This is a genomic window from Deltaproteobacteria bacterium, assembly GCA_016208165.1.
Lineage (GTDB): Bacteria > Desulfobacterota > Desulfarculia > JACQYL01 > JACQYL01 > JACQYL01.
Genome location: JACQYL010000097.1, coordinates 1 through 45699, shown reverse-complemented (window position 1 = coordinate 45699; position 45699 = coordinate 1). Strand labels below are relative to the sequence as shown.

General features: G+C 56.9%; 38 protein-coding genes and 1 pseudogene. 10 read left to right on the top strand and 29 right to left on the bottom strand.

Annotated elements, in window-relative coordinates:
• Positions 1-823: 823 nt before the first annotated feature.
• The 5 genes from HY788_18310 to HY788_18290 form a co-directional block, all read right to left on the bottom strand.
• Positions 824-2266, bottom strand: coding sequence for an amidase (locus HY788_18310; protein MBI4776100.1), 1443 nt, complete (start codon positions 2264-2266; stop codon positions 824-826).
• Between the two features lie 39 nt (positions 2267-2305).
• A complete protein-coding gene (locus HY788_18305; GenBank protein MBI4776099.1) occupies positions 2306-3001 on the bottom strand; it encodes a nitroreductase in 696 nt (231 codons plus the stop codon).
• Positions 3002-3016: 15 nt separating this feature from the next.
• On the bottom strand, positions 3017-4126 hold the full coding sequence (locus HY788_18300; GenBank protein MBI4776098.1) for a radical SAM protein: 1110 nt from the start codon (positions 4124-4126) through the stop codon (positions 3017-3019).
• 120 nt (positions 4127-4246) lie between these two features.
• Positions 4247-5197: a PIG-L family deacetylase gene (locus HY788_18295; GenBank protein ID MBI4776097.1), complete on the bottom strand. Its 951-nt coding sequence runs from the start codon at positions 5195-5197 to the stop codon at positions 4247-4249.
• A 112-nt stretch (positions 5198-5309) separates the two neighbouring features.
• Entirely contained in the window at positions 5310-6593 is a 1284-nt protein-coding gene (locus HY788_18290; protein MBI4776096.1) for a glycosyltransferase, read from the bottom strand.
• Between the two features lie 261 nt (positions 6594-6854).
• Here HY788_18290 and HY788_18285 point away from each other — a divergent pair, with 261 nt between their 5' ends.
• From HY788_18285 to HY788_18275, 3 genes are all read left to right on the top strand, one after another.
• Positions 6855-7784 (top strand): MBL fold metallo-hydrolase, encoded by a 930-nt coding sequence (locus HY788_18285; GenBank protein MBI4776095.1) that lies wholly within the window; start codon positions 6855-6857, stop codon positions 7782-7784.
• A 203-nt stretch (positions 7785-7987) separates the two neighbouring features.
• Positions 7988-8248: a glutaredoxin family protein gene (locus tag HY788_18280; GenBank protein ID MBI4776094.1), complete on the top strand. Its 261-nt coding sequence runs from the start codon at positions 7988-7990 to the stop codon at positions 8246-8248.
• Entirely contained in the window at positions 8245-8583 is a 339-nt protein-coding gene (locus HY788_18275; protein ID MBI4776093.1) for a ferredoxin:thioredoxin reductase, read from the top strand. Before HY788_18280 ends, HY788_18275 begins: the two co-directional genes overlap by 4 nt.
• Before the next feature lie 338 nt (positions 8584-8921).
• Here HY788_18275 and HY788_18270 read toward each other — a convergent pair whose 3' ends face one another.
• Genes HY788_18270 through HY788_18255 form a run of 4 tightly spaced genes read right to left on the bottom strand, consistent with a single transcriptional unit; the run spans position 8922 to position 14202 of the window.
• Positions 8922-9728: a 2-oxoacid:ferredoxin oxidoreductase subunit beta gene (locus HY788_18270; GenBank protein MBI4776092.1), complete on the bottom strand. Its 807-nt coding sequence runs from the start codon at positions 9726-9728 to the stop codon at positions 8922-8924.
• On the bottom strand, positions 9725-11500 hold the full coding sequence (locus tag HY788_18265; GenBank protein MBI4776091.1) for a 2-oxoacid:acceptor oxidoreductase subunit alpha: 1776 nt from the start codon (positions 11498-11500) through the stop codon (positions 9725-9727). The genes HY788_18270 and HY788_18265 overlap by 4 nt, the downstream gene beginning before the upstream one ends.
• 1 nt (position 11501) lies before the next feature.
• The gene (locus HY788_18260) at positions 11502-12515 is read right to left on the bottom strand and encodes an NAD(P)/FAD-dependent oxidoreductase (GenBank protein MBI4776090.1); all 1014 of its coding nucleotides are present in this window, start codon (positions 12513-12515) and stop codon (positions 11502-11504) included.
• Entirely contained in the window at positions 12508-14202 is a 1695-nt protein-coding gene (locus HY788_18255; GenBank protein ID MBI4776089.1) for an FAD-dependent oxidoreductase, read from the bottom strand. Before HY788_18255 ends, HY788_18260 begins: the two co-directional genes overlap by 8 nt.
• Positions 14203-15326: 1124 nt before the next feature.
• Here HY788_18255 and HY788_18250 point away from each other — a divergent pair.
• The 6 genes from HY788_18250 to HY788_18225 all read left to right on the top strand — a co-directional run bounded on the left by HY788_18250 (position 15327) and on the right by HY788_18225 (position 24298).
• Positions 15327-16967: a response regulator gene (locus tag HY788_18250; protein MBI4776088.1), complete on the top strand. Its 1641-nt coding sequence runs from the start codon at positions 15327-15329 to the stop codon at positions 16965-16967.
• Between the two features lie 280 nt (positions 16968-17247).
• Positions 17248-18615 (top strand): sigma-54-dependent Fis family transcriptional regulator, encoded by a 1368-nt coding sequence (locus HY788_18245; GenBank protein MBI4776087.1) that lies wholly within the window; start codon positions 17248-17250, stop codon positions 18613-18615.
• 505 nt (positions 18616-19120) lie between these two features.
• Positions 19121-20179: a response regulator gene (locus HY788_18240; protein ID MBI4776086.1), complete on the top strand. Its 1059-nt coding sequence runs from the start codon at positions 19121-19123 to the stop codon at positions 20177-20179.
• Positions 20180-20362: 183 nt separating this feature from the next.
• Positions 20363-22009, top strand: a complete 1647-nt coding sequence (locus HY788_18235; protein MBI4776085.1) for a GGDEF domain-containing protein — start codon at positions 20363-20365, stop codon at positions 22007-22009.
• Positions 22010-22559: 550 nt separating this feature from the next.
• Entirely contained in the window at positions 22560-23423 is an 864-nt protein-coding gene (locus tag HY788_18230) for an ATP-binding protein (protein MBI4776084.1), read from the top strand.
• Positions 23420-24298 carry a 4Fe-4S binding protein gene (locus tag HY788_18225; GenBank protein MBI4776083.1) on the top strand — a complete coding sequence of 293 codons (879 nt, stop codon included), beginning with the start codon at positions 23420-23422 and terminating at the stop codon, positions 24296-24298. The genes HY788_18230 and HY788_18225 overlap by 4 nt, the downstream gene beginning before the upstream one ends.
• 15 nt (positions 24299-24313) lie before the next feature.
• Here the strand turns inward: HY788_18225 and HY788_18220 are convergent, their stop codons facing one another.
• The 8 genes and pseudogenes from HY788_18220 to HY788_18185 all read right to left on the bottom strand — a co-directional run bounded on the left by HY788_18220 (position 24314) and on the right by HY788_18185 (position 30636).
• Positions 24314-24967: a TrkA family potassium uptake protein gene (locus HY788_18220; GenBank protein MBI4776082.1), complete on the bottom strand. Its 654-nt coding sequence runs from the start codon at positions 24965-24967 to the stop codon at positions 24314-24316.
• A gap of 12 nt (positions 24968-24979) precedes the next feature.
• On the bottom strand, positions 24980-26365 hold the full coding sequence (locus tag HY788_18215; protein ID MBI4776081.1) for an ATPase: 1386 nt from the start codon (positions 26363-26365) through the stop codon (positions 24980-24982).
• Between the two features lie 132 nt (positions 26366-26497).
• On the bottom strand, positions 26498-26845 hold the full coding sequence (locus HY788_18210) for a hypothetical protein (protein MBI4776080.1): 348 nt from the start codon (positions 26843-26845) through the stop codon (positions 26498-26500).
• Between the two features lie 199 nt (positions 26846-27044).
• Entirely contained in the window at positions 27045-27797 is a 753-nt protein-coding gene (locus HY788_18205) for a class I SAM-dependent methyltransferase (GenBank protein ID MBI4776079.1), read from the bottom strand.
• Between the two features lie 100 nt (positions 27798-27897).
• Positions 27898-28200, bottom strand: a complete 303-nt coding sequence (locus HY788_18200; protein MBI4776078.1) for an NfeD family protein — start codon at positions 28198-28200, stop codon at positions 27898-27900.
• Positions 28201-28395: 195 nt separating this feature from the next.
• Positions 28396-28695, bottom strand: coding sequence for a hypothetical protein (locus tag HY788_18195; GenBank protein ID MBI4776077.1), 300 nt, complete (start codon positions 28693-28695; stop codon positions 28396-28398).
• 219 nt (positions 28696-28914) lie between these two features.
• The gene (locus tag HY788_18190) at positions 28915-29547 is read right to left on the bottom strand and encodes a GAF domain-containing protein (protein ID MBI4776076.1); all 633 of its coding nucleotides are present in this window, start codon (positions 29545-29547) and stop codon (positions 28915-28917) included.
• Between the two features lie 529 nt (positions 29548-30076).
• Positions 30077-30636 (bottom strand): annotated as a pseudogene (locus tag HY788_18185) (four helix bundle protein).
• 549 nt (positions 30637-31185) lie between these two features.
• Here HY788_18185 and HY788_18180 point away from each other — a divergent pair.
• Complete coding sequence (locus tag HY788_18180; protein ID MBI4776075.1) at positions 31186-33642, top strand: hypothetical protein; 2457 nt, start codon at positions 31186-31188, stop codon at positions 33640-33642.
• Here HY788_18180 and HY788_18175 read toward each other — a convergent pair.
• The 12 genes from HY788_18175 to HY788_18120 form a co-directional block, all read right to left on the bottom strand.
• On the bottom strand, positions 33593-34822 hold the full coding sequence (locus HY788_18175) for an aminopeptidase P family protein (protein MBI4776074.1): 1230 nt from the start codon (positions 34820-34822) through the stop codon (positions 33593-33595). The two genes, HY788_18180 and HY788_18175, sit on opposite strands and share 50 nt — an antisense overlap.
• A gap of 426 nt (positions 34823-35248) precedes the next feature.
• Positions 35249-35731 (bottom strand): hypothetical protein, encoded by a 483-nt coding sequence (locus tag HY788_18170; GenBank protein MBI4776073.1) that lies wholly within the window; start codon positions 35729-35731, stop codon positions 35249-35251.
• Positions 35732-36485: 754 nt separating this feature from the next.
• Positions 36486-37142 (bottom strand): TrkA family potassium uptake protein, encoded by a 657-nt coding sequence (locus HY788_18165; GenBank protein MBI4776072.1) that lies wholly within the window; start codon positions 37140-37142, stop codon positions 36486-36488.
• Positions 37143-37235: 93 nt separating this feature from the next.
• Positions 37236-37847 carry a hypothetical protein gene (locus HY788_18160; GenBank protein MBI4776071.1) on the bottom strand — a complete coding sequence of 204 codons (612 nt, stop codon included), beginning with the start codon at positions 37845-37847 and terminating at the stop codon, positions 37236-37238.
• Positions 37848-37854: 7 nt separating this feature from the next.
• Positions 37855-39327, bottom strand: coding sequence for a TrkH family potassium uptake protein (locus HY788_18155; GenBank protein ID MBI4776070.1), 1473 nt, complete (start codon positions 39325-39327; stop codon positions 37855-37857).
• Between the two features lie 12 nt (positions 39328-39339).
• The gene (locus tag HY788_18150) at positions 39340-40002 is read right to left on the bottom strand and encodes a TrkA family potassium uptake protein (protein MBI4776069.1); all 663 of its coding nucleotides are present in this window, start codon (positions 40000-40002) and stop codon (positions 39340-39342) included.
• A complete protein-coding gene (locus HY788_18145; GenBank protein MBI4776068.1) occupies positions 39999-40439 on the bottom strand; it encodes a TrkA family potassium uptake protein in 441 nt (146 codons plus the stop codon). The genes HY788_18150 and HY788_18145 overlap by 4 nt, the downstream gene beginning before the upstream one ends.
• Positions 40429-41154 (bottom strand): response regulator, encoded by a 726-nt coding sequence (locus HY788_18140; GenBank protein ID MBI4776067.1) that lies wholly within the window; start codon positions 41152-41154, stop codon positions 40429-40431. The genes HY788_18145 and HY788_18140 overlap by 11 nt, the downstream gene beginning before the upstream one ends.
• 9 nt (positions 41155-41163) lie before the next feature.
• Positions 41164-43002, bottom strand: coding sequence for a HAMP domain-containing protein (locus HY788_18135; GenBank protein ID MBI4776066.1), 1839 nt, complete (start codon positions 43000-43002; stop codon positions 41164-41166).
• Between the two features lie 186 nt (positions 43003-43188).
• The gene (locus HY788_18130) at positions 43189-44550 is read right to left on the bottom strand and encodes a sigma-54-dependent Fis family transcriptional regulator (GenBank protein MBI4776065.1); all 1362 of its coding nucleotides are present in this window, start codon (positions 44548-44550) and stop codon (positions 43189-43191) included.
• A 183-nt stretch (positions 44551-44733) separates the two neighbouring features.
• Positions 44734-45333 (bottom strand): class I SAM-dependent methyltransferase, encoded by a 600-nt coding sequence (locus HY788_18125; protein MBI4776064.1) that lies wholly within the window; start codon positions 45331-45333, stop codon positions 44734-44736.
• Positions 45334-45350: 17 nt separating this feature from the next.
• Complete coding sequence (locus HY788_18120) at positions 45351-45536, bottom strand: TonB-dependent receptor (protein MBI4776063.1); 186 nt, start codon at positions 45534-45536, stop codon at positions 45351-45353.
• Between the last annotated feature and the right edge of the window lie 163 nt (positions 45537-45699).

Here is a 45699-nt window from a genome sequence, read left to right as displayed (position 1 = left end):
CTCGGGATGCATACGCTCTCCTGCTGGAAGGATGAAGTCCTCCGGTAGTATGCTCGGCGGCCCTGCCATAATATACGAACCATTCCGGATGAAGCGCTTTGTGGACACTGTTTTGAATGCGCCGACCAAACGGCCGATGGGTTTACGCTTTTCTGTAGGGGCGGTTCGCGAACCGCCCCTACGGACCGCCCGTTGTTCATTTCGTTCTTCCCTGCCCGAATGGGTCAAGTCCGTCCCTTGACTGTTGGCAAACATCTTCTTCACTATTGTCGGAAACGGCTGCACATAGCCCCGTGTTACTTTGTCTCGCTCCCCATCCAAAAAAATATGCTAACTGCACTGGAGCGGAATGCTGCGCATATCTGTATTACAAATTATTTGCAGTTTATGTGCCAGATGCAATAACAGATCTATTTTACAGGAATTCTCCCATCCAGGTCCGTCGCGGATACCTGGATATTGCACAGAAATTGAGCAATCGAAACCGCATGTTGCTGAATAGTTGAGCAAGTCGTACTCACCCCGTCTCTCCTCCTAAAGCGGACCTTCGACCTGAGAACGAAGTATATGCCCGGATGTTCGGGGTGGAGAAGGAAACGATACGAGATTCGGGTCCGATACAATATATAGTATAGCTCGGGATCTCCCGCCGAGTTCACCATAGCTTGCCATATACGTACACAGCGTCGGTGGGGAAAACTTCTGCTCATTTCGACCCGTTCACCCCGAACTGTCCCGACCTTTCCGCCGCTTCAAGTAATCGCATCCGGAGGGGCGGTCTTTCGACAAACTCACGAGGGGCCCCTCCGGAGCAAGGCTTGGGTTACGCGCACACCGGCGGCTTCCTCTGGATCCAGGGTCGCGCCTCCTCGAGCTGCCGGGCCAGGCGCAGCAGCGTGGCCTCGTCCGCGTACCGGCCGGCGAATTGCACGCCCACGGGCAGTCCGTCACCGGTCCAGTGCATGGGCAAGGAGACGGCCGGCTGGCCGCTGATGTTGTACGGAATGGTGAACGCAATGCCGGCCCGCATGAGTTTGCCGAATTCCGCGGCCTTTTCCGGAGCGCAGTTCATGTCGTACACGCCCAGCTTCGCCGGCGGTTGATACACCGTGGGTGTGAGGACCGCGTCGAACGGTTCGCAATCGGCCGCAATCCGTCGTCCGATGAATCGCAGAGTTTCGATGTCCTTGGCGTGTTGAACGCCGCTTTCCTTTTTCCCCAGTTGTATCAAGAGCCATGAGATGGTCTCGAACTCTTCCGCCGTGGCCGGTCTTCCCACGAGCCCCTCGAAACGATCGAGGTCCATGGTGGATAGGACCCGGGCCGCCCGGTTGAAGGTCTTGAGAGCCAGGTTGAAATCAAAGTCGAATGTCATCTCCACCACGTCGTGGCCGAGATCCTCGCAGGTCTTGGCCGTATCCATCACCGCCCGAATGCATTCCGCATGAACGGCGTCCCCGGACATGCACTTGGTCGTGAATCCGATCTTAAGCCGCCCCGGGTCCGAAGACAGGGCTTCGAGAAAGGGAGGTCGCGGGGCCGCGGGCTGATACGGATCGCCGGGCACGGGGCCCGAGATCACGTCCAAAAAGGCGGCCGTATCGCGCACCGTGCGGGTCAGACCGTTGAGGACCACCATGCCGTACCAGCCATCCCCATAGTGGGGACCCAGGGGAACCCGCCCGCGGCTGGGCTTGAGTCCAACCAGTCCGTTGCAGGACGCAGGCATGCGAATCGAGCCGCCCCCGTCGCTCCCGTCGGCCAGCGGAACGATGCGAGCCGCCACCGCCGCGGCGGAACCGCCGCTCGACCCGCCGGGGATATGCTCCACGTTCCAGGGGTTGCGCGTGGGTCCAAACAAGACCGGTTCCGTGGACCCGCTGGAACCCAGCTCCGGCGTGTTCGTCTTTCCGACCAGTATCAGGCCGGCCCGCTTCATGCGTTGGACCACCACGCTGTCTTCGGTGGCGACGTAATCTTTGAGAAACCGGCATGCCCCCGTGGTCGGAATTCCCTCGTACATGGTGAGCAGGTCCTTCATGAGAAACGGCACGCCTGTGAACGGGCCTTCCGGAAGAGGCCCCCGGGCCAGTTGCCTGGCCAGATCGTAGGTCTTGAGGACAACGCAGTTGAGCGCCGGATTGACCCGTTCGATGCGCTCGACGACGATTTCCACCAGCTCGCCGGGCGTCACCTCCCTGCTTCGCACCAGGTCCGCCAAACCTAACGCATCGTAACTGCCGAATGCTTCCGCCAAATCGGTCATGTGTGCTCCTTCTTTGCAATCATCCAATTAACACCCGGATCAGGATTTCGGTCGATCGACCAGAGTGACCAGGTTCTTGAGGGCCTCGCGTTCCGTATTCAGTTCATTGACCGGCGCGTTCCAGTCCGGATAGCCGATGGCCATACCCACGACGATCTGTTTGGAATCCGGGATCCCGACAACGGCTCGAAGTTGCTCCGGATAGTCCACGATGGAGCGTATGATACAGGTCCCCAGCCCGAATTCCAAGGCGGCGTAGGCCAAGGTCCCGGCCATGATGCCGGTATCCACCAGGGGCCAACCGCTGATGAGCGACTTGTCCGTGACCAGGACGACGGCCGCGGGCGCATCGTAAAACCGGTACATGGATTCGGTCCAGGCCTGTATCTTGTCTTTTTCGCCCTTGCCGATCCCCAGAAGTCGAAACATTTGCTTGGCCAAAGCTACCTGGCGGTCACGATACACGCCTCCGAGTCCGGGCGCCGTGCCTTTCTGTTCGGGTATGGCCACTTCAGGGTGAGGAGGAATTCCCGACCGAACCTGTTCCACGTAGGCCTTTCGTAGGGCGTCGAGGGCTTCTCCCATGACCAGGAAGAACTCCCAGGGTTGGGAATTCACGGACGAAGGCGCTCGGACGGCTGCGTTCAACAAGTCCATGAGCGTGTCCAGGGAAACCGGATCGGGTTTATAGGCTCGAACGGACTTTCGGACTCGAATGGCTTCCAGCAATTCCATAACCAAACCTCCATGTTAGGGCGTTTTAGAAAGATTTCGGAGCGTTCCCCATTCTTCCAGCAGGGCCTTGACGGACCGTAACGCGCTCCTTGTGAACACGGTTTCGAGAGCCTTTACAGGTTTTCCGCGCTTCAAGAGGGTCAGGCCGTCCGCCAACGATACCACGAAATTCAGCAGCACGCTGGAATCGCGATAGCAGTCGCTCATGCACATCGTGCAATGGTCCCGAATGAACGGAACGTGCTCGAAGTCATGGATGGAGCCCATTTTGGACGGCCACATGTCGCATCGCCATACATCCAGATTCCAATCCAGGAAGAAATACTTGTAGCCTCCAAAACAGGGAAAGACCTGACGTTCGCCCCGTTGCAGGCGGAGCATATCCTTGAGCGATTCCGAAGGATTGAGCACCCGGAAACGGGATTTCAGGCGGAGAATGTCGTGAAACGCGCCGGCGAGTTCCGCGGGCGTCCGGTGCAGCAAGGAAGAAGTATCCGAAAATACCAGCGACGAGGATCCGATGCTTCGTTTGGGGTAGGAAAAGGTGACGGTCCGGAAACCCAAATCCTCGAGGAAGGAGGCCAACCGGTCGTAATCGTCGACCAGCCTGCTGATGGTAACCGACGCCACGCACTCGATGGATAGTTGGTTCAAGAGCCGGGTGGATTCACGGATGCGCCCGCACACGCCGGGCAACCCCCGATTCTTTTCGTGCGCTTCCTCGGACGAGGCGTCCATGGACACGATCAAGGTCTTGAGCCCGCTTTTCCGGAGAGCTTCCACCGCTTCCGGGCCTAGCCTCGATCCGTTGGTGCACACGGAAGGCCGAATGCCTATTCCCACCGCGTACGCCACCATGTCGTAAAGTCGCGGGTGAAGAAACGGTTCTCCTCCGGAAAGGGTGATGTAACGAACGCCCCTCCCATGCAATATATCGATGGCATGACGGTAGTCGTCATACCCCATGAGCTGGCCCTGCCGCACGCGTTTCTTGTCCACGGCGTAGCTGCAGAAGTCGCACCTCGCGTTGCACCGATTCGTTACGGCGATGTTGCAGATGGCCGGGCCTCCATGGGCCACCATGGTCGCGGTGTTGCGAAACCGGTTACGTGCGCGTGGTCGCATGGGTTTGCTCATTGACCCAAGGTGTTCAAAAGTGTTCCCCCCGTGCATGCTTACGTCCCGTCAACTCCGCCAGGGTTAGGAAACCCGCATCGGGCCGACCGGTCCGGCTTTGTCCGGACATCATTTCCGCCCGGCCGAAAACTCCGAAAACGCGTTGCAAACCTCTTCCGGCCGGACATAATCGATTCTCGGGTGTCCGGGAACCCATTGAAAACGCTGGTAAAACAGCTTCCCTCCGTGGGGCGGCCGCGTGTAGTCGTATGGGGCCAGAGGACGAAACGCTTCCTGCTTGGTGCGGATGTGACGCAGGTTTCCCCGCTCGGACCGGTAGCAGGCCAGCGCTCGTCGCTTGAGCTCGCGTTCACGGCCTTCGAGCATGATGCTGTCTTCTGTCCCATTGGGAGACAGAAATTGCTGGCTCGTCACCTTACCGTTGAAAAAATGATATTCGCTGAATTCCCGGACTTCGGCGAATCCCAGGAGCGTGCTTGCCAGAAAGTTGGCCGTGTCGTGGTCCTGATGGCCGCCTTCGTAGGCCGGAGCCCAGAGGACATCGATCTCGTATTTTTGAATGGCCTGAATCAACGCTTCCCGGGTGTCCTTCAGCCACGTTTTCAACGTGCGCGTGGGGACGTCCCGGAAAAAAGCGGGTTCGATGTCCAAGAGCTTGGCGGCGGACAAGGCTTCATCCTTCCTCTGCCGCACCTTCCGGTCGTAATGGGCCCGCTGCCATATCCACAAGCATTCCCGCGCGGGTACGCCGGTGGTCAGATACGCTCCGAACAGTTTGGCGCCTCCGGCGTGCGCCCGGCCGACCGCCGCGCAGCATCCCACCACTTCGTCGTCCGGATGGGGAATCAGGATCAGAATGCGTTTTCCAACCAAGGGATGCTCCATCCGGCGCAAGTTATGGTGAGAGTGCGCCCCTTCAGCCTTCCTGGCCCAGAGCCGAGCTGGGGCCAGGCTTCGCAGAGCTACGACTTGGCAAGCCCGGCGCTCCCAGGCTCGGAATAGGATGAGGTGCGTTGCTTCCGCCTGGTCGGAGGAATCCGTCTCCGACTCGAAAGGCATAGGATAACACCCTGCGTCGATATATGACCGCGGCTGAGCTTAGCTGAAAACGTCGTTTCTTGGAAGCATTACATGCTGTTTCACAGGGTGGGCGCGAAAAAAACGGGATGCGTTATGGCCGCCTTCCATAACCCCGGGGCGGCTTGCCGAAGAAGCTAGCCACTCTTCGCCAGACCGGCGCCAGATCCTTTTCGAAAACCTCTTTCCAGGTCGGCCACTGCGACTTCATGATCTTGCGCGCCGCTTCACCCATGCGTTTGCTACGGTCCCGATCGTGGATCAGGTTCCGGATTTCCGCGGCCCAGGTTTGGGGAAGGTCCAAGGGAACCAACACGCCGTCCTGTCCATTGTTTTTCACGAGCTGCGCCGCGCCTCCTTCGGCAGGGACCAGCACCGGCAGGCCGGATGCCCTGGCTTCCAGAACCACGTTGGGACACACCTCGATGCGCGACGGAAACGCCAGGGCGTCCGAGCTGGCGTAGAGCCACCCGAGGGTTGAATGGTGCACCACGCCGGGCAGGGTGACCGAGTCGCCGAGTAAGCGTCCGATCGCGCTTTTCTGAGCGCCTTCGCCCACGAACAGGACGTGTATGTGTTCGTCCTGATCCAGGAGCAGGCGCGCCGCTCGGGCCAGGGTCATGACGTTTTTACCCTGGTCCACCCTCCCCGCGAAAATCACGACAAAACGGTCTTCCGCGATACCAAAGGCCTCCTGCAACCGATGCCTGTCACGGAGACGGGGGTGGAACCGTTTGGTGTCAATGCCCCTGCGAAGGAAGGAAACGCCCTTGCCCGGAAAGAGCCGGGCCATGTGTCTCAGGTCTTCGTCCTTGGACACGAAGATCCAACGGCAGCGCTTGGCGAACCGTTCCAACTTCCGGCTCATAAAGGACGAAAAAACATCGTCCAGGTGAAACCGGTCCAGCAGCAGGCGACCGAGGGCCCCGTTTTGTGTGATGTTGCGTATGATATGAGCCGAATATATTTTGGTGTATTTCGGGGTGTCCGTGTGTATGGAAGTGACCAGAGGGATGCCGTGCAGACGGCGCGCGATAAGAGCCGTCTTGGCCATGGCGAAAAACGCGTCGGTCGTATGGATGACGTCATACTGTTTCAAGTACGGAAGCAACCTCGGATGGAAAGGCGCCAGGTCCGTATGATCCGCAACCCCGTCCATGGACCGGAATCGGGACGTGCTCAGAGCAGGCGGGAGGACCACAAAGCGCACATTTTCGGAGAGCATGTAGGCCTTGGGCCCGTCGCCCTGAAAATGGACGGTAAGATCGATTTCGTTCCGAAAAGCTTCGGCGGCTTCCGCGAACCGTTCCCAGCATTTCACCTGGCCTCCGGCCTCGGGGCCCCACTTGAGATCGACCAAAACTCCGACGGAAAGCATACGGTAATCCTTTAATGTGCGCGGAATTCCTCGCGAGAGGAATCCCTGAACGCCTTTTAGTAGCATCTGATTTTATCCGGCCGCTCCCTATGTTTCAAGGCTTCGCGTTCGATGAACAGCCTTTTTTGTAGCCGGGCGATTCCTCATGGTTCGGATTCCGGCTTCAATCCTTCTGCAATCGTTCTTTCAAAAGGAGGCTTGCAAAGGACGTCCGAATGAATAAAGTAGAACTTAAAAACCATGCCGATAAGGATCTCGAGAATGCCTTTACCTGTAAGTGAAATCCTGGAAGACCTGTTCTTTATCGAAAGGGGCTACCTCAATGGAAACCATTTCGTGTACCGGGGCGAGGAGCCGGTGCTCATCGACACGGCTTACAAGGGCGGGTTCCCCGAAACGGAACGCCGGATCCGTGAGTTGGGCGTGGATCCGGCCGCCGTTCGCCTGATTGTAAACACCCACTCCCATTGCGATCACATAGGGGGCAACCGGTTTATACAGGAACGCTCCGGATGCCGCGTGGCGCTGCATCGAATCGGGAAAAGCTTCATCGATTCGCGGAATGCCTGGGCAACGTGGTGGAACTACTTCCACCAGGAAGCTGACTTTTTCGACTGCACCGGAGCGCTGGATGATGGCGATGAACTGGCGGTGGGGCCTCACTGGTTCCAGGTGTATTATACGCCCGGCCACGCTTCGGACGGCATTGTGCTGTACGAACCCAATGAGAAGGTGCTCCTATCCTCGGATACGCTGTGGGAAAAAGACACGGCCGTGTTGACCGAGCGGGTGGAGGGTTCCACTGCGCCTTTTCGCATGATGGAATCGCTCGATCGTATTCGTGAGCTGGACGTGGAAAGGGTCTACCCCGGGCACGGAAAGCCGTTTATGCATTTCCAAAGCGCCGTGGACAGGGCCATGAAGCGGGTCGGAGACCGAATCTCCGATCGCAGGCGCATGGGGTGGGACGTGCTCAAGAAGATTACCGTTTATACACTGCTTATGCGAGGCGAAGCTGAAGAAAGCACGTTCTTTTCCACGTTGATGAAAACGGTCTGGTTCAGGGAAACCGTGGATCTATATTTTGACGGCGACTATGAAACAACGTATCATGAGACCATGAACGGGTTGACGCACAGGGGAGTGCTTCGCCGGGAAGGCGGCGCCCTGTTCACAACGGTTAAGCCCTGAATGGTCTCCCGTCCCGGGGATTCGATCGAGGATGGAACACGGTCCCGCGTTCGGCCGATCCCTCGGTTGGCCGGGCGAAAAGGAAGGTTCCGGTTTTTGTACGAGCGATTGCGGTTATTCATTGAATTTTGTATGCGGTTCATTTCGGTGGGCGCGATCCATCTCCTTGATTCGCATGCGAGCCTGTGGAAAGGAGCCCTTGCATGAGCAACCAGAAAGTTCCGGTAAAAGTGTATACGCTCAGTACGTGCAGTCACTGTAAGAGCACCAAGAAGCTGTTGGGAGATTGTGAGGTCCAGTACGAATTTGTCGATGTGGATCTGCTGGATGGAGACGAGCGAAACGCGATCCTTGAGGACGTCAAGAAGTTCAATCCCAAGTGTACGTTTCCCACGATCATCATCGGGGATAAGGTGATTGTCGGATACAAAGAAGACCAGATCAAGGAGGCGCTCGGATTATGACGACCCAGGTGGAGCAGCTCTACGAAATGCTCAAAAAGACTCAAGAAGCGAAGGGCTACTACTTCAACGAGGACAGGGAACGGACCTTCGACCTGTTGGAAGCCTTGCTTACGAACAAGGAACGATACGGGTATATGTGCTGTCCCTGCCTGCTCTCCTCCGGAGATCGGGAATGGGACAAAGACATCATCTGTCCCTGTGTCTATCGGGTTCAGGACGTGAAGGAATACGGAAGCTGCTACTGCAATCTGTACGTGTCCAAGGAATGGAACGAGGGCAAAATTCCCCGCGAATACGTACCCGAACGACGGCCCGCGGAGAAGTTTCGATTTTAGAGTGCCTTGAATTGTTGGATTTCGCGTTGCTCAACCCAACCGGCCCAGCATCCGTGGGTTGGGTTAGCGAGCGAAACGAGCGTAACCCAACATGTCCAATATCTCAATGTTGAAGCCCGGGCACATCCGATACCATCGCAAAGCAAATAGGCGGCGCCAAGCGTGATGGGGTTGCCTATGTGGCTTGAATTGTTGGGTTTCGCTGTGCTCAACCCAACCTACCGGCCCGCCATCCGTAGGTTGGGTTAGCGAGCGAAGCGAGTAACCCAACATAAATTAAGACCCCCTGGGGTTCTATGTTGATGGGCGAGCCAAGCGAGCGCAACCCAACATGTCCCTCAACCGTTTCCCCCTCGTTGATAAACCAGCCCCGTAGCGAAATCATCATCGAGCACCAGATTCATAGCCGCGCGGAAATTCGAGGGATCGTGCCCTTCCGGAATGGGGTGGACCCATTCTTTCAGATGATCCCAGGTCTTGTATTCCTTATCGAAAGTGACGCAGGACGTGTACACGTGCAAAAAGGAGAAACCCGGGTGCCGGATGCCCTGCGCCATGATTTCACCGATCCGCCCGGGTTCGCCCGCGAACAGGCGGGCCACGAAGGAGGCGCCGTAGGACAGAGCCATCAGCGTCGCGTTCAGGGGGCGTTCCGTGGTGCCGGAGGGAGACACCTTGGTTTTGAACCCGGTCGGCGAACTGGGCGACGGTTGCCCTTTGGTAAGGCCGTAAATGGAGTTGTCGAACAACACATAGCTGATATTGACGTCCTTTCGGGACGCATGCGGCAAGTGCCCGCCTCCGATGCCCAGTCCATCGCCATCCCCTCCAACAGCCAGCACGGTAAGCTCCGGATTCGCCAGTTTGACTCCCGTGGCCACGGGAAGGGATCTTCCATGAGTCGTGTGGAGTCCGTACGTGTTCGAGAAGAACGGATAGCGTCCGGCGCACCCGATGCCCGAAACCACGACCACCTTATGGTGCGGAATGCCCAATTGCCAAAGCGCCGCGTTGATGCCCGCATGAATCCCGAAATAGCCGCATCCGGGGCACCACGTGGGAAGCTGGCCGGAGCGAAAGGAGAAGAGCTTCGAATCTTCGATGCGTCTAATTTGCTCGGCAAGCACTGGACCCGGTGTTTTCATGAATCGGTTTCTCCCAAAATTTCGAGAATCTTCTTGTATATAACGGACGGCGGCATGGGCAATCCCGTGACCCTGTTCAATCGAATCACTTCTTTCCTGTGAAGATGACCGATAAGATTGGCCAACTGACCCTCGAAATTCAGTTCGGCGATGAGTACCTCGTCGCAGCGGGACATGAAGTCTCGGATCGCATCTTCATGATAGGGATAGATCGAAGTGAGCTTCAACGCGCCCACCTTGAGACCCCGTTCACAGGCCCGGTTTACCGCCTCGTGCACGGATCCGAAATTGCTTCCCCAACCCACGACCCCGAGATCCATCCGGCCGACGGGCGCCTGCTCGACGGGCGATGGAAGATCCTCGAGGGCCGAACGGAGCTTTCGATACCGTTTTTCGGTCATCTTCGAATGATTCTCGGGGGTGTAGTCCGGCAGGCCTTTTTCGGTGTGTTCCAGGCCCGTGGCCGTGAATATATACCCTTCCATGCCGGGGAGCGCCCTCGGCGATACGCCGGATTCCGTGATCTTGAAACGGCGGTACGGCTCTTTTGCGTCGGGATCGGGGTACACGGTCATGTCCTTCCCATCGCCGTCGCCCGCAACCGGCGGCGGAACGCTTTCCACCCGGTTGTCCAGGAAGAAATCCGTAAGCACGATGACGGGAATCTGGTATTTTTCCGCCAATTGAAAGCTTTTCATCGTCAGGTGGTAGCATTCCAGAACGTCCGTAGGAGCGATGACAATGCGGGCCGAATCGCCGGGGCCGCCGAACACGGCGGCATGGAGATCCGATTGTTCGGTTTTGGTGGGGAGTCCGGTGGCCGGACCGCCTCGCTGAGCGTCGACGATCACGGCCGGCGTTTCAGACATCACCCCGTGGGTGATCAATTCGGTCATGAGGGCGAATCCGGGACCGGAGGTGGCGGTCATGGAACGTTTTCCCGCGAAAAACCCGCCCAGTACAGCCCCGATGGAAGCGATTTCATCTTCCATCTGCATCAGCCTTCCACCTCTTTCCGGAAGCTTCTTGGCCAGATACTCCATAATGGGCGTGGCCGGAGTGATGGGATACCCGAAATACAGATGTAAACCCGCGTCCAATGCTCCCTCGGCAATGGCCGTGTTTCCCGACAACATGACGATATCCGGTCCTTCTTTCCGGGGAGGAAACGAAATGGGATCCCGGAGACGTTCGGAGAACCGTTCCTGCGCATAGGCATATCCGGCCTGGAAGCAGCGAACGTTGGACTCCACGACCTTTTGACCTTTGGATTTGAACTTTTTGACGATGGCCTGCTGGAAGAGTTCCGAAGGGACCTGGAACACGGCCGCGAATCCGCCCAACGCCACTAGGTTTCTGCCCCGGTCGCTTCCGGCGGCTTGAGCGGCCAGGTCGGAGAACGGCATGCCGAACAGAGCCGTGGTGGGCTCGACATGGGCCGCGAGGGACGATTCCTCCGGCACCGGAGCCGGGGGGCGATTGTCGAAAAACACCGCCGAAAGGTCTGTAAGGAACGGTACTCTGGACAGGGACTGCTCGTCATTCAGAGAGATGAGCACGTGGGTATGTTCCTCGAGGGCCGTTCGGCGCTCGTGTCCAATGCGGGACCGTGTAACGCATCGGCCGAAGCCTCTTATTTCGGCCGGATAGGAATCGAAGGCCAGAACGGAAAGGCCGCCCCGGGACATACCCTCGTTGATCAATCCGCCCGCTGCGATAGTGCCGTCTCCGGCCATGCCGCACACTTCCACCGTGATGTCCAGTTTGGACATATCAGAAATCCCTCCACCAGGACGTGTTCACTCGGACATCGTCGCACACGATGCTCTCGCCTTTTGATTCGGCTTTCATCTTCTCGCCCAATAGATTCAAGGCGGCGATGCGGCCTAGGTTCACCGCGTTGTCATGCCCGATACTCACCCAGTAGTCCCGGATGTGCGCATGGTAGACCTGGGCGCAGTCGCCTGCCGCGTATACGCCTTCAAGGCCGGCGTTCAACGTTTCGTCGACCAGCACGCCGCGTTCGATGGTTAGACCCGAGCGGGCCAAAAAGCGAACATGGGGCACGAGGCCGAAAAACGCACCCACCAGACCCACGTGGAATCGTTCGCGGTCGAGCGTCACTTCGAATAGTTCCTCGTTGACGCGGGTCACGCTTCGGAGCTTTCGCCCCTCGAGAACCTTCACTCCCTGGAGACTCAATCGGTGGGCCGCCTCCTGGAACACTTCCGGCTTGCAGCGGACCGGCCAGAAAGCGTCCTCGTTCAACACGAAGCGCACTTCTTTTCCCAGCCGGAGCAATGTCTTTGTAACGGCCAGGGAAGTCAGATCTCCGCCTATGATCAATACCGAATCCGCACGGCGCAGGCGATCGATCCATGTGCGGGCGTCCGAGAAGGTTTTGAAGGTCAGCAGCAGGTCCCTGAACACGAGCAACGGCTCGGGGATTCTCGGTTTGCCGCCTACCGCCAGAATCAAACCGCTGAAACGGACCGTTTCCTTGTGATCGAGCAGGACGTTTCGCTTCGAGAAATCCACGGCTACAACCCGCTGTCCCAGGCGAAGTTTGATCCGGTGGGTCCGGTAATGATCGAGAGACGCCGCGTACACCTCGTCTTCCGGAAGAGTCCCGGCAACAAAGTCGGGCAGGAGGTGGGGCCGATAGAAGCGCTCGTGTTCGGCGCTGATTATGGTGATTCGGGCTTCCGGAACCTTTTGCCTCAATGTCAATGCGGCCTGGTTCCCGGCCGGTCCGTTTCCGATAATGACGAAATGCTCGTCATGCATGGTTCGCACCTTCTTCATGGATTCGTTCCACCCGTTCCACTCGCGTCACGGATATACAATCCACCGGACACACACGAACGCACTCGCCACACCGTATGCAGCGGGAGTTGTCGATGACCACGGCATTGACTTCACGCCAGTCGGCGGTTTCTTCAAGGCCGATCACGGCTCCGTCGTCATTGAGCTGGATCCGGCTGACGAGCTTAATGCAATCCCTGGGAGCTACGTCAATGCAGTACCGGCAGTAAATGCATCGGTTCATATCTATTTCGTAGTGCAGGTAGCACAGGTAGCAACGTTTCGCCTCCTCGGAAGCCTGTTCCCCGGAAAAGCCCGTTTCCACTTCCATGGAGCCGCCCTCGAGACGCGCACCCACGGGTTCCACGGTGGGCATCTCCTGTCTGGGCAGATAGTCCCAACTCCGTTGCCGGTCCGTGGCGTTCGTGTCTTCCTGGCGAACGCATGTCCGACGAAAGACCCTTCCCGTCAAGTCTTCGGCGATGCGTTCAGCCGCTTCCCGACCGCCGGCAATGGCCTGGATCACCGTCGAAGGTCCCGTCTTGTAATCACCGGCCACGTATAGGCCGGAAACGGAGGTTCGAACCTGATCGGTGGACACCTCGAGTCGGCCGTCGCGATTCCCGTCGCCGGGAAAAGGGAAGGGTGCGGGCTTTTGCCCCACAGCCACGACAACGGTATCCGCCGGCAGGACGAACCCGCTCCCCTCGATGGCCTCGATCCGGCGCCGTCCGTCCGGTCCGAAGCCTGCGGGTCGGGTTCGGAGAAACTCCACCCCTTCCACCCGATCCCGGCCGAGGATGCGGCTCGATGTCATCAGCGTCAGAATACGGATCCCCTCCTTCTTGGCTTGAAAAATCTCGTCTTCGGTGACGGTAAAGTCCTCTTCCGTTCTCCGGATGCAGATGGCCACGTCTTCCGCCCCTGAGCGTAGAGCCGTTCGGGCGCAGTCGAAGGCGGTAAACCCTGCCCCCAGGACCAGCACCCGTCTTCCCAATTCGGGTAAACGGAGGGCCTCGAGGTCCATCATCATGTCCAGGCCCGTCAGCACGCCCGGCAGCTCCTCGCCCGGAACACCCAACCCTCCTGGAACATAACATCCGGCAGCGAGTAGAACGGCGTCATACCGATCGAGAAGCTCCCGAAGCGAGATATCGCTTCCCACCCGGCACCCGGTTTTCAGCGTGATTCCCAGTTCAAGAATGGCCTCAATCTCGGCCTTCAGGACGTCCCGGGGAAGTCGAAATCGAGGTATGCCGTATTTCAGCATGCCTCCGGGCTCGTCGAAAGCCTCCAGGAGGGTCACCTTCATGCCGATGGCGGCCAGGTCATGAGCCGCGGCCAGTCCCGCCGGACCCGCTCCCACGATGGCGATCGTCTTCTCCATGGACGGAGATACGCGCTCGAGACCCGCAGGCGCGGAACGAAAGTCCGCGGCAGCCCGTTTGATGTGGCAGATGTTCACCGGCTTGCCCAGTTCGGGCTCTCCGTGGCGGCATCGGTCTTCGCACGGACGTGAACAGATGCGTCCCAGAACCCCCGGTAATAGGTTGGCCGTCCGGTTGATTTGGTAACTCTCGTCGTAGCGATGCTCGAACAGGCATCGGATGTACGCCGGTATATTGGTGGCCGCCGGGCATCCGGCCTGGCACGGAACATTGACGTCCATATAGTAGGCATCCGCGGCATCCGTCGAGTAGGCAACGGCGGGTGCTTCCGCGGCCTTGTCCTTGTTCTCTTTGGGATAGGCGCCGGTTGTTTTGATATCCGGCTCGCTTGTATGTCAGGTCCGAGAGGGAACCAGGTCCTTCCGGACTTCATTGGCATCCAAGTGAAGTATGTATAGACGGTCCTGAACGTGCGATCAGTTTATCTACGGGGGGGCCTCAAGGCAACCTCTTTTCAGTGGGCAGGCGCGGAGCCGCCCCCACCTTGGATACCCTAACGGAGAAGCTTCCGGGGAATTTCCCGTGACTTCCGGATTCGAGCCGTCCCGAGGGGCGGCTCCGGTCTGAAACGATCGGGTCAAGGGCTGTTCCAAGCAGGCGCCTTTGAAGGATCAGCCGACATCGGCCGGGTGCATAGGTGACGGCGGAATAGGATGTGCGTTTATCCACGGTATTACATGGATGTTTGATGTACTGAGTATATGATATCTTAACTATATGAAGAGGGTCCCTCGCATGTCCAGGTTATTGTATTCGACCGCAGAAATGAAGGCTTCTTCATCCCGAGCTGATCTATCTGAACATGCTCGCCTGTTCGTGGAAAACATCCATCCCGCGTGGCGTATTCATGAAGAGCAAGCATCAACGGAGCATTTGCCGGGAACTTGTCCTCAGCTTCAATACTGTACTTCCGTCATCTATCTGAATTTATGTTCTTGACACCTTTGGCCGTTTTTATAATGATAAGCGACAGTTTTTGATGATCAGGGAATAGGGGTTAAGAAATCGTTTCGCCTTTCTTTCTATTCGCCAATACTAAGACGAGGATTCCATAACTAAAGATATTCCATGCCGCATCCGATATTAGAGACAAACCAGTATATCACAGAGGCAGCGGAAAGTCTTCTTGTACCAAAAGGAAGAATCAGGAGTACTTCAAGGCCATAAACGATTCTGAAGACAGTTCGAATCCCACACCGGCCAAGGAACGCCGATACGTTCGTAGAAATGTCGAAGTTTAGTAACAAGCGTAACAAATTTAAATGGTTAGATAGTTAAAGAGAGGCTTTTTAGTTGAATCGCGATCCCGTTCAAGACGTCCGGTGCATTCGGTTTCGGAGGAAACATGTTTTTTGTGCCTAAGATTCTTGTCGTAGACGATGACCCGTTGATGTGTGGCAGTCTAAAAGAACTCCTGACGCGACAGGGGTACGAGGTGACGGCCTGTACGAGCGGGCGCGAGGCGTTGGAGCTTATCAGCCGCGTCTCGTTCGATTTGGCGCTGTTGGATATCGTCATACCGGACATCAGTGGTTACGGCGTGATGGATTATATACAGCGTCACAGCCCCCAGACGCTGGTGGTTACCATCACGGGATACGTGTCTGTGGAATCGGTGTTGGAGGTCTTGCGCAGAGGCGCCTACGATTACCTGAAGAAACCTTTTGAACTGGAAGAACTGCTCAAAGTAATCGAGAATGCGACGAACCACAAGCGACTGGAAAGCGAACGAAAGCGGGCTGAAGACGCGCTCCGGGAGAGTGAAGAGCGCTATCGGACCCTTGTTGAAAACATCGATATCGGCATCACGCTGATGGATGCGCGTCATACCATCATCATGACCAATTCGGCTCAAGGTCGCATGTTCGAGAATTCGCCTTCCGCCCTGGTCGGGAACAAGTGTTACCGGGAATTCAGAAGACGCGATGCCGTTTGCAGCGAGTGTCCCGGCGTTCGCGCCATGGCCGCCGGCTTGCCTGCGGAGATGGAACGTGAAATCATCAAGAAGGACGGCAGCCGATCCGATTTGAAGGTTCATGCGTTTCCGACGTTCGGGAAAGACGGAACCGTTTCCGGTTTTATTTACGTTATTGAAGACATCACTGAAGCAAAACTGTTGCAGAGGCAGTTGGCCACCAGTGAAAAACTGGCTTCTCTGGGGCTGCTCATGTCCGGAATTGCTCACGAAATCAATAATCCCAACAACTTCATCAGCTTTAATATTCCCATTCTTCGCGATTACTTGAAAGAACTCCTCCCCATTATGGACAAGCATGCGGAGAAACGCCCGAATTACCAATTGTTCGGCATGTCGTATCCGGAATTCAGGCGAGACCTTTTCCGGCTTCTGGATAATCTCGAACATGGCTCCAACCGCATCAGCGCCACCATTTCCAGCCTGAACGAGTTTGCCAGGGAAAGCTCGCAGGACAAAGGTCAATGGATCGACTTGCGTCACGTGATCGATAAAGGTGTCGCTATTTGCCGGGGAGAGATTAAGAAAAGGGTCAAGTCGTTTGAATTGGATGTCCAGGAAGGCCTGTCTCCGGTATACACCAACCCGGAGGCTTTGGAACAAATATTGATCAATCTATTGATCAATGCGGCTCAGGCCATGGACAAGGATGGGTCGTGGGTGAAACTTTCCATTCGAGATCGGGAAACCGCACAGGATGAATTGATCATCGAAGTGAGCGACAATGGATGCGGGATCGAAGAGGGTCATATACGGAAGATCTTCGATCCGTTTTACACTACCAAGGGCGCCGGTGTAGGAACGGGCCTCGGCCTTTACGTATGCCACAGTATTGTCGAGCGGGAGGGATGGCGCATCGAGGTGGAAAGCCAGGCCGGCATTGGGAGCAAGTTCAGGCTGGTGCTGCCCAGGACCACCAAACATCTTTGGAAGAATGAACATCTCAGTGCGTTTTGTGACCTCAGAACAGACCCCGTAGCAGTGCATGAAGAACCCCGCATGGCTGTTTAACAGCCCGTTGAAATAGCGGGGTTGTTACAGGCCGTCGAAAAACGATGAGATGCAAGGCGCGCAAATCCCGAGGAATGAGTCGTACATAGAGTACGTCGCAGTGACGAGGGTTGAAGCGGAACGCCGCAGATCGCGTTTTTCAACAGCCTGTAAAGCGCAGCGCCTTGAAGTGTGGATACGTGTCCGCCGTGCTCCCTAGGGAACGTCCCTGTAGGGCGCGCCCGCCTCTTTTTTGACCAAGAGGACTTTCGCTTCCTCTTTCAAGTCGGGTTCATTCCGAATGAGCAACAACATACTTGTCATAGACGACGAACGGGACTTCCTCGAAAGCGTTCGGAGAGGGCTGATTACCGCCGGCTTCAAAGGCGTTCGGATCGAAAGCGATCCGATACGGGCGGCTGAGCTGTTTCGGGGGGAAGATCGGTTTGACCTGGCTCTGATCGATATCACCATGCCGGGGATGAGCGGCATCGAACTGCTCGAATTTATCCGTGCTCAGAGCCCGCATACCGAATGCATCATGGTCACGGCGCTCAATGAAGCTCGAATGGCCGTGGAAAGCATCAGGAAAGGGGCTTACGAATATCTGGTCAAGCCGGTGTCCAGAGATGACCTGATCCAGGCGGTTGATCGAGCGTTGGAACGGAAGCGGTTCCTGGACATTCTCCACCTTTCAAAGCGGAACGTTCCTCCGGGTCTGGAACATAAAGAGGCGTTTCTTCCCATCATCACACAGTCCAAGAAATTGATCCGGGTGCTGAAGGAAGCGGAACTGCATGCTCCAAGCAACGTGCCCGTATTGATCACGGGGGAAAGCGGCACGGGCAAGGAACTGTTGGCCAGAGCCATTCATTTGGCGAGCCCACGAGCAAGCCGCGTGTTCACCGCCGTAAACATGGCGTCTCTGACAGGCACCCTATTTGAGGCCGAATTCTTCGGACATACCAGAGGCTCGTTCACCGGGGCGGACCGGGAGCGTTCGGGGTACATCGAGCAAACCAACAATGGGACACTGTTTCTCGACGAGATCGGAGTATTGCCTCCCGAAATGCAGGGGAAGCTCCATCGGGTGCTGCAGGAAGGGGAATATCTCAAGTTGGGAAGCAGCCAGCCCAGAAAGGCGGACATCCGCTTTGTCGCCGCCACCAACGAGGATTTGGAGCAATTGATGGCGGCCGGCCGATTTCGTAAGGACCTGTACTATCGCCTCAAGGGTGCATGGCTCCACCTGCCTCCGCTCAGAGAGCGTAAAGAGGACATTCCCCTGTTGGTCGACGCGTTCCTTGGTGAACTGGCCGGCGATCCGGAAAAGGTTCACGTCGAGGACGATGCCATGTCTATGCTCATGACCTACGACTATCCCGGTAATATCAGAGAACTCAGATCCATTCTTCACTCGGCGTTGAACCTGGCGCAAGGAGGTTCGATCAGACCCGGCTTACTTCCCGAGAACGTGCGAAAGCGGAAGGTTCAGGCGAAAGACAGCTTTCAGGACGGTTCCCCGCGGATGAAGCCATTGGCGGATGTGGAAAGAGATCATATTCTGAGGGCTTATCAGGTGGCGGGCAGGAACAAGAGCCGGACGGCCAAGCTGTTGGGTATCGGACTCAATACGCTTCGAAGAAAGCTGGAGTCGTATGGCGAATGACCGATGCCGGAAGCAACGGGGATATGACCAAAATGAACTACTCCAAAATGGCGCGATTCCGTCTAACCCGTTGACAAGAGCACCTTATTTATAGACATGCCCCAATTTGGCGCCTGCGGTCCGGCATAATGGAAATGCCCGGCGACGCATCATCGACCCCTCTCTATTCATTAAGTCATTAAAATCCTTCAGCTATTTAAGACAAAGCGCAGGTTTGGTTTTCGTGGCACACTAGTTGCTTTCCTCCATGGAACGCCCGGCCTGGGCCGTGAATCACCGTACTCGCGGATACACACGCGGACCCCTCAAAAGAGATAGGGATGAGCGCGACTGTTTCGCACTATATGTCCGGTTTCAAATATTGAATGGAGCCATATGTGAGTGAAATGAAGACGGATGCGATTGGGGAACGAGCAATAGGATGGATAATTGATCTGTTTCCACTGAAATTGGCATCGGCCCGTCACGCATGGATATTTCTTACATCACAGAAAGGGGAACGCCGATGGTCTTGTTGGTAGTCGACGATGAAGCGGTCCAGTTGGAAAGTCTGAGAAGAGGGTTGCGGAGCAAGGGGTATGACTTCGTTGGAGCCAAAAGCGGACAGGAGGCCCTGGATGTGTTGAAAAGCGTTGCCGGCGAAGGTGTCGGAATGGTGATCACGGATTACGCCATGCCGGACATGAACGGCATCGAACTCCTCAACCGCGTACGTTCCGTCCGTAAGACATTGCCTTTTATACTGATGACAGCCTATGGGGATAAACAGATCGTTATTAATGCACTACGAAGCGGCTGTCAGGGGTATATCGAAAAGCCTTTCACCCTGGAACAACTGCTGGATGAGATCCAGCGGACGGTGGTCATCTCCGGGCAGGAGGAGACTCATCAGGAATTGTGCGAACGTGTCCAAAAACTCGTACATCAAATTAACAATCCGTTGGTGTGTATCATAGGAAGCGCCGAACTGGCGAGTTGTCATATAGACGATTCCGAAGTGATCAAGAAGAACATCCATCGGATACTCGAGTCCACGGATAGGATCAGTAAAATAAATGAAGAAATCCTTAAGCTGGGCAGAAAGGATATCGACAAATCGACACTTGTAGATATTAATGGTTTGTTAGAAGAATGTTTAAGCATGTTCAATGGGTTAATGATACTCAAGGGAATTGAACTGAAGAAAGAACTGACTCTAGGCGAGGTGAACCTATTTGCGGACAAATTCGGCCTCCAGCAGCTCTTTAACAACATACTGCTAAACGCCATTGACGCGATGGAGGGTAAAGTAGGAAAGACCTTGCGAGTAACGACCTCAATAGACAAAAACCGTTCGTTCATAAGCGCGTGCATTGAAGACACGGGCTGCGGGATCCCTGAAAATGCCATCGAAACGATCTTTTCGCCTTATGTTACAACCAAGGACAAAGGGACGGGCCTCGGATTGGCGGTGGCGAAAAACGTGGTGGAAAAACACGACGGAAGAATCGATGTGGAAAGTCAGCCGGGGAAAGGCACTCTGTTTCGAATAACGCTTCCGACAGGAGGGAGGGCCAATATGTGATGGAAGTTTCCACCGTTTACCGGTGGAGAACTCAGAAGTGAAGTCGCCTACAGGACGGCTTGAAGGCGGGAAAAAGGCTCGAAAACGAGCAGAATGGATGCCCGAGGGGGTTTTCTTACTGCGCATTGACATGATACAGTATTTGCCAATATCCGTTGAACCTTAGAATGAGGGCATCTGCCGATGAAACACCCGTTGACCGTCGACGAAATGATGGAAAGTGTGAGGAACCTGCCGACTTTGCCCGGCATTGCTATCAGGATCATGGAGGCGGTTCGGAAGGACAACTCGACGCTGAAGGAGATATCGGATATTTTATCCGTGGATCCTCCTCTGAGCGCCAAGATACTCAAGGCCGTAAATTCCCCTTTGTACTGCCTGGTCAGACCTGTCACGTCGGTCCATCACGCCGTGACGCTTTTGGGGACCAACGTCGTCAAGAATCTGGCATTGAGCTTCTCCATCGTGCAAACGAACCACAAGAGCGGAGGGGCGGACAGCGGATTCGACTATGCCCTGTTCTGGAAGACATCCATCATCAGCGCCGTTACATCGAAACTCATGATGAAAAAAATACGCCCTGAGACGGCGGAGGATGCCTTTGTGTTGGGCCTTCTTCACAACATCGGCACGCTGGCGCTGCAGAACGGCTGTCCGGATCAGTATGCCCTAGTTCTGGAGGAAATGCGGGCTACTCAGCGGTATTGTCACGATGCGGAGCAAACGGCTTTCGGATTCAACCATATGGACGTGGGGGAGTATCTGATCCGAAGCTGGGGACTTCCCGAACGGTTTTCCATTCCCGTACGATATCATCACTGTCCCGAGGGCCCTGAAGGAATACAGTCGGAGTTGCGGGACCTCGCCAAAGTTCTGCATTTGTCATCCCTGTTCGCCGATGTCTTCACGTGTTCCGGAAAGAACGTGCATCTGGGCGTTCTCGAGTATCATGTGGAGAAGTACGGCTTCTTTGACATAGGTTGTATTCCGGAAATCACCGAGGAGACCCAAAAACATACGGCGGACATGTTTCCCTTGTTCGAGATCGAGATCGGATCGGAAGAGAGCTATATCCGGATCATGGAAGAGGCTCGGAAGGAGCTTGTGCACGTGTCCGAGGATCTCATGGAACGATTTATCGAGCAATCCCGGCAAATGGAAACGCTGAGGGAGAAGGCGCTCCGTGACCACCTAACCGGGCTTTACAATCATCAGGCGTTTCAAGATGCTTTGGAACGGGAATTTCACAGAACCCAAAGGTACGACCTGGATCTGTCCGTCATACTGTTGGATATCGATCATTTCAAACAAACGAATGACGTTTACGGGCATCTCGCGGGAGACCATGTGCTCAACGCCGTGGGGCGTTTGTTGGACGAAACCGTCCGTAAATGCGACATCGCGGCAAGATATGGGGGCGAGGAATTCGCCGTCCTGTTGCCTGAGACGCGTCCGGACGATGCATTCAGAGTAGCGGAACGTATTCGAAAAAGGATTCAGACGCTCTTGATCGACTACGAAGGAACCTATATCGGAGTGACGGTCAGCGCCGGAGCGGCTTACATGGAACAGGGCCTCGACCGATCGAAAACCGATCTGCTCCAAAGGGCCGACAAGGCCCTCTACCTGGCGAAGGCCCACGGAAGGAATCGATGTGTGCTGGCTGTTCAATCGAAAAATAGCGAAATGGAAGAGACTTTTCGTGCAGTGGCCGGCAGAATGCCCGTACCCGTGGTCGGACAGAGGGGCCAGTCGGGTAAGGACGGATACGCAGAGATGTTCATGACGTCTGCCGGGGCAGGTCGAACGATTCAATCCACCCGCCACTAATAGTGGTCCCACCCGGGAAAGAAGGACGGCCGGAAGGCTTGGGGCTTCGGACGCGTCCCGGCTGCAAAGGACCCGACCGTGTTTCGATCGCGTCCCGATTTTGGTATTTCAGCCCATCGGCTTGCAGGTTACTTGTCGAGTAAACAACACGTTGCAAATTGCATCCGATGCAGCTAGGTCAGGTGCAATTCACCTGATGCGGAATGGATATTTTGCCAAGCCGGCTGTACCACGCCACTCGCCATACCATAAAAAATATAGTAAAATAAGATAGTTGCCAACGTATCCGAGGACCGCCTGCGTCTATGGCATGTATGTTGCCATAATGCGTCCCGGAAGATTCACCAAATCGGACCGGCTGCCGGCAAGGCGGCAGAACGAAGCGAGACCCGTGCGCAAGGAGTCCCTATAACGCGGTTTTCGGGCGCATTGGGCCGGCCCAAGGGTGAATTCGTCAAAGCGGATTACGATACCGCACGGATAAACCGTATTCTTGAACTCGATCTCTCGCGTTGCTTCAATAGATGGAACAGGTTGTTCGGAGGAAACCATGATCGTTAGCGTGGCCAGCGGCAAGGGAGGCACCGGAAAAACCATGGTGACTACTAACCTCGCCGCCGCCCTGGCGGATAATGTGCAACTGTTGGACTGTGACGTGGAAGAGCCGAATGCGCACCTGTTTATCAAGCCCGAATGGACCGTTAGAGAAACGGTCACCACGTTCGTTCCGAAAATCGACGAAAACAAGTGCACGTTCTGCGGCGAATGCGCCAAGCTCTGCCGGTTCAATGCATTGGTAATTCTGAAAGACACCACTCTGACGTTTGCCGAGTTGTGCCATGGCTGCTTGGGATGTCTCAGGGTGTGTCCGGCAGACGCCGTAAAACCCGGTGAACGGGAACTGGGAATTCTGGAACGCGGAGTTCGAAACGGGATCGAACTTGTGCACGGACGTCTTCGCATAGGCGAAGCGATGGCGCCGCCGCTCATACGAAAAGTGCGAGAGCAGGCGCGCAAGGACCGTCATGTGCTTATCGACGCGCCTCCGGGTACTTCGTGTCCGGTCATAGCCGCGGTGAAGGATACCGACTACGTGGTGATGGTCACTGAACCCACACCGTTCGGCCTGTACGATCTCCAACTGGCGATCGAGGCCGTTCGCGTACTGAACCTTCCCCACGGACTGATCATCAACCGGTGCGATGTGGGTAACGACCAGGTTTGGAAATACGCGGAAAAGGAGCACATACCCATATTGATGGAAATTCCCTTTCAGCGGGCTATCGCCGAAGTCTATGCCCGGGGCGACCTTATCGTGGAAGCCCTGCCCGAGTGGAAAAGCCGGTTCCGGTCCCTCTGGGAAAACATTGTCCAACAAGCGGAGAAGAGCCGGGGAAGGGAGTCGGAGCAATGAGAGAGATGGTGGTGATCAGCGGGAAAGGCGGCACGGGAAAAACCAGCCTGGTAGGGGCATTCTCCGCCTTGGCGCGCAACAAAGTGCTGTGTGATGCGGACGTGGACGCCGCGGACCTGCATCTGCTGCTTCAGCCGGAAATCAGAAGACGCGAGTCGTTCCAAGGCGGCGGACTCGCCGTCATCGATGTGAACAGGTGCACCGGTTGCGGCCTCTGCATCGAGCTTTGCCAGTGGAACGCCATCAGCGACGACTTTGTGGTGGACCCCATCGCGTGCGAAGGGTGTGGCGTGTGCGTTCACTTTTGTCCGGAAGACGCCGTGGATTTTCCCCGTCAGACGTGCGGAGAGTGGTACGTTTCGGAAACGCGTTTTGGTCCCATGGTGCATGCGGGGCTGGGCATTGCGGAAGAAAATTCGGGCAAGCTGGTGACTCTGGTGCGAAAAGAGGCCCGCAACCTGGCGGAAGCTCGGGGGCTGGACCTCATCATAACGGACGGCCCTCCCGGGATCGGTTGTCCGGTCATCGCTTCCATAGGGGGCGCAAGCGCTGTCCTGGTGGTGACCGAGCCCACCGTATCCGGCGAGCACGATCTGGAACGGGTCCTTCAACTGGTCAAGCATTTCCGCGTGCCGGCCATGGTGCTCATCAATAAATCGGATCTCAACCCGGACATGGCGGGAGTGATCGAGAGGAAGATCCGTGAACTGGGCGCCGTGTTTGTGGGGAGCATCCCCTTCAGCAAAACGTTCACTCAGGCCGTGGTGCAAGGTAAGACGGTGCCTGAACTGGACCCCAATGATGAAAGCGCTCGCAAGGTAATTGAAATCTGGGAGGAAGTGCACAACCGGCTCGCCTCGCTGCCGTCCCGCTAGGGGGCCGGTTCGAATTCAGGGCTGCTTGATTTTACCGATGTCCTGGGAAAGCCCCAGAATGACCAGAATGTCGCCGGCCTTGATTACGAAGTCCGCGTGAGGCGCCAAGACGAAGTTCTCCGGCGCCAGTTCTTTGACTGCGATCACGTGCACATTGTGTTTGGCCCTGAGATTGATTTCCTTCAGACTCTTCCCCACGAACTTCGAAGGCGCTGCCACTTCCACGAGTTCATATCCCTCCGCCAGTGGGATGAAGTCGATGACATTCGGATGCGACAATCCCCGTGCGACCCGATTCGCCATGTCTTTCTCCGGGTGAACGACTTCCGCAGCCCCCACTTTTTTCAGGATTTTTTCGTGATCTTCATCCAATGCTTTGGCAAGGATGTTCCGAACACCGATTTCGTTCAGATACAGACAGATGAGAATGCTCGTGCTGATCCTTTGACCGGTGGAAACTATGACGCCGTCCATCGTTTCCAGGCCCAGGGCATTCAGTTCTTCCCTGTTGCTCGCGTCGAGTAGGATGGCTTCGCTGCAGTAGGGGGTCACGGCCTGAACCCTTGCCCGATCGAGATCGATGGCCACGACTTCGTTCCCATCTTCGTACAGAGCCCGGGCCACATGAAACCCGAACTTACCCAGACCAATGACGGCGAACTTCTTCATGATTCACCCTCTCTATCCGATCATAACGTTTTCCTCTGCGAATTCCAGTCCGTTTCCAGCCCGGCCTCCGGCTATGATGTACGAGAACGTCAATACTCCGACTCGGCCGACGAACATCAATAAGATGATCCAGCTCTTGTCCCATGCGGAAAGCGCGGCCGTGGCGCCCATGGAGAGGCCCACCGTGCCGAAAGCGGATACAACCTCAAAAAGGCGGGCGAGGAAGTGATTGGAGGCCGTAACATTGTCGGGACGGCCGGAGGCATCATCGAGGAGAACCATGAATAGGACCAAACCGATCAGCCCGACCGATACCAGAATCAACGACATGCTCCTGGTCACGGTTTCAGGCGGAACGCTCCTCTTGAACATATTTACACGCCTTGCGCCGCGGATCCGGCTCCAACTGAACGCGGCAAGGAGGGCCAGGGTGGTCGTCTTGACGCCTCCTCCGCAAGAGCCCGGCGAGGCTCCGAAAAACATGAGGAACATCATCAGGACCAATGTGGCGTCGCTCAAACCGGCAATGTCTACCGTGTTGAATCCGGCGGTTCGGCAGGTGACGGACTGGAAGAGCGCATCCAATGCCGATTCCATCGCGGATTTCCCGGAGAGGGTCCGGGACTCTTCCAGTACGCCGAACACACCGGCTCCCACCAGAATCAGTACGGCGGTGATTACGAGCACGGTTTTTGTCTGCACCGCCAATCTGAATCTCCTGGCGTTCCTGTCTCGGACGTTGCAGTAGATGTCGTAGACCACGGGAAATCCGATACCGCCCAGTACGATCAACGAGCACATGGACAGGTTTAACAGAACGTCGCCGCTGTAGTTCATCATGCTGTTCTCGAAGAGAGCGAACCCGGCGTTGCAAAAAGCGGAGATCGAATGGAAGACGGCCATGTACAGTGCTTTTCCGGCCGGATACTCTCCGTGCCAGTGAATGAAAAGCAGGGCTACACCTGAAAGCTCGACGATGGCCGTGAACGCGAAAATGGTTCCCAGGATCTGAAAGATATCACTCCTAGGCGTATGAGCGAAAACGTCCTGAAGCACCATCCGTTGTCTGAACGAAACGTTCCGACCCACCAATCGAAACAGCATCACGGATATGGTCATAACACCCAGACCGCCGATCTGGATGAGGAACAGAATGACACATTGGCCGAATGCGGTGAAATAGGCCCCCGTATCCACCACTACGAGCCCCGTCACACACACCGCTGAAGTTGCCGTAAACAGGGCGTTTATAACGGATATGCTTCCGGACGTGCTGGCGGCGGGCAACAGGAGCAGCAGGGCGCCCAAAACGATGACGGCCAGAAAACTGGACACCAGCAACATGGCGGGGTGCATCCGCATCAATTTTCGCCATGGCCGCCGTCCGTTCGGTGTCATCTGCCCCTCGTCGGATGTTGTGGTCCAGTGAAGATTTCGTTGTATGCGGGAGCGAATTGTACCACGCCTCTGCGGCTCCCTTTGCGATGCCGGCACATTCTGCGTGTATTGCCCCGCTATTTGTTTTCGGGTTTATACCTTCAAAACACGCACGACCTCGGACCATCGGCGCCGGTCATCGGCCGTCGTAGGGGCGGGTTTTAAACCCGCCCCTACGACGTCGTCATGGTGCAACACAACAATACCATGAATATGATTGGGCATAATCACAGACGCATCCAATTCAACCTCGGGATAGTGATTGGGCAAATCGCACCACACCTGGCCGATGATTTTTCCATAATCATTCAACGTTATTTCCGCGTTTACTACATCGCCGAACAGGCAGATCCGATTATGGGCGCAGATAGTTACAAAATACGCACCGTTGGTGGAATAGTCGTAACCTCGCAGACGTATGGATCGGCGGGTGTTTACCATTCGGTCATCTCGTCCGTTATTCTCATGATTAGGGCGGGTTTGAAACCCGCCCCTACGATCATGTCGTCATAGAACACGATGATACCATGGAGATAATGAGAGATCATCATCCAATCATCCAAACCTTCAGGGAAATGGTACGAAAAAAGTCATTCTATTTGCGAGGTCGATTAAACCCGGACACGAGAAAAGCCTGCCTTTATTCCGCTCGCAAAATATAAAAAACATATCCGTAGCAGGTCCCGTGCCGCTCGTAAAGCGCCATTTCCTTCTCGGTTTCCCTGATTTCCTCGATCAGTCCGGCGTCGGTTTCCGGATTCCGCAGCAGTTCCTCGCATCGCCTGTTGAGAGGCCCGGAAAAGGCCTGCCACGCCTCCGCGGGCAGGACGAAACGGTCCACGATGTGTAGCCCGAGATCGAGGGCGGCCCGGCAGTTGGATTCGAGGGCGCCCATGGACGGATACCATTGAGACCACGCTTGTCGGGCTTCCTCGAGGGGACTATCGGTGAGCCACGTCATCTCGGTGAGCGCCAGGAAGCCGCCGGGCCGGACCAGCGGCGCCCATAGCCGCAGACCCTGCCGCCACCCCAGAACAAAGATGGCTCCCTCGGACCAGAGGAGATCTATGGATCGGGGGGCCCTAGCCGGATTCGCAAAATCCGCCAATAGCGTTTCCACCTTGTGGGTGAGACCTGCCGCGGCTGCGCGGGCTTGCAGTTCTTCCAGAAAAGGGGCGTACACATCCACCCCGATAACCTTCGTATTCAATGCTCTTGCCAGTGTAAGCGTGGCCGCTCCGGCGCCGCAACCGAAATCGACCACCACCGGCTCCGGAGGCAGGGGAGAGCAACGTTTCAAAGCCGCAAGGGTCGCCGCTTCGGTACCGGGTCCCTTGCGTTCGAGTCCGTGGAACAATTGGAAAAGCGCGCTTTTGTTCATAAAGTCATACACTCCCTCTCCTGTAACCGCACCGGTCCGGCGGCCGGAGATCGGAACGGCCTATTCCTGATGAAGATGCCACGGGTACGTGTCGATTCCGGGAACACCTGCGTCAGACCCGTTCGTCGAGGGGTTCCACAACGAGTGTCAGTCCTTCCACCCGTCGTATGACCGCTTTCCGATTCGGCGAGAGCGGTTCTTCGCCCACCGCGTTCCACAACTCGCTGTTAAAGAGAACCTTGCCGCTGTCTGCTCCCCATTCCTTGACCACGCATGTTTTGCCCACCATCCCTTGAGGACCTGAAGGTGACGGTTTCTTGCGGTTCACAAGGGCAAAGATGAGAGGGAACACCAGGTGTTCTATAACCTCATACGCCGCAAGACAGATAACGGCAATCCATATCCAGTCCGACACGACGACGTTCCTCGGTCCATAACCGCGCGCCCGGCGATCCATACCGCGACGATGACGCCGAACACGATCGGTTGAGTGCGCATTCTGAAAACGGAGGTTCGCGCGAACACGGGCCCTACTCGAAATTGGATCGCCACACCCGGAACAACCATGTGCATTACCGGCATGCGATGGCCGTAGATTCAGGAGCCCGGGCTACCGGGGGATGACAACATCGTCGTCGTCATACATCCCCTTTTCGGCCGACCTGTGGCAGGCCACGCAATTGGAAAGCGAGCCCACCGCCTTTCGTGTGAATACCGCCGGCGAAATCTCGCGGTGCTTTTCCCGGATATAGGCTGTTTCAGTTCCGGGCGAGTTGATCCCCGCCTCACATGCGCCTATCCGTCTGGAAAGAGTACATACTCGAAAAGGGAAAAACAAGGAAGACCTGAATGGAAGAGGTCCCACTTCCCGATAGGGAACTTGAACAGTGGGGTGGTAGGAATGCGGCATTGCGGCGCGACATTGGGTCGGGTGACTGCCGTTCGGTCGGCGGTGCGGGACGCAGCGGACGGAACATACCTCGGAACGTTCCGAGTCGGATCAAGATCGCATCCGACCCGACCCGGAGGAAGTAGTTCAGCAGGTCCGAGGGCAGGAAGCATCTCCTGTCCCGAAATCATGTTGCCGGCCGGCGGCATCATCCGGATTCCGGGATAAGAGGATTCCCGGTTATGAAGCGTCCGGAGCCGGGCTTCGCTCGCCCTTCGGCACGCTCATGGGAACGCCTTCGTAGGGAGTCCATTTGGCGGACTTCAGCGTCTTTGGATCGCGTCTTGTCTTCAGGATCTCGATGCTGTCTTTCAGACCTTTGTGCATTCGGGCCATTTCCAGGGCCATGCCGGTGATTTGCGCCACAGCCTGGACGAAGTTCACATCCTCCAGCGTAACCTCCCAGGGGGCAGCGGTATACACGCGTAAAGCGCCTATGGGATTCTTCCGAACCATGATGGGTATGGAAAGGATCGAGGCGATTCCCTCCTTCTTCGCCTCCTCGGGGTACTGAATCCTCGGATCGTCGGCGACGTCGTACACAGCCACCGGACCTTCGCTCAACGATCGAGCGATGGAACGGATCGAGCTGATCGGGCCTTTGTTCAGATACTCGTCACTCAAGCCGCTCGACGCGGCCACCTCGAGTTCGTTGCTTTTTCGGTTGAACAGAAAAAGCGCGCATCCTTTGGCTTCAAGGGCGCTTTTCACACTCGCCACTGTGAGCAGGGCGACTTCCTCGGGATCTCTGGATTCGGCGATGCCACTGGTGATGTTCAACAGAGTTTCATAGCTCATGATCTGTTTCTTCATTGCCGGCTCCTTTCGGGTGTTTTGGTATACAGCCTTTGGAGAGCCCAAAGCAGGTAACGAGTCCGACCGAAGAGCCTCAAGAAGTGGCGAAATCTTCACGAATCGGGGTTGGTTTCATGGACCTTACCATTCGACGATGGTTCCCGAAGCCGTTTAAGCCACAGGAAACGGGACAGTGAGTCCAACATGGAGCGGCGATCCAAGGGGAGAATTCCGGCGGCGGAGCGGTCCACCGCCGGGACAGCAGGAACTGGCGTCGAAAATCCGGCTGCTGGGATAAGAACAGCTCGTGTGAGCAAAGTGAACCACGTGCCCGAGACCGATACAGTCGGAAACGCTACCTCGGGGAATCTCTCCCGAATCCCCGAGATACCAGTAACCTCACACAACATCATCATACGACGGTCGGAGAAAGGTTGTCAAAGGGTTCGCCGTCATCAAAGAGACATGACGCTGACCATTTCCCTTTCAGGATCAATGCCGGCCCTGGACTCTGTGGTTTGCCCCAAGACGCAGCTCGCGGCGGTCTTCATGGCTTGCTTCTCGATCGGAGCCGCGCATGGTAGAGCTTTTCGGCAAAACCGCCTTGATCCGGAAACTGTCTTTCCACTTGCCTGAGCTGCCGATCCGGGAGAAAGTTGGTTTGGTTAATGAGTCACATCATGGTATTTGCCGCGACTTCGGCGGGAGCTTTTTCGATAAAGGCCTTATAAGTCGAATAAGACCTATCGGTCACATAGGCGAGCCTTCGAACGGATTTCGCCTTCGGGTGGTCCTTTGCCCAGAGCGGAAGCTCGTGCTGTCGCAAGAAATCTTCATAGTCGAGCAACAGCTCCTCCAAGGTCGCCCTGGCCACGCCGACCAGATTGAGTTCGGTCTTTTTGGAGGTGCGGAAGCCATGCTGCCCTCGGCGATGTTCTGTTTGCCGCTCCGAGCGGCTTGCACCATCTGATCGTGAGTGCGCGAGCGACGGTCGAGCCGGCGGTTACAGAATGCCACTGTGGCGTCATAGACGATCTCCGCCATCTGGTACGATTTGAGATTCCTGTATCCGCCATGGGGATCGATGAAACCGTCGCGGGTCTCCATTTTTCAAGGCTCCTGTCGTTAAGGTACTATTCAATAATCCTTCTTCGGGCCGGATTTCCCCACCTCGACCGCAAGCCATGCCAATGCTCCCGGCGTTGCCTCCCAAACCGCCTTGCTTCTGCACGCGCACATGAGGGCTTCCTTCATATCATGGTCTCCGGTCACTCATACTATTTCCTCCTGCGGGATCACGGTCATTGCCTCCATATAGGTACGGGACATCGAAATCCCTTGCTATGGACGTTAAATGCAGAGTAACATGATTTAAATGAAGCTCATACGATTTCTTTAGGTTCGATTCGTCCGGAAGCCGGGAAACGGCTTGTGGAAGATACGATGGATATCAATGAGCGTGTGTCCCGCTTTCTGATGGGCGTGTAGGGTGCGATCGAGCGCCCGCGTGTCGTCCGTTGGACATAGGGTATGTTTCAGCTCCTTTTGGCCGCCGCCGCAGAATGCCTTCTCTCGGTGAATCATTCCCGCCGAGACTCCGGGGACCCGAACGAGGTCCGTGCCGCCCATCCGGTTTCAAGCAAGGGAGGTCCCGCCGTGTCAAGAACCCTTTCCACCATCGTTCCGGTCGTAACGCTTTTGCTACTGTTCGGAATTCCAGGATTCCCTCCGAATTCAGGCCATTGTTCGACCGAAACAAGCGTCTTGCATCCCGGTTGGAACAGCTTGGACGGAACGCCCGCAAACGCCGCCCGAGCTATGGATCGTGGAAGCCGCTTTACTGCAACGGAATCTACGGTCGAACGCCTGCAGTTGAAGGTCGAACTGCCGGGCATGCTGGTGCGCGATACCGCGATGAAAGATGGAAACACGTACACCGTGGTCACGGCTCCCGGCTCCGGAATGCACGAGGTGGGCGGACCCGACGTTCCCGTATACGGGACATGGATTCTGATTCCCAACGGAACCCGGGCCACGGTGGAGACCGAGCCGGGGCAACCGCTCGTGTTCGACCAGGTCGACTTGCCGCCGATCCAGCCACCTTCCCCGGATGTGGAAGACGCTCCCCTCCCCCCGTTTTCCAGGAACGAAGCGCTATATGCCTCTGACGCGGATTATCCGGGGACCTACGCCCGGTTGGAGGCCACGAGCGTCATGCGGGGCCAGGAGTGCGCCATTCTCCGGCTCAACCCGTTCCAGTACAATCCGGTGCGAAAAACGCTCTCCGTCTACCGGGACCTTGTCGTCACCGTGCGGTTCGATGGAACCCCGTCGCCTATCGAACAACGTCTCAGAACGGAATCCTTTGACAAGCTCATGCGCGGAATGGCGCCCAATGCGGATGCGGTGCTCGCCCTCGGGGAAAGCGAAAAGAAAGGGATCCGAAAACCATCCGTGGAGCCCGAGCTGTTGTTCAGAGCGGCCGGGGGGATCGGTTGGGACTACATCATCATCGCCCACAGTAATTTTTCGGAGGCTGCGTACAAACTCGCGGCCTGGAAAGAACAGATCGGGTTCAAGGTGCTTACCGTCCCAACGCCTTCGCCCACGGCCGCGGATATCCGGAACCTCATCAAATGGTGTTACGATACGCTGGACATAGCTCCCTCCTATGTGTTGCTCATCGGAGATGCGGAATTCGTTCCTTGTGACTACTGGACCGAGCATCCCTGGGACAGCTATCCCGGAGTCACGGGCGACGCTAAGCAGGGCCACATTGGAACGGACCTGTACTATGCCGCCATAGACGGGAATGATTACACGCCGGACCTCGCCATAGGCAGACTATCCGTGGGCAGCGCGACGCATGCCCTGAATCACGTGGATCGCATTATCGAGTATGAGAAGGACCCGCCCGTGCTGACCACGTTTTACGACGACGTCGCCATATGCGCCTATTTCCAGGACGGGGTCGAAGGCACCCCGATCAACCCGGACGGCATAGAGGACGCCAGGTATACGCAGACGTCCGAAGACCTGGCCCTGTTTCTATCGGAGGCCGCGTACGGCATCAATAAAACCGTCACCAGGATCTATTACGCCCGGCCCATCGTGAACCCGGCCTACTGGAACGACGGGCAATTGTGGGGAACGGGCAACTTCGGAGGCGGACCGGCCGGTAATCCGGGGGACCCCATTCCCGCCTATCTCAAGAGACCCGGGTTCGCCTGGGACGGGGACTACCTGGACATCAAGGGCGCGTTTGAAAACGGCTCTTTCCTCATCACTCACCGGGACCACGGCGGCCGCCAGTATTGGGTGCAACCCTATTTCCATTCGTATCATATTGGCAGCCTCCAGATCCGCTTCGGCGAATCGCCGGTGGTCTGGAGCGTCAACTGCAAAACCGGGTGGTTCGACAACGAGACGGATTACTCGTTTATGTATGAAACGGATTACACCGGGTTGCACGAGGAATCCTTCGCGGAGTTCCTGGAAAGCTACTGCTCCTTCGGCGGTCCGGTGGGCATTATCGCGGCCACGCGCGTGACCGACACCATGTATAACGCTCGTCTCGTGTGGGGATGGACCGACGCGATCTGGCCCACCTTCATTCCCACCGAAGGATGGCCCCTGTGGATTTTTCGAATGGGGGACGTGCTGAATTCCGGCAAGGCCTATATGGCCACGAAGTTTGCCGGTGATACCTCGGGTTGGGTGCAAGCCCATTTCGAGATGTATCACTGGTTCGGCGACCCGTCCATGGAGATCCGAAACGCGTCTCCCGGATATCTTGACGCCAAACATCCGGCCCAGTGGCCCTGGCAAAACAAGCCCCACGATTTCAAAGTACACGTGCAGTGGCTCAACGGGTTCCCCGTGTGGTTGGCGAGGGTGACCGTCTCCCGTTCCGGGGCTCCTCTGGATCAGCGCGTGGGTTGGACGGACCTGAACGGCGACGTGGTGTTTGCGGATCTCGTCACCAGCCAACTCGGCGAGTATACCGTCACGGCCGTGTTTCCCAATGCCGTGCCTTACATCGGCACGTTCCAGTCGTCGGAATTCAAGCCGGCTTTTTTGTGGGGCATGTTCGGGAATCTGTTGGAGAAGTAGTAAAGGCGGGAACCTGGATTTGATCCCGGGGAGTGGTGGTCAATATCCGACACCGGTCCGGTGACACGAGAACCACATCCTCGATCTTCACGGGATGTCCGTTCGTTGTCGTGGCCGTGATTTCCAACGCCAGCGTCATGCCCGCCTGCAAGACGACTTCACTGCCTTTTTTCAGCACCGGGGGCTCGTTAACATCGAGCCCGACCCCGTGTCCGATAAAATGGGCCGTGGCCCCGGATGGAAAACGCAGGTACGAGTCCTGTATGCCCAGCTCCCGGGCCTTGTCGAGCCCAATCGAGAACGCATCCCCTATGCGCATGCCGGGCCGAAGCTGCTCGATCAGGTGATCCATGACTTGCAGTACCGCCTTGTACAGGGTTACCGCGTCGCCGGGCGGATGCCCCGGACAATAGGTGCGCGACTGGTCCGAGTGGTAGCCGTTCACGCAGGCCGGCACGTCGATAACGACCAGGTCGTTCCGCTGGATTTCGCGTCGAGAGGCCCCGACGGGCACCGCCGGATCGAGTCCCGTACCCGTGAGGCAAAAGGCCCCTCCGCTCATGTGCTGGAGGTTGTCTCCCGAGGCAAAAGGACCCCGGCCGATGAGCGCGTCCGGTTGCCTCATGAACAACATTCCGTCGTGTCCGGCCAATCGTTGGGCGTATTCGACCGCGGCGGAAAGCTCGAGTTCCGTTACGCCGGGACGCAAGCAATCCATCGCCGCCTCGTGTCCCGCATGGACGGCTGCGCAGGCTCGCCGGATCGCATCGATCTCGACTTCGTCCTTGGTCATTCGCTGTCGCAGGATCTCTTCCGACACATCCACGATCTCCCGCCGGCCCAACACCTTTTGCAATTCACGAAACCGTCCGACGGTAAGCAGATCCAGCTCCGTGGCCACGGTTGCTCCCGATCCTTGCCCCGGGAACATGCGGCCCGACATCTTCTCCAAACTCCGCTCGGAAATGATCTTTTCGGGCGGCAAAGGGCTGTCCCTATGGGCAAACTCGATGCCGTTGATCACGAACAGGAAATAATCGTCCGGCCGAACGATCAAGAAGGCCGGTTGCGCGGTCCCCGTGTAATAATACACATCTCTCGAATGAAACAGAACGGCTCCTTCGACACCGAGTTCGATCAAGGATTCCTGCAAATGGCGTATTCGTTGGTCAAACGGCATGTGTCCGCTCCGTATCCGTGGCCTGTGTATTCGATAGGCGTCGATGAGGCGGGTCGGCCCGTTATCCGGACGCGTTGACGATGCATCCAATGGAAATCCGCCGGAGAAAGACCACTCTTGGCGGTAGTACCGCAGCCGGCGCCGAATGGTCAAGAGGGAGTTTCGTGTTTTGTTGGGAGTCCTTCCCTCGAGAATCGGCTCCCGGAACTATTCCACACACGGGCATGGTTCCGAAACGATATCGAAACGGTGGAACGGGCTGTTTGGTCGAGTCCGCTCGCAGATACTTGGGGAACACTTGCCGGAACTTCCGAATCGGGGGCGTCTCCTCCAAACCGGCGCCGGACTGAGCTCGTTGAAAAAAGGACGGGCATGGGGGGAACTTTAATAAGCTTCCTCCCCATGAAGGATCACGACCGTTGCGGACTAGTTGCAGTCCACCAGCACGGCGTTGCCTGCTATCGAATCGGTGATTGTACTGGATTCAGTATCGGAGGAAACCGGAAAGTGCACATTTTTCCCCTGATAACTGCCGTTCAACGTGGCGTCCAGCAGCAGATGGTAGTCGGCCAGGGCCAGACCCTCCACATCGGTGGTGGCGGGTCGATCGCTGATGTCCGAGCTGCTCAATGACACCTCAATTTTGTCCGGCTCCATCATCACCGCTCCCCCGGTAACCACCCTTCTGTTGATCTGGGGCGTCTCCGTCACTGTGGTCGTGTAGGTGGAACCCACCATAGCGTAATTCCCGTTACCCATATCCAGCACGGAAACCTTGACCAGGATAGGCTGTATGCCCAGGAGTTCGTGCTGCAGCTGCCAGCACGCCATGGTTTGAGCCGAGGCTGTCGCCACGAGCAGTCCTGAAAACAGCATGGTAATTAGGGCCAGGAACATCGATTTTCTCATGTACTCTCTCCTTCTGGATGAAAATGGTATCCGGTTCCTTTCCGGACGTCGAATCAGATCGCCGCATTTGCGTAACGACCCTCTAACCTTCATCGGCGAGTATCTCTATTACTTGATTACTAATTGAACATTGATTTTAAGATGGGCGGATTTCCCGGGCCAAACGGCTGGAGATTGTACGTTGGACCAACCCCTATAATGACCCTATCCACAAGTCTCTTCGGTCAGGTGGCCGGTGCGCATGCCTTTGGGATTCCAGGAATCACCGCAATCCGGCAGGGGGGCCGAACGGGTCGACCGGGAGGAAGGTGAATTCTCGACGGCCGGAGAAGGGGCTTGGGGCGGGAAACAGGTATCCGTTCACGGGGTATCGGATGAGACCTTTTGGAATCTCCCTATAATTGTGTCATACGGCGGTATCTTGGGCGGGGTGGCGCGGACAACTTGTTGTCCGCGTTGCGCAGCAACAAGAGGCCCCACCCAGAGTATAAAATCACGCAACCCTACGATTTAAGACGTACAGCCACCTCGTGTCCTTGTATCTTAAGAACAACAAGTTGTCCGGGCCACCCATCCATCATGATCGATCCCTACTGTAGCGACGAGTGAGGCGGACCGGAAACGCCTCTCTGTTTATGGCAACCCCCCACAAACAACCGCTTCTTATGACCCTGCGAACAGGTACTAGAACAGGATGTTTGGGGTAGGGCAAGGACGTCGGCGGGAGGCGTTTCCGCGCCGGGCGTCGGTATGGTTACTTCAACGCCCTGATTCTCCGAATATCGTCCGACTTGCCCAGCATGATCAGGATGTCGGTATCCTTTATCACAAAGCTCGCAGGGGGGACCAAGAGGAAGTTCTCCGGCGCGGTTTCCTTGATGCCGATGATATGCACGTTGTATTTGGCCCGCAGATTCAGATCCTTGAGGCTCTTACCCACGAACTGGCTTGGCGGGCCGACTTGGATAAGGTCGAACTCTTCCGCGAGAGGGAGGAAATCGATCACGTTGGGACGGGATAGCCCTCGTGCGACACGCACAGCCATGTCCCTTTCCGGATGAATAATCTCGGTGGCTCCGACTCGTTTGAGGATCTTCCCGTGATCCTCATCCAGCGCTTTGGCCAGGATCTTTTTCACTCCCATTTCCTGCAGGTAAAGGCATATCAGGATGCTGTTGCTGATCTTGGTCCCAGTGGAAACAATGACCGCGTCCGTATTTTCCAGTCCGAGAGATTTAAGGGCTTCCTTATCCGTCGCATCCAGCACTACAGCCTGCGTGCAATGAGGGTCCACCGCCTGGACCCGGGCCTTGTCCGTGTCTATGGCGATAACCTCGTTACCGTCTTCGAACAATGTCTTGGCGCTGTGAAACCCGAAATTGCCAAGACCTATGACTGCAAATCGTTTCATGTTCATGCTCCGCCCGTTGGTCGGACCATCAGGTTCTGTTCGCGGTGATGGACTCTCCGGCCACGGACTCTGACGTTTGGCTGCAAAGGACCTTCACTTGACCCTTGGATTCATGTAGTACTCGCATTGAAGATGGTTTTCGGTCTCGCAGACCTCGTGCAGCCATCTTCCTCCCAGCACGAGCCTTTCCAGGTAGGCCCCGCACACGGTTATTTCGCGTTGGCCATCGATCGGAGTGTAATGAAGAAAATCACATAGAGCCGACAATTGTCGTTCCGGGCAATCATCCGGTCCGAGTCCGCCGACGATTTCCCGCAACTGACTTGAATTCAACGCGGCCCCCCCGATACACTTGACGAAATCCACTCCCGACCGATTCAGATCTTCCATCAGCCCGCGGTGCATGGAGGAGAGGAGCACGAGCACCGGACAATCTCTGGTGTGGGTGTTTCGCTTCAGCGCGAAGCACAGCTCTACCATGGTTTCTCGCTCCCGGATCGGCATCCGCCCGAAACGAACCAAGATCATCCGGGGATTTTCGTCCACGGCTTTGTCGAGGCATCGAATCGGGCTGAAGACCCGGTCCACATCCGAAGATGAAGGCTCACCGGCTTCCCCGGTGGGGTCGCACAGCAAGTAACGAAGGTTTCGGGCCGGACGCCTATTCCTGGATCTTGTTTTTTCCTTTGTCACAACCGCTTCCATTCATTCCTCACGCCATCGTCCGTCGGCCGTCCCTGCCGATCTTGATCAGGCTGACGATGACCACGATGAATTCCAGCCGTCCGAGGAACATGGCGAGCGTCTCCGCCCACAGGGCGATGTCCGGCATTTGGCCGGAAGTCACTCCCACCGAGAGCCCGACGGTTCCGATGGCGGAGGCGAATTCAAATAGCGAGTCGCCAAGGCTGTAGCCGCAGGCGCACAAGAGCAGGACCCCCAACAGGTAGGTCACCAGGTACAGGAAGACAAAAACCCCGACCTGCCGCACCCGGGCGTCATCCAAAAATGTACGGCGATCGCCCTCCCAGATGGGACGTTCCAGAATGGCGGACCGCGGCATGAGGGAACGCCTGATTTCCCAGAAGAGCAGCTTCCACAACAAGTAAACGCGAAACTGTTTGATTCCGCCGGCCGTGGAACACGTTCCGCCGCCGATCAGCATCAACACGATCAACAAGAGCACCCCAAAGGAATTCCAATTGCTGTAACCGACGGTGGAAAACCCTGTGGTGGTTATTGCCGTTATGGTCTCGAAAACCGCGACGCGCAATGATTTCCCGAGGTTCGGATAGAGCGCCCGGCAGGTCAGAAAGAAGAGGGCGGCTGCGGACAAGGGGATAAGTACAACCAGAAGGCGGACCTCCCCATTACGCGCAACAAGACGGAGCTTGCCGCGCCACAGGAACCAGGCGGTAACGAAGCTCAGGTTACCGAGCAGCATGAGCGGCAGTGTAACCGCCTCGATGGCCGTGGAATCCCAATAACCGATGCTCTCGACACGCGTGGAAAATCCCCCCGTGGACACGGCGGCGAAGGCATGGTTGACGGCATCGAAGAAGGACATGCCCGCCAACGAGTAAGCTACCGTTCCCGCGCACGCATAACAGGTATAGATGATCAGTACCAGACGGGACGACTGCCGAACCTGCGGAACGAGTTGATCGCTGCGCCCTTCGGCGCTCGATATGCCGACTCCCGTGGGGCCGACGATGGCCGACATCATGATGATGGCCAGCCCCGCTCCTCCGGCCAGTTGCATGACGCTGCGCCAGAATAGAATCATCGGACCGGTGTTGGCCACGTCCACAACGGAGAGGCCGGTGGTGGTCCAGCCGCTCGTCGACTCGAAAACGGCCCTGGAAAAGGGGAGCCCCGAAACGGACACGAAAGGCCATGCCGAAAAGAGGATGACCACGACCCAACTCACGAGAACGATGATGCCGCCCTCCCGGATCGAAAGGGTAACAATGGAGTTGGAACGAAACAGCCGCCACAACACCAACCCTGCCAGGCCCAGGGAACCCGCGGGAATGCCGAACGCCGGGGCATGCTCGGCTTCATCAGGGAAAGCCAGGAGCACCAAAAGCGGCGTGAGCATCACCGCGCCGGAAAGCAGGAGAGTCAGGCCGACGGAGGAGAGGATGGCGGCATAACGCTCTTTGAGATATTCCTTTTCCCGCAAGGTTCGGTTCCTCTATTTCCGTTCGCCCGTGAATACTTTCAGAGCTCGGCCATGGTTCTCCGGCAGGGTAATGAGCACCAGCCGGTCGCCCGTCAGCAACCGATTTGCTCCGCGAGGCACGATGGGCTGGTTGTCGCGGATCACGACCGCGACCAGGACGTTTTCGGGCAGAAGAATATCTTTCAATGCTTTTCCCGTGACCGGTGATTCGGCATCGAGAATGATTTCCGTTACGTTCACCCGACCCTCGCCGACCGGTAGGAGATTGGTGATCTGTTCCAGGGAGGCTCGTTGTTCGATGAGACTGCTGACGATATCGGTGGTCGAAAACGAGAAGACGCCCAGCTTGTCGAACACCTCGGCGTTGTCAGGATCGTTGGCCAGTGCGACCGTTCTCGGCACGCCGAATTTGAGGGCCGCCAATTGGCAAATGACCAGGTTGTCCTGATCGTTCGGGGTGATGGCGAGCACCGCGTCCGCCCCCATTGCGCCGGCTTCCTTGAGAACCCCGGCGTCGCTGCCGTCGCCGAAAACCACGGTCGCGGAAAGTTGGCGGGCCAATTGCACGCATTCCTCCTTATTGCGGTTGATGATGGTGACTTCGTATCCTTTGGCGGTGAAGTTCCGGCAAAGAAAATAGAGCGTCTTGCCGCCGCCCACGATGATCGCCTTCATGACCGTGCTCCTCCCTGTCCGGCGGCTCTATCGGCAACGGCTCGAACGAACATGTCCGAAGCCACGGACATCGGGCAGATGGTATCAATGCCCAATTGAGAGTAAACTTCCTCCCTTTTGGGATCGAACACCCTGGCCAGCACCTGGGGAACGTGGAAGATCCTTCGGGCCACCTGGGCTACCATCAGGTTGACGTTATCCTCATGGGTCGTGGCGATAAGAACGTCCGCCCTGTCGAGTTTGGCCTCTTTCAGCACCGTCATCCGGATGGCGTCTCCATGTACGCGAAAGCCGCTGAAATCGGGCGATAGGTCATTGAATGCATCCTCATTCGTATCGATCGCCACGACCGCATGGCCTTCGCGGCTGAGCTGATTGGCCAGATGAGCGCCGAGACGCCCGCACCCGACGATGACGATGTAGCGGCTATTCTTCATGTTGCCCCTCTTTGCCGGTATCGTCCCGGCTCTGGGTATCGCTCGAATCCGGACCGAGATCGATCTTGCCGAACTTGTCCCAGGAAGTAGTCCGATCCAGGTTCGCCCAGGCCGCTTTGAAAGTCGGATCGATGTCCAGCGCCGCGCGATAGAACTTCTGGGCCTCCAACCGGTCCCCCTTGATCTCGAGCAAGGCCCCGAGAAGGTTATAGGCCTCCGCCTGGGCCGGGTCCGCGGCGATGGCCTTACGGGCCGTTTCTCTGGCTAGGGCGAAGCTTCGGTCCGATATGTGACGCTTGGCCAGTTCGATCAGCGACCGGTAATCGATCGCGTTCTCTTCGTCTAGGGCCTCACGCTCCAGCACTGTTGTCGCAAGTTCACGGATTTCACCGGGGCTGAAGGGCTTCTGAATGAAGTCCACGGCCCCGAGCTTCATGGCCTCCACGGCGGACTCGATGGTTCCGTGGGCCGTGATGATGATCACCCGGGTTTTCGGCCAGTCGTCTTTGATTCGGCGCAGGACCTCCATTCCGTCCATTCCCGGCATCTTCAGGTCCAGAAACACCAGCCCGAATGATTCCCTTTGAAGCTTTTGCAGCGCCTCTTCGCCGTTTACGGCCGTCTGGACGGGAATTTCGAGGGGTTCAAGTGATTGCGACATGGTCAGACGGATGTTCTTCTCGTCGTCCACGACCAGAATCGGTTTGTTTTCCATGGGTTCCTCCTATCGGACTGCGGGCAGTGTGAAGGTAAAAGTGCTGCCTTGACCGGGAGATGATTCCACCCAGATCGCGCCGCCGTGCGCGCGCACGATCTCCTTGCAGATGGCGAGCCCCAGGCCCGTTCCACCGGCCTCCTGCCCCTTCACCTGAACAAATTTCTGGAAAATCTTTGAATGATATTCCGGGGGAATTCCCGGTCCATCGTCATGCACGGACAAATGGACCTGGGGTCCGATCCTGTGCGCCATGAGCTCTATGTGCCCGCCTTCGCGCACATACCGAAGGGCGTTGGAAATCAGATTGGTCAGAACCCAGGTGATCTTGTTGGCGTCCGCTCGAACCTTTGGCAGATCACCGACAATCTCCGAGGTGAGCGCGACCTCCTTCATGTCCATCTGGCTTTTAAAAACGGCTTTAACGTGATCGAACAAAGTCGGGACCGGAACGTTCTCAAACTCCATTTCGATTCTACCCGCCTCGATCTTGGACAAGTCAAGCAAATCATTGACCAGGGCCTTCATCCGGTGAACTTCCTCGTGGGCCGCCTGCAAGAGATCGCGGTCCTTCTCGGCAAGGCTCGGGGCGACGTGTTCCAGGAGCAAATCAACGCTCATTCCCAGGCTGGTCAACGGCGTGCGAAGCTCGTGGGATGCCGCCATAACGAACTCACTCTTGAGCCGTTCCACCTCCTTCAAACGAGTAACGTCCCTTAGCAGCAGTACGATGCCGGACAAGCTGCGATCCCTTCCTCGAACGGACGTGATGGAAAACAGATAGTGGCGGGATCGCTCTCCCTCCATGAGAGTAACGATCCGTTGCTCATCGGGAAGATCGGGTTGGACCCCCGTCTCAACGGTCTTGCGGATCAGATCGCAAACTCGGGGGTCCGGAAAAAGATTCGCACACCCCAAATGGGTCTTTTCCGCAAACTCGAGGTCCAGCATGCGGCGCGCGGCGGGGTTGATACCGGTCACATCGAGGTTGTTGTCGAAGACCACCAGGCCGTCCTCGATGCTGGAAAGAATCGCCTCACCCTTGTTCTTTTCGGAGATGATCTGCTCGATGTTCATCTCATGGTACCGGCCGAGCTGATCGGCCATTTGGTTGAATTCGTGGGCCAGACGACCCAGCTCGTCTCCGGCCTCTACAGGCACCTGAACCGTATAGTCGCCCGCGGAAATCTTTCTGGACGCCTCCATGAAGCGGCGGATCGGTCGGACGATCCGCTCCGTGATGAACAGACTGAACATCAGCGCCGCCATTAATGCCGAAGCCGCCACCAACACGGTGGACCAGATGGCGCGTTCGGCGACGCGGCCCGCCCGCACACTGGCCGCATACATGGTCCCCTCATTGAGCTGTCGCAGTTCGACACAAGCCTTCCTCACCTGGGCGAAAATGGAATGAACCGATTCCTGATACGTGGCTAAGGAAGCTTCGATCGGAGGTTTTTCCGCCTCCCGCAGCTCCGTCAGCGTGGAAAAGCGCTGCCGGTACTTCGTGTAATCGGCCTCGATGGATTGAACGAGTTCCGCCTCGCCGTGAATCGTGACGTTGTCCTTGGCGCGGGCTAACCACTCGAGAAACACGGCTTCGCTTTCCCGGAACTGAGCGATTCCCTTCTCGGCATCGCCCAGGAACAGGAGCAGAATGCCGCTATCCTGCCGCTCCAGGGCATCCACCATGTTCTCGGCGGCCAGGATGCTCCGGTAGTTTTCGCGGAGGATCGCGTCGCTCGCCTTGCCCAGGGACACCAGATTCGTAACAGCCCACGCGACCACCAGGGCCATGAGGGCAAAGGCGAAGCCGTATCCGATCAATATCTTCTTTTTCAGCGCCATGGGATGCAGTCCTTCATTTGGTTACAACAACCATCGATAAGAACAGAAGCAACAGGTGTGCCATTCGGCAACGTAAGCAATATCATGGAGTTACGGAAATGAATAAGGAAAGGGGCCTTGAAGCGTGAAAGATCGGGGAGCATGAGGCCTTGCATTATGCAAGGAGGATGAGAGCTATAGATGGAACTAGATTCCGTAGGCTTTTCTCCTGCGCCAAAGCGTCGCCTGGTCGATACCCAGAACGTCCGCTGCTTCCTGGAGCGAGGAGGTGTTGGCCATGACCCTTCTGATGTGCAGCTCTTCAATGGCGGACAAGGGCGCCCTGTCGCCAATGGCGGGGATGCCGACAGCAGGAGTGATACTGCCGGGAAGATCGGATTTCCCGATGCGTTCCCCGAAGCCCAGGATCACGGCGCGTTCGATGGTGTTGCGAAGCTCTCGAACATTTCCGGGCCATGCATAGCTCGTCAGGGCTCCCTCGGCGGCTTCCGTGAAGCCCAGGATCGTTTTGTGGTTGGCCCGGCGGAAATAAGCGAGGAAGTCCACAGCGAGCGGCATAATGTCTTCCGGTCGCTGCCGGAGGGGGGGAACGATCAGGCTGATCACATTGAGCCGGTAGAACAGGTCTTCCCGAAAACGGCCCTCGGCTACACGCCTTTGGAGGTCGGCGTTGGTGGCCGCGAGGATACGCACGTCCGCCTTGCGGGGTTTGGCCTCCCCTAGACGTTCGTATTCCTTGTCCTGGATGAACCGCAGCAATTTGGCCTGCACGGAGGGAGCCATGTCTCCGATTTCGTCCAGGAAGAGCGTGCCGCCCTCGCAGGCCGCGATGCGTCCGGGATGATCCCTCACTGCTCCGGTAAATGCGCCTTTGGCGTGTCCGAATAGTTCGCTCTCGAGAAGGTCGGGCGGCACCGCGGGACAAGCCACTACGGCCAAGGGCTTTGCCGACCTGTGGCTCCAATGATGGATAGCCCTGGCGAACACCGACTTCCCCGTACCGCTTTCCCCTTGGAGCAACACAATCGCCTCCGAAGGAGCGGCCTTTCTCGCTGTTTCGATGACACGCTGCATGGCGGCATTGAGGCTCTGAAGCCGCTCTTCCGGACCCAGCCGGTGCATGTCTTCTTTAAGCGCGGCCACCTCGGTTTCCAGCTCGCGAACCCGGCCGATCCGTCGGGTCAGAAACCTGACCTGATCGGGGGTGAAGGGTTTGGTGATGTAATCGGTGGCGCCTCGCCGCATGGCTTCCACCGCGCTTTCGATGGAGGCATGCGCCGTGATGACTACGATCTTCGTCCAGGGTGAGTCCGACAAGAGAAGGGGGATCAGATCCATGCCGTTTTCTTCGCCCAGTTTCAGGTCTACGAAGGCCAGGTCGAACGATCTCCTCCTGGCCTCCTCGACGGCGTCGGCGGGATTGCTCACCGCGATGACCGTATGTCCGTCCGCCGCCAGGCAGTAAGAGAGCGTCTTTCGGATGTTGGCCTCGTCGTCCACAATGAGGATGGCGAGGCGGATGGATTTATGGTCTTCAATCAAAGACATCGCGGTTCACGGTACGATCTTTTTACATCTGCAGCCCGACTCTTGTCGGGTCTTTTGGATGGGCAGGGCCGTGCACTCCAAGGCGCCGCCGGGTTTCATCAGATCTCTAAGAATTACTTATACTTGATTACGATTTGGAAATCCATTGAAATCGAGGGTCTTCGCCAGGGAAATGCCGTGCAATCATGGTTGCTTGTTCCCCTTCGCCAGGTAGCGCCCGGGTATGTCCACGATGTCTGAAAGCGAAAGTCCGGCTTCCCCAAAAAGGCTTTCCATCCGCGCGTCGTCCGGTAAAACGTCCCGCGCCACGGCCGAATGCGTTGCGTGGTGCTCCGACAACTCCCGACGGCTCAGCAGATGGGCAATAATCACGCTGCCGCCGGGGCGCACCACCCGGCTCATTTCCCGAAGGGCTCGTGCCGGATCGCTGAAATGCGGGAAGGCCGCAAAGCAGATCACCTGGTCAAAAAGTTCATTTCGGAAAGGCATATGGTGGACGTCCGCCTGCAGGACCAGGTCCTGCGCGGAGAGAGGTTTTCGGGTTGCCTGTCGGATCATCTCGAAGGACAGGTCAAAGGCGCAGATCCTGCCCTCTTTTCCCACCAACCGCCGCAAGTACGGTATCAAGACGCCGGGGCCGGTGCCGATGTCCAGAACGTGCATGCCCGGAAGCACCCCGAAATCGCGGATGAGCTCCTGAAGACGCTTGCGGACCGGCGCCGGATAGCAGTTCTTTTCCCACTCGCGGGCCCGGCTGTCGAAGAATGCGGATTGGGATGCCATGTCTGTTTTCTTCCCTATCAGAACTTGAACCCGACCCCGACCAAGCCGGTGGCGCCGGGCATGGGGTAGCCGGGCAGATACTCGTAGTCCGTGTTGGTTAGATTTTCTCCGGCCAGGAATACTTCGACGTTCAGTCCTCTATCTCCCACCACGAAATCGTAACTCAGTTTTCCGTTGACCAGGAAGTAGCCGTCCACCGTCATCGTATTCTTCGCATTTTTCAGGCTCGGGGCAAAACACCCCGATGACCCATGCTGCCGGAATGACGAGGCCGGAAAGGATTCTTCGATTGGCTGTTCTTGTTTTTATTCCTCGAATGTTCATATGCTCTGCTCTCCCTTGGTAACCTGAAGGACCGTGGCTTTT

Excerpts from the sequence above, each read along its gene's own strand:
- HY788_18310 (MBI4776100.1), bottom strand. The coding sequence starts at position 2,266 with ATGACCGATTTGGCGGAAGCATTCGGCAGTTACGATGCGTTAGGTTTG.
- HY788_18305 (MBI4776099.1), bottom strand. The coding sequence starts at position 3,001 with ATGGAATTGCTGGAAGCCATTCGAGTCCGAAAGTCCGTTCGAGCCTAT.
- HY788_18300 (MBI4776098.1), bottom strand. The coding sequence starts at position 4,126 with ATGCGACCACGCGCACGTAACCGGTTTCGCAACACCGCGACCATGGTG.
- HY788_18295 (MBI4776097.1), bottom strand. The coding sequence starts at position 5,197 with ATGCCTTTCGAGTCGGAGACGGATTCCTCCGACCAGGCGGAAGCAACG.
- HY788_18290 (MBI4776096.1), bottom strand. The coding sequence starts at position 6,593 with ATGCTTTCCGTCGGAGTTTTGGTCGATCTCAAGTGGGGCCCCGAGGCC.
- HY788_18285 (MBI4776095.1), top strand. The coding sequence starts at position 6,855 with ATGCCTTTACCTGTAAGTGAAATCCTGGAAGACCTGTTCTTTATCGAA.
- HY788_18280 (MBI4776094.1), top strand. The coding sequence starts at position 7,988 with ATGAGCAACCAGAAAGTTCCGGTAAAAGTGTATACGCTCAGTACGTGC.
- HY788_18275 (MBI4776093.1), top strand. The coding sequence starts at position 8,245 with ATGACGACCCAGGTGGAGCAGCTCTACGAAATGCTCAAAAAGACTCAA.
- HY788_18270 (MBI4776092.1), bottom strand. The coding sequence starts at position 9,728 with ATGAAAACACCGGGTCCAGTGCTTGCCGAGCAAATTAGACGCATCGAA.
- HY788_18265 (MBI4776091.1), bottom strand. The coding sequence starts at position 11,500 with ATGTCCAAACTGGACATCACGGTGGAAGTGTGCGGCATGGCCGGAGAC.
- HY788_18260 (MBI4776090.1), bottom strand. The coding sequence starts at position 12,515 with ATGCATGACGAGCATTTCGTCATTATCGGAAACGGACCGGCCGGGAAC.
- HY788_18255 (MBI4776089.1), bottom strand. The coding sequence starts at position 14,202 with ATGGACGTCAATGTTCCGTGCCAGGCCGGATGCCCGGCGGCCACCAAT.
- HY788_18250 (MBI4776088.1), top strand. The coding sequence starts at position 15,327 with ATGTTTTTTGTGCCTAAGATTCTTGTCGTAGACGATGACCCGTTGATG.
- HY788_18245 (MBI4776087.1), top strand. The coding sequence starts at position 17,248 with ATGAGCAACAACATACTTGTCATAGACGACGAACGGGACTTCCTCGAA.
- HY788_18240 (MBI4776086.1), top strand. The coding sequence starts at position 19,121 with ATGGTCTTGTTGGTAGTCGACGATGAAGCGGTCCAGTTGGAAAGTCTG.
- HY788_18235 (MBI4776085.1), top strand. The coding sequence starts at position 20,363 with ATGAAACACCCGTTGACCGTCGACGAAATGATGGAAAGTGTGAGGAAC.
- HY788_18230 (MBI4776084.1), top strand. The coding sequence starts at position 22,560 with ATGATCGTTAGCGTGGCCAGCGGCAAGGGAGGCACCGGAAAAACCATG.
- HY788_18225 (MBI4776083.1), top strand. The coding sequence starts at position 23,420 with ATGAGAGAGATGGTGGTGATCAGCGGGAAAGGCGGCACGGGAAAAACC.
- HY788_18220 (MBI4776082.1), bottom strand. The coding sequence starts at position 24,967 with ATGAAGAAGTTCGCCGTCATTGGTCTGGGTAAGTTCGGGTTTCATGTG.
- HY788_18215 (MBI4776081.1), bottom strand. The coding sequence starts at position 26,365 with ATGACACCGAACGGACGGCGGCCATGGCGAAAATTGATGCGGATGCAC.
- HY788_18210 (MBI4776080.1), bottom strand. The coding sequence starts at position 26,845 with ATGGTAAACACCCGCCGATCCATACGTCTGCGAGGTTACGACTATTCC.
- HY788_18195 (MBI4776077.1), bottom strand. The coding sequence starts at position 28,695 with ATGCCGCATTCCTACCACCCCACTGTTCAAGTTCCCTATCGGGAAGTG.
- HY788_18190 (MBI4776076.1), bottom strand. The coding sequence starts at position 29,547 with ATGAAGAAACAGATCATGAGCTATGAAACTCTGTTGAACATCACCAGT.
- HY788_18175 (MBI4776074.1), bottom strand. The coding sequence starts at position 34,822 with ATGCCGTTTGACCAACGAATACGCCATTTGCAGGAATCCTTGATCGAA.
- HY788_18170 (MBI4776073.1), bottom strand. The coding sequence starts at position 35,731 with ATGAGAAAATCGATGTTCCTGGCCCTAATTACCATGCTGTTTTCAGGA.
- HY788_18165 (MBI4776072.1), bottom strand. The coding sequence starts at position 37,142 with ATGAAACGATTTGCAGTCATAGGTCTTGGCAATTTCGGGTTTCACAGC.
- HY788_18160 (MBI4776071.1), bottom strand. The coding sequence starts at position 37,847 with ATGGAAGCGGTTGTGACAAAGGAAAAAACAAGATCCAGGAATAGGCGT.
- HY788_18150 (MBI4776069.1), bottom strand. The coding sequence starts at position 40,002 with ATGAAGGCGATCATCGTGGGCGGCGGCAAGACGCTCTATTTTCTTTGC.
- HY788_18145 (MBI4776068.1), bottom strand. The coding sequence starts at position 40,439 with ATGAAGAATAGCCGCTACATCGTCATCGTCGGGTGCGGGCGTCTCGGC.
- HY788_18140 (MBI4776067.1), bottom strand. The coding sequence starts at position 41,154 with ATGGAAAACAAACCGATTCTGGTCGTGGACGACGAGAAGAACATCCGT.
- HY788_18135 (MBI4776066.1), bottom strand. The coding sequence starts at position 43,002 with ATGGCGCTGAAAAAGAAGATATTGATCGGATACGGCTTCGCCTTTGCC.
- HY788_18130 (MBI4776065.1), bottom strand. The coding sequence starts at position 44,550 with ATGTCTTTGATTGAAGACCATAAATCCATCCGCCTCGCCATCCTCATT.
- HY788_18125 (MBI4776064.1), bottom strand. The coding sequence starts at position 45,333 with ATGGCATCCCAATCCGCATTCTTCGACAGCCGGGCCCGCGAGTGGGAA.
- HY788_18120 (MBI4776063.1), bottom strand. The coding sequence starts at position 45,536 with ATGACGGTGGACGGCTACTTCCTGGTCAACGGAAAACTGAGTTACGAT.